At 72.1% G+C, this 55937-nt stretch carries 53 protein-coding genes (1 of these 53 cut by a window edge); 23 read left to right on the top strand and 30 right to left on the bottom strand.

Annotated features, from left to right (window positions below):
* Positions 1-171 precede the first annotated feature (171 nt).
* Both K2224_RS40835 and K2224_RS40830 read right to left on the bottom strand, forming a co-directional pair.
* Positions 172-696, bottom strand: coding sequence for a toprim domain-containing protein (locus tag K2224_RS40835; RefSeq protein WP_260693360.1), 525 nt, complete (start codon positions 694-696; stop codon positions 172-174).
* A 68-nt stretch (positions 697-764) separates the two neighbouring features.
* Positions 765-1064 (bottom strand): hypothetical protein, encoded by a 300-nt coding sequence (locus K2224_RS40830; protein WP_260693359.1) that lies wholly within the window; start codon positions 1062-1064, stop codon positions 765-767.
* Positions 1065-1425: 361 nt separating this feature from the next.
* Between K2224_RS40830 and K2224_RS27070 the strand changes: the two genes are divergently transcribed.
* Positions 1426-1752 carry a hypothetical protein gene (locus tag K2224_RS27070; protein WP_221909193.1) on the top strand — a complete coding sequence of 109 codons (327 nt, stop codon included), beginning with the start codon at positions 1426-1428 and terminating at the stop codon, positions 1750-1752.
* Positions 1753-2218: 466 nt separating this feature from the next.
* On the opposite strand, the gene K2224_RS27065 is transcribed toward K2224_RS27070, so the two are convergent.
* The 6 genes from K2224_RS27065 to K2224_RS27040 all read right to left on the bottom strand — a co-directional run bounded on the left by K2224_RS27065 (position 2219) and on the right by K2224_RS27040 (position 6614).
* On the bottom strand, positions 2219-2407 hold the full coding sequence (locus K2224_RS27065; protein ID WP_221909192.1) for a hypothetical protein: 189 nt from the start codon (positions 2405-2407) through the stop codon (positions 2219-2221).
* Between the two features lie 142 nt (positions 2408-2549).
* The gene (locus tag K2224_RS40825) at positions 2550-2981 is read right to left on the bottom strand and encodes a hypothetical protein (protein WP_260693358.1); all 432 of its coding nucleotides are present in this window, start codon (positions 2979-2981) and stop codon (positions 2550-2552) included.
* A 667-nt stretch (positions 2982-3648) separates the two neighbouring features.
* The gene (locus K2224_RS27055; RefSeq protein ID WP_260693357.1) at positions 3649-3957 is read right to left on the bottom strand and encodes a hypothetical protein; all 309 of its coding nucleotides are present in this window, start codon (positions 3955-3957) and stop codon (positions 3649-3651) included.
* Between the two features lie 97 nt (positions 3958-4054).
* Positions 4055-4540: a hypothetical protein gene (locus K2224_RS27050; RefSeq protein ID WP_221909191.1), complete on the bottom strand. Its 486-nt coding sequence runs from the start codon at positions 4538-4540 to the stop codon at positions 4055-4057.
* 266 nt (positions 4541-4806) lie between these two features.
* The gene (locus tag K2224_RS27045) at positions 4807-5457 is read right to left on the bottom strand and encodes a response regulator transcription factor (protein ID WP_221909190.1); all 651 of its coding nucleotides are present in this window, start codon (positions 5455-5457) and stop codon (positions 4807-4809) included.
* Positions 5454-6614 (bottom strand): sensor histidine kinase, encoded by a 1161-nt coding sequence (locus K2224_RS27040; RefSeq protein ID WP_260693356.1) that lies wholly within the window; start codon positions 6612-6614, stop codon positions 5454-5456. The genes K2224_RS27045 and K2224_RS27040 overlap by 4 nt, the downstream gene beginning before the upstream one ends.
* 107 nt (positions 6615-6721) lie before the next feature.
* Here K2224_RS27040 and K2224_RS27035 point away from each other — a divergent pair, with 107 nt between their 5' ends.
* Positions 6722-7474: a methyltransferase domain-containing protein gene (locus tag K2224_RS27035; RefSeq protein ID WP_313904794.1), complete on the top strand. Its 753-nt coding sequence runs from the start codon at positions 6722-6724 to the stop codon at positions 7472-7474.
* The gene (locus K2224_RS27030) at positions 7474-7683 is read left to right on the top strand and encodes a hypothetical protein (RefSeq protein ID WP_221909189.1); all 210 of its coding nucleotides are present in this window, start codon (positions 7474-7476) and stop codon (positions 7681-7683) included. Before K2224_RS27035 ends, K2224_RS27030 begins: the two co-directional genes overlap by 1 nt.
* A 326-nt stretch (positions 7684-8009) precedes the next feature.
* Here K2224_RS27030 and K2224_RS27025 read toward each other — a convergent pair whose 3' ends face one another.
* The 8 genes from K2224_RS27025 to K2224_RS26990 all read right to left on the bottom strand — a co-directional run bounded on the left by K2224_RS27025 (position 8010) and on the right by K2224_RS26990 (position 18706).
* Positions 8010-8633: a hypothetical protein gene (locus K2224_RS27025; protein WP_221909188.1), complete on the bottom strand. Its 624-nt coding sequence runs from the start codon at positions 8631-8633 to the stop codon at positions 8010-8012.
* Between the two features lie 223 nt (positions 8634-8856).
* Positions 8857-10734 (bottom strand): FG-GAP-like repeat-containing protein, encoded by a 1878-nt coding sequence (locus K2224_RS27020; protein ID WP_221909187.1) that lies wholly within the window; start codon positions 10732-10734, stop codon positions 8857-8859.
* Between the two features lie 121 nt (positions 10735-10855).
* Positions 10856-11590: a DUF4328 domain-containing protein gene (locus K2224_RS27015; RefSeq protein WP_221909186.1), complete on the bottom strand. Its 735-nt coding sequence runs from the start codon at positions 11588-11590 to the stop codon at positions 10856-10858.
* A gap of 61 nt (positions 11591-11651) precedes the next feature.
* Positions 11652-13511, bottom strand: coding sequence for a hypothetical protein (locus K2224_RS27010; RefSeq protein ID WP_221909185.1), 1860 nt, complete (start codon positions 13509-13511; stop codon positions 11652-11654).
* Between the two features lie 100 nt (positions 13512-13611).
* Entirely contained in the window at positions 13612-15456 is a 1845-nt protein-coding gene (locus K2224_RS27005; RefSeq protein WP_221909184.1) for a lytic transglycosylase domain-containing protein, read from the bottom strand.
* Positions 15457-15618: 162 nt separating this feature from the next.
* Positions 15619-17205, bottom strand: a complete 1587-nt coding sequence (locus tag K2224_RS27000; protein ID WP_260693355.1) for a S1 family peptidase — start codon at positions 17203-17205, stop codon at positions 15619-15621.
* Between the two features lie 288 nt (positions 17206-17493).
* Complete coding sequence (locus K2224_RS26995) at positions 17494-18222, bottom strand: trypsin-like serine protease (protein WP_221909182.1); 729 nt, start codon at positions 18220-18222, stop codon at positions 17494-17496.
* On the bottom strand, positions 18179-18706 hold the full coding sequence (locus tag K2224_RS26990; RefSeq protein WP_221909181.1) for a hypothetical protein: 528 nt from the start codon (positions 18704-18706) through the stop codon (positions 18179-18181). The genes K2224_RS26995 and K2224_RS26990 overlap by 44 nt, the downstream gene beginning before the upstream one ends.
* Before the next feature lie 373 nt (positions 18707-19079).
* Here K2224_RS26990 and K2224_RS26985 point away from each other — a divergent pair, with 373 nt between their 5' ends.
* Both K2224_RS26985 and K2224_RS26980 read left to right on the top strand, forming a co-directional pair.
* Positions 19080-23027, top strand: a complete 3948-nt coding sequence (locus K2224_RS26985) for a polymorphic toxin-type HINT domain-containing protein (RefSeq protein WP_221909180.1) — start codon at positions 19080-19082, stop codon at positions 23025-23027.
* Positions 23028-23030: 3 nt separating this feature from the next.
* On the top strand, positions 23031-23495 hold the full coding sequence (locus K2224_RS26980) for a hypothetical protein (protein WP_221909179.1): 465 nt from the start codon (positions 23031-23033) through the stop codon (positions 23493-23495).
* Between the two features lie 84 nt (positions 23496-23579).
* On the opposite strand, the gene K2224_RS26975 is transcribed toward K2224_RS26980, so the two are convergent.
* Entirely contained in the window at positions 23580-24533 is a 954-nt protein-coding gene (locus K2224_RS26975; RefSeq protein ID WP_221909178.1) for a phosphorothioated DNA-binding restriction endonuclease, read from the bottom strand.
* 475 nt (positions 24534-25008) lie between these two features.
* Here K2224_RS26975 and K2224_RS26970 point away from each other — a divergent pair, with 475 nt between their 5' ends.
* The 3 genes from K2224_RS26970 to K2224_RS26960 all read left to right on the top strand — a co-directional run bounded on the left by K2224_RS26970 (position 25009) and on the right by K2224_RS26960 (position 27408).
* On the top strand, positions 25009-26169 hold the full coding sequence (locus K2224_RS26970; RefSeq protein WP_260693354.1) for an acyltransferase: 1161 nt from the start codon (positions 25009-25011) through the stop codon (positions 26167-26169).
* 136 nt (positions 26170-26305) lie between these two features.
* Positions 26306-26872: a hypothetical protein gene (locus K2224_RS26965; RefSeq protein ID WP_260693353.1), complete on the top strand. Its 567-nt coding sequence runs from the start codon at positions 26306-26308 to the stop codon at positions 26870-26872.
* Positions 26873-27018: 146 nt separating this feature from the next.
* Entirely contained in the window at positions 27019-27408 is a 390-nt protein-coding gene (locus tag K2224_RS26960) for a hypothetical protein (protein ID WP_221909176.1), read from the top strand.
* Between the two features lie 67 nt (positions 27409-27475).
* On the opposite strand, the gene K2224_RS26955 is transcribed toward K2224_RS26960, so the two are convergent.
* From K2224_RS26955 to K2224_RS26945, 3 genes are all read right to left on the bottom strand, one after another.
* The gene (locus K2224_RS26955; RefSeq protein ID WP_221909175.1) at positions 27476-28480 is read right to left on the bottom strand and encodes a serine protease; all 1005 of its coding nucleotides are present in this window, start codon (positions 28478-28480) and stop codon (positions 27476-27478) included.
* Positions 28481-28795: 315 nt separating this feature from the next.
* Positions 28796-29707 (bottom strand): PhzF family phenazine biosynthesis protein, encoded by a 912-nt coding sequence (locus K2224_RS26950; protein ID WP_221909174.1) that lies wholly within the window; start codon positions 29705-29707, stop codon positions 28796-28798.
* A 53-nt stretch (positions 29708-29760) separates the two neighbouring features.
* Entirely contained in the window at positions 29761-30693 is a 933-nt protein-coding gene (locus tag K2224_RS26945) for an SDR family oxidoreductase (protein ID WP_260693351.1), read from the bottom strand.
* 224 nt (positions 30694-30917) lie between these two features.
* On the opposite strand from K2224_RS26945, the gene K2224_RS26940 reads away from it, so the two are divergent.
* From K2224_RS26940 to K2224_RS26930, 3 genes are all read left to right on the top strand, one after another.
* Entirely contained in the window at positions 30918-32243 is a 1326-nt protein-coding gene (locus tag K2224_RS26940; RefSeq protein ID WP_221909173.1) for a multidrug effflux MFS transporter, read from the top strand.
* Positions 32244-32329: 86 nt separating this feature from the next.
* Positions 32330-33394, top strand: coding sequence for a serine hydrolase (locus K2224_RS26935; protein WP_221909172.1), 1065 nt, complete (start codon positions 32330-32332; stop codon positions 33392-33394).
* Between the two features lie 51 nt (positions 33395-33445).
* Complete coding sequence (locus tag K2224_RS26930) at positions 33446-34402, top strand: small ribosomal subunit Rsm22 family protein (protein ID WP_221909171.1); 957 nt, start codon at positions 33446-33448, stop codon at positions 34400-34402.
* A gap of 51 nt (positions 34403-34453) precedes the next feature.
* Here the strand turns inward: K2224_RS26930 and K2224_RS26925 are convergent, their stop codons facing one another.
* Positions 34454-34630, bottom strand: coding sequence for a DUF6243 family protein (locus K2224_RS26925; RefSeq protein WP_221909170.1), 177 nt, complete (start codon positions 34628-34630; stop codon positions 34454-34456).
* Positions 34631-34798: 168 nt separating this feature from the next.
* Here K2224_RS26925 and K2224_RS26920 point away from each other — a divergent pair, with 168 nt between their 5' ends.
* Together K2224_RS26920 and K2224_RS26915 are read left to right on the top strand one after the other, a co-directional pair.
* A complete protein-coding gene (locus tag K2224_RS26920; protein ID WP_221909169.1) occupies positions 34799-35398 on the top strand; it encodes a TetR/AcrR family transcriptional regulator in 600 nt (199 codons plus the stop codon).
* A 141-nt stretch (positions 35399-35539) separates the two neighbouring features.
* Positions 35540-36280, top strand: a complete 741-nt coding sequence (locus K2224_RS26915; RefSeq protein ID WP_221909168.1) for a bifunctional DNA primase/polymerase — start codon at positions 35540-35542, stop codon at positions 36278-36280.
* Between the two features lie 116 nt (positions 36281-36396).
* On the opposite strand, the gene K2224_RS26910 is transcribed toward K2224_RS26915, so the two are convergent.
* Entirely contained in the window at positions 36397-37383 is a 987-nt protein-coding gene (locus K2224_RS26910) for a hypothetical protein (RefSeq protein WP_260693350.1), read from the bottom strand.
* Between the two features lie 158 nt (positions 37384-37541).
* Between K2224_RS26910 and K2224_RS26905 the strand changes: the two genes are divergently transcribed.
* The gene (locus tag K2224_RS26905) at positions 37542-38264 is read left to right on the top strand and encodes a PhzF family phenazine biosynthesis protein (RefSeq protein WP_221909167.1); all 723 of its coding nucleotides are present in this window, start codon (positions 37542-37544) and stop codon (positions 38262-38264) included.
* A gap of 46 nt (positions 38265-38310) precedes the next feature.
* On the opposite strand, the gene K2224_RS26900 is transcribed toward K2224_RS26905, so the two are convergent.
* Positions 38311-39021, bottom strand: a complete 711-nt coding sequence (locus K2224_RS26900) for a heme oxygenase (biliverdin-producing) (protein WP_260693349.1) — start codon at positions 39019-39021, stop codon at positions 38311-38313.
* A 180-nt stretch (positions 39022-39201) separates the two neighbouring features.
* Positions 39202-40059 carry a type I methionyl aminopeptidase gene (gene map / locus K2224_RS26895; RefSeq protein WP_221909166.1) on the bottom strand — a complete coding sequence of 286 codons (858 nt, stop codon included), beginning with the start codon at positions 40057-40059 and terminating at the stop codon, positions 39202-39204.
* Positions 40060-40126: 67 nt separating this feature from the next.
* On the opposite strand from map, the gene K2224_RS26890 reads away from it, so the two are divergent.
* Positions 40127-40378 (top strand): hypothetical protein, encoded by a 252-nt coding sequence (locus K2224_RS26890; protein ID WP_221909165.1) that lies wholly within the window; start codon positions 40127-40129, stop codon positions 40376-40378.
* Between the two features lie 47 nt (positions 40379-40425).
* Here K2224_RS26890 and K2224_RS26885 read toward each other — a convergent pair whose 3' ends face one another.
* Entirely contained in the window at positions 40426-41097 is a 672-nt protein-coding gene (locus K2224_RS26885; RefSeq protein ID WP_221909164.1) for a hypothetical protein, read from the bottom strand.
* Between the two features lie 53 nt (positions 41098-41150).
* Positions 41151-42125 (bottom strand): dihydrodipicolinate synthase family protein, encoded by a 975-nt coding sequence (locus K2224_RS26880; RefSeq protein ID WP_221909163.1) that lies wholly within the window; start codon positions 42123-42125, stop codon positions 41151-41153.
* 173 nt (positions 42126-42298) lie between these two features.
* Here K2224_RS26880 and K2224_RS26875 point away from each other — a divergent pair, with 173 nt between their 5' ends.
* From K2224_RS26875 to K2224_RS26850, 6 genes are all read left to right on the top strand, one after another.
* Positions 42299-42982 (top strand): FadR/GntR family transcriptional regulator, encoded by a 684-nt coding sequence (locus K2224_RS26875; protein ID WP_260693511.1) that lies wholly within the window; start codon positions 42299-42301, stop codon positions 42980-42982.
* 311 nt (positions 42983-43293) lie between these two features.
* Complete coding sequence (locus tag K2224_RS26870) at positions 43294-44640, top strand: ABC transporter substrate-binding protein (protein WP_221909162.1); 1347 nt, start codon at positions 43294-43296, stop codon at positions 44638-44640.
* A complete protein-coding gene (locus K2224_RS26865; RefSeq protein WP_221909161.1) occupies positions 44637-45629 on the top strand; it encodes a carbohydrate ABC transporter permease in 993 nt (330 codons plus the stop codon). Before K2224_RS26870 ends, K2224_RS26865 begins: the two co-directional genes overlap by 4 nt.
* Positions 45626-46477 carry a carbohydrate ABC transporter permease gene (locus K2224_RS26860; protein WP_221909160.1) on the top strand — a complete coding sequence of 284 codons (852 nt, stop codon included), beginning with the start codon at positions 45626-45628 and terminating at the stop codon, positions 46475-46477. The genes K2224_RS26865 and K2224_RS26860 overlap by 4 nt, the downstream gene beginning before the upstream one ends.
* Positions 46478-46520: 43 nt before the next feature.
* On the top strand, positions 46521-47264 hold the full coding sequence (gene npdG / locus K2224_RS26855; protein WP_221909159.1) for an NADPH-dependent F420 reductase: 744 nt from the start codon (positions 46521-46523) through the stop codon (positions 47262-47264).
* Positions 47265-47372: 108 nt separating this feature from the next.
* Positions 47373-47603 carry a hypothetical protein gene (locus tag K2224_RS26850; protein WP_221909158.1) on the top strand — a complete coding sequence of 77 codons (231 nt, stop codon included), beginning with the start codon at positions 47373-47375 and terminating at the stop codon, positions 47601-47603.
* Positions 47604-47635: 32 nt separating this feature from the next.
* On the opposite strand, the gene K2224_RS26845 is transcribed toward K2224_RS26850, so the two are convergent.
* Positions 47636-48442 carry a site-2 protease family protein gene (locus tag K2224_RS26845; RefSeq protein ID WP_221909157.1) on the bottom strand — a complete coding sequence of 269 codons (807 nt, stop codon included), beginning with the start codon at positions 48440-48442 and terminating at the stop codon, positions 47636-47638.
* 206 nt (positions 48443-48648) lie between these two features.
* Between K2224_RS26845 and K2224_RS26840 the strand changes: the two genes are divergently transcribed.
* Entirely contained in the window at positions 48649-51990 is a 3342-nt protein-coding gene (locus tag K2224_RS26840) for a BTAD domain-containing putative transcriptional regulator (RefSeq protein ID WP_221909156.1), read from the top strand.
* A gap of 6 nt (positions 51991-51996) precedes the next feature.
* Here the strand turns inward: K2224_RS26840 and K2224_RS26835 are convergent, their stop codons facing one another.
* The 3 genes from K2224_RS26835 to panB all read right to left on the bottom strand — a co-directional run bounded on the left by K2224_RS26835 (position 51997) and on the right by panB (position 54876).
* Positions 51997-52827, bottom strand: a complete 831-nt coding sequence (locus tag K2224_RS26835; RefSeq protein WP_221909155.1) for an ABC transporter permease — start codon at positions 52825-52827, stop codon at positions 51997-51999.
* On the bottom strand, positions 52824-53861 hold the full coding sequence (locus K2224_RS26830) for an ATP-binding cassette domain-containing protein (protein WP_221909154.1): 1038 nt from the start codon (positions 53859-53861) through the stop codon (positions 52824-52826). Before K2224_RS26830 ends, K2224_RS26835 begins: the two co-directional genes overlap by 4 nt.
* A gap of 91 nt (positions 53862-53952) precedes the next feature.
* A complete protein-coding gene (gene panB, locus K2224_RS26825) occupies positions 53953-54876 on the bottom strand; it encodes a 3-methyl-2-oxobutanoate hydroxymethyltransferase (RefSeq protein WP_221909153.1) in 924 nt (307 codons plus the stop codon).
* A gap of 260 nt (positions 54877-55136) precedes the next feature.
* Between panB and K2224_RS26820 the strand changes: the two genes are divergently transcribed.
* Positions 55137-55937, top strand: partial view of an MFS transporter gene (locus K2224_RS26820; RefSeq protein WP_221909152.1) — the 5' end (the start) only. It continues 849 nt past the right edge of the window; 801 of the gene's 1650 nt are visible here — the first part of the coding sequence; the start codon lies at positions 55137-55139; the stop codon falls past the right edge of the window.

The raw sequence follows: 55937 nt of genomic DNA, 5'->3' as shown, positions 1-55937 counted from the left end.
GGTGCGGAGTCGGTGACGGGGGTTGAAGGTGTCCAGGCCGCCGGTCTCGGTGTCCAGTGCCAGCGATCGCGGCTGGTGTGTGGTCAGCCAGCCCGGGCGTGGCGTACGTCGTCTTCTCTCTCCAGGTACGGATGGTGGTCTGGTCGCCGGCCAGTTGGTGGCGGTGGGTGATCAACGCGGGCTCCGTGATGACGCGTCGGCCGTCAGCCCACCGCGTAGTGTCATGCGAAGGGGGCCGCCCGGTCGGGACGGCCCCTGTGCGCGCTTACACGGCGGTTCTGGGCTGGCCGAAGATGTCTTGCGAGGTACCCGCATCCACTGGTCGATGACATGAAGCGGCGCCCGGCGAACGGCCGCGTGGAGCTGCTCGGGGAACGCCTCCGGATCGCGGGCTCGCCAGTCGGTCAGGTCGTCCCCGGCGTGGGGGATATCCAGGCGGCGGACCATGGCCCCGGCGCGGACCAGGGCGTCCGCCGGGGCGGCGGTGAACTGGGCTCCTGCGGTGTCGCGGTCGCCGGCCAGCACCACGTCCCGGTCCTGGAGTCCCTTGGCCAGCTCCTCGACCAGCGCGTCATTGCGTGCCAGGCCGGCCCCGCGGATCGCCACGGCGTCGTAACCGACGCCCACGGCCGTCAACGCGTCGCCGGGTCCTTCGGTGATCAGAACAGTGCCGAAGCCGCTGTGGGCGGCGAACACGCCGTACTTGCTCCAGGCTGCGTCCTCCGGATTGCTGATCGACAGCCACCGTGCTGGACAGTGTCCGCTCAGGTCCCGCCCTTGCAGGCCGCGGGGCGACCGCTGAAATCGTGCAGACGGACAGTCAGTCGGGCGTACTTCTGGTACGCGGTGGAGCGGTAGGGGAACCGGTCGTCCAGGCCCGGGCCCAAGGCGAGCGTGGTGGTGTCCACGTACTGGGCCTGGGCCGCCAGGCACCCGGGGTCCAGGTCGCCCGGTGCCGGCTTGGCCGACACCCGCGCGCCGTCACCAGGCACCCAGTCGAACAGGTCCCGGGCCGACATGCCCAGGGCCGCCAGGATCGCGTGCCGCTCGCACCCCGCCAGCACCGCACCAGGAGCCGGCCATCTTCCTTCAGCCGAAAGAACAGACTGGGCCGGTGGTCGTCGTGAACGGGGCAGGGAACCCCGTACTCTCCCCGCTCTTCCAGCACCTCCGGGAAGGCGGCCAGGAACTGGGTCAGGTCCTTGGTCGGGGTCGTCACGGGTTCTCCTCATGCGAAAGCGGGCGTGTCCGGCCCCATGCACGGGGGTCCGTGACCCGCCCGCTGATGAGGCGGTCGCAGCATTCGACAAGGTCGGATCGATCCGGCGCGTCGGCGAATGTCTTCATTACATCTCGTATTAGCCTTCCGCAACTGTACGGATCTGCATATAGCGGTACATATCCGCGCAAACTTCCGGAGTAAAAATGCACAAGCTTCACAAGGCGGCCGTCCTGGCCGCTGCCCTCGGCAGCATCGCCATCCTCAGCGCAGGCACCGCCAACGCCTACGCCTACGGAGGGGCAGGTGGCGGCCAGTTCGACATCAGGCAGGGCAGCCAGTGCCGTTCGCACGACCTGAACGTGAATGTCCTCGGCGAGGTCGGGATCGTGAACGGCCTGTTGGGCAGCGCGCTCGGCGGCGAAGGATCGCCGGGTGCGCAGTCCACCCCGATGGGCTCCCGCATGGGCTGCAACAACGACTTCGGCGGCCAGGGCGGCGGCGAGGGCGGCGGCCACGGCGGCGGCAGGTAAGGGAACCAGTGAAGATGGGCCCCGGTGCCGGGCTTATCAGCCCGGCACCGGGGCCTGTCAGCGTCTGCGCTCGCCAGTCTCGCGGAGTGCCGCCAGTACACGGACGAACGTAGCCAGGTCCATGTCGCGTACCCGTCTTCGACCGACCGCCGAGGCGCCTTGACGACCGCGACGCCGTACGCGACCCCGGCGTGGTCGGCTCCTTTGTTGGCCTGGCGTACGTAGTCGGCCAGACGGATGGAGCGCTCCGCCTTGCACTCGATGACGAACGGTCGGGCGTGGAGGTCTCCCACGTCCTTGGCGCCAGTCTGCGCCGGCCGGGTCACGTTGTCCGGGGCGTGCGGGCCAGGCCGATGGCCATGGTCAGCAGGAACCAAGCGATACGGCCGACGATGAACAACGCCAGGGCGATAGCCACCAGGACCAGGAGCACGTCAAACACCGGCCGACACCTCTGCCGGGATCGTCACGGCCACGTGCTCCGCGCCATCGTTTTTTCCCCCCGGAACGTGGACCGCTTGACCCAGCCGGATTCGTTGCCGGTTGGCTTCACCTTCAGCATGGGAAGGATGCGGCCGTTGTAGTTCTCGGTGTAGGTCCGCAGGACGGTGGCCTCCACCATCGGCACGCCATGGCCCCGGCGGGCCGTGTACACCAGGGTTTCCCCTTCGCGGATCTCTGGCCGGTGAAGTCGTGAATGTGGCCACGCTTCGCCATGTGTCTCTCCTCTGTCGTGTCTTGGAAGGGGCGGGCCCGGCCCGGTGGTCAGGCCGGCCCGCCGGCCTGGCCGTGCGTGATCAGTACGGGGCGGATGCCGCGGTGACCGTGGCCGGCGACGGGAGGGTCGGGACCTTGTCCGGGGCGGGGCCCAGTACCTTCAGCACCGGCTTTCGGTACGCCACGTCCACACCGGACTTGGTGGTGAACTCCACCAGTTCCAGGCCGAGGGAGCACAGAGCCGGGCCGCCGACAGCCTCCAGCTCACGCCAGAGCGATTCCAGGGACTTCATGAAGTCCCAGCTCCCGGTCATCAGCCGGAACTTGCCCAGTTCCGGCGCGTCGGCCAGGCGGAATTCGATGCGCTGGACCGGCTTCGGGCCATGACCGGCCTTGGCCGCCGCCTTACGTTCCTGAACTGTGGCGGGGCACCCGCTCGGCTGACCGCGGCGCGGGTCCTCCGGGTCGGTGAACTCCACGCCATCGCAGGCATGGGTCGGGCGGCCGGCCACGCCGTACAGCTTCCGCCACGGCCTTACCCACCTCCGGGTCACCGGTCGTGATCCGCCACGCCTCCAGGGCGACGGCGCGGCCGTTGAGCTGCTGCCCGGCACGGAACCGGCCCACGTAGTCGGAGGTGATCGTCTTGGGGCGGGCGTTGGGGTCGGTGCCGAACACGCGGAAGGTGCGGGCCGCTGCTGGCTCTCCTTGGGAAGTGCGTTGGAAAGAGGCAGCGAAAAGGCCCGGCGCGCGGGCCGGGCCTCTCGCCATCTGCATGCACTGGGGGCCGTGACAGCCTCGAATGGATCAACATGACGAGTGTGCGCTCTCTGCCGCTGGAATCGTGAACGTGCAAGATCTCGATCCAGAGTGAAAGGCGCACATCATGCGGATACGAACCGTTCTCGCCGCTGTCGCACTGGCTGCCGTTGCCGCACTCGCGGGTGCCGCCACGGCGAACGCAGATGAACCGCCGTTCCAAAATGGCGACTTCAGCGTCGGGAACATCTACTAACCTGCGGAATTCGACGACGCCTGGCGGCGCGTGACGAGAACGTCAGTCCTACGCCGCGCGCCGCCGGGCGCCGGTCTCCGCCCCGGTGCCCGCGCGGACGATGCGGTCCGCGTGCGCGTACGCGGCGAGCTGCAACGCCACCTCCTCATGGACACCGGAGCGGGTCACTCCCCGCGGGCAAGGCGCTCGAACACGTCATGTGCCGCCGACCCGGTATCGGCCGCCTCCTTCGTCACCCTCCGGGGCGCGCCCTTCAGATAGTCGATAGCGCCGGCCTGGTCGTTCATGGCCAGGCCCACCAGGAAGCCGATGTTGTTTACGGCCGCCGTGGCCACCTTCTTGGCTGCCCGGAACGGAAGGAACCCCTTCGGCAGCATCGACGGGACCGACGTCACGCCGGGCGCCGTGGCGCCGGTCTCGGGGTCCACGTAGAACCGGCTCCCGGACCGGCTGATCGTGTTCAGTGCTGCCACGGGTCTCTCCACTCGTTCACCGGCCCGCCAGGGGCCGCGCTCAGTCGCTTACAGCGGTGTCGACTGGGGCCCGTGACAGGCACCCACAGGGGCCAACTCAGCCCCAGATAGGGCGAAGGCCCGGGCGGAACGCTGTCCGTCCGGGCCCTTTGCCCTTCGCTATCGACCGGTGCCGTCGCCCACCGACTCCTCCGGCACGGGTGCCGGGGTTGTACTTCGCCGCCGCCTTCCGCGACGCGCCCGCACTCAGGAAGAGGATCACCAGGAACGTGATCGCGTCCATGGCCTGGTCATTGACGGCCACATCGGCCACGGCGGGAATGTAGTGGCCCACCAGTACCGGGAACGCGCCCAGGGTCGTGCGGACCCGTACGGGGTTGTCCCGGATGGCCTGGCGGATCAGGTCGAACATTCGCTCTCCCAACTTGTCGAACAATGCGCGGACGCCGTGGCGGAGTTCGGACAGCGTCCCGGTGTTGCGGAGCACGTGGTCCGGCGTGATGCCGTCCAGCTCCAGTTCTGAGGGGTGGAGGCCGGCGTCACCGTCCGGGCCGGCGCCTGGTCGCTCCACCCGAACGACCACGACGCCCTCCATGCGGAGCGCGTCCAGCTCGTTGGCGTAGCGGGCGTCCGCTACGACGCACGGGACTGACCAGGCCCGACCCCAACCACGAACAGGACACCGGCCAAAGGCAATCAAGCCTTCCGGCGGCGTTGACCAGGGCCGCGATCAGCGTGCCCAGGGAGGTGATCGCGGCCAAGGGCAGGGCGTAGCGCCATCGCTCCAGGCCCCGCAGCCGGCTTTCGTGGTCGGCCCGGGTCTGGCTAAGAGGATGATTGTCCGGGGCCTCAGTGCGCCAACCTGGCATCCTTGGCGCACAGTGCCGCCTGTACCCGATTGTCCACCTCGAGGGCTGCCAGGATGCGGCTGACGTGCGCCTTCACCGTGCTCTCTCGCATACCCAGCCCGGTGGCGATCTCGGCGTTCGATGCACCACGGGCCAGGAGCCTGAGCACATCGGTCTCGCGTGGCGTCAGGCGCTCCACCCGGGTCTGGGCGGCTGTCGAGGCGCCGCGTGCCGTGTGGTGATGGTGCTCGATGAGCCGTCGGGCAGCAGAGGGGTGCAGCATGGCCTGCCCGTCGGCGACGACCTCGACGGCTCGGATGATGTCCGCAGGGTCGGTGTCCTTGAGCAGGAAGCCGACCGCGCCGGCAGCCAACCCGTCGTAGACGTACTGGTCCAGGTCGAACGTCGTGAGCATCACGACCTTGGGCGGCTCAGGCAGCGCGACGAGCCGCCTGGTGGCCTCAATACCGTCCATGTGGGGCATCCGCACGTCCATCAGCACGACGTCCAGGCGCTGCGCGCTGGCCCGTTGGACGGCTTCCCGGCCGTCGGATGCCTGTGCGGCGACGGTGATGCCGGGGGCGTCCTGAAGGATGTCCGCGAGCGCCAGCCGCACCAGGCCGTCGTCGTCGACGATCATCGTTCGGATCACGCCGCCCCCTTACTGTGCCCGTCGTCGAGCGGGATGGCGGCAGCCACCAGCCACCCTCCCGATCCCGTAGGACCGTACTCCAGACGGCCGTTGAGCGCGGCGACCCGCTCAGCCAGTCCCACCAGGCCGTAGCCCGAACCCTCGGCCGCGGCCTCCAACGAGACGCCGGCCGGGTTGCGGATCACCACCGTGGACTGCGGCGGACCGTAGCGCACCTGGAGTTGCGCGGTCGCTCCGGCAGCGTGCTTACGGGCGTTGGTCAGGGCTTCTTGCGCAAGGCGGTGAATGGCCAGCCGATGGCTGGCCGGTACGGAGTCGGGGGCGCCTTCGATGACTGCTTCGATCTGCTGTCCGGCCGCCCGCGCCTCGTCGATCACTGTTGAGAGTTCGGGCAGACCGGGTACCCGTGAGGCCGGCCTCTCCCCGGTGTCATGGCCGCGCAGCACACCCAGCACGTCCCGCAGATCGCCGAGCGCCTCGGTGGACGCGGTGCGCAGCAGGCCGATCCGGTCGGCCACCGGCTCGGGGAGCTCGCCGGACCGCCGCTGGAGGGCACCGGTGTGCAGAGCGATGACCGTGAGCCGGTGGGCGAGCACATCGTGCATCTCGGCGGCGATCCGGGTGCGTTCCTCCAACCGGGCTTGCTCGGCGCGGAGTTCGCGCTCCACTCGCAGACGGTTGACCTGTTCGGCGAGCGAGGCGACGTGCCGGCGACGGTTGCCCGTCCACAGCCCGATGATCAGCGCGACCAGCAGCACCATCAGCGGCCCGTATTTACGGGTCATCCACAGACTGCTCCCCGGATGCGCCAGCGAACTGCCGACCATCGCGGCCACCACGCACAGCCCCTCGAAAACGAACCGGCCCTGGGCCACTCGGTAGAAGAACACGACCAAGAGCGGGAAGAACAGCCCCAGGAGCAACGCGCCGACCATGGTGCTCACCATGGCGAACACCGGCCAACGGCGCCGCAGCAAGACCGAGAGGGCCAATGCCACGGCCACCCCGACGCGGGGGCTGAACAGCGTGCCACCCGCACCTACATACGCCTGTTGCACCGTTCCCGCACCGACGACGCAGATCATCAGTGCCTCGGCCCACCACGGCCAGGCCCGTCCCGCCACCTTGTCCACCAGATCAGCATGGGTCCGCAACACCACTCCAGCATCGGCTAGTTGACGGTCGTCACCCCCTACTTTGGTACGGGGTGACCGCAGTGGAACGGCCGATGGAACACCTGCGGCCCCTACCTAGCGTTGTGAACATGAACCACACACCGGCTACCGTCCCGACCGCTCCCGTGATCACCACCCCGACCACCACTCCACGCCGCAACGGTCCCACCGCGTTCCTCCGGGAAGCCGCCCGTGCCATGCACACCACCGGCGCGGTCGCACCCAGTGGTTCCCCACTCGCGCGGCGGCTCGCCGCGCCGCTGCCCGCCCCCAACGGCCGCAGCCCTCTGCGCGTCCTGGAGGTCGGCGCGGGAACCGGCACGGTAACCCGCGCCCTGGCCGAAGGCATCGGGCCCGGCGACCGGCTGGACACCGTCGAGATCAACCCCCACTTCGTGCGACTGCTGACCGAGGCGCTGCGGACGGACCCGGTGCTGGCCGCCGCATCCGAGCAGATCCGGATCATCCCGAGGTCGATCTGCCACACCCCCCTGCCCGAGAACAGCTACGACGTGATCGTCTCCTGCCTGCCCTTCATGAACTTCGCCCCCGACCTGGTGCGTTCCCTGATGGATCGGTACCTGACCGCCTTGGTCCCCGGCGGACATCTGACCTTCTTCGGCTATCTCGGGACGCTGTCCTTACGGACCCTGCTCGCCCGGCGCGCCGAGACTGCCCGGTACCGCGCGGTGGCGGCCGTACTGGCCGAGTTCTCCGCCCGCTACGGCGATGTGAATGGCGACAGCGTCGTGTGGCGCAACCTGCCGCCCGCACGGGTTCGGCACCTGAGGGCACCCGAGCGGTGTGTATACGGCACGGACTCGGATTCTTTCGGCCAGTGATGACGATGACGCCCGGCGACCTGCTGACGACGGTGCCGCCACCCGCCGCGTACCTCGTGATCACGGCGCTGGTGGCGCTGGAGTCGGTGCTCTTCCGCGGCCCGTTCGTGCCCACTCTCGGACTGCTGCTGGTTGCGGGCGGCCTGGCGTATGCGGGCATGCCGGCGCTGCCCGCCGTCATCGGGTGGAGGCCGGCGCGTATCTCGTAGCGGATCCGCAGGCGTTTGAACCGGTGCAACCACGCGAAGGTGTGCTCCACCCATCCAGCAGTGGCATCAGCTGGGTGACGTCGTGTCGGTTGCCGCGGTCAGTGGGACGGTGAGTGGGATTCGTCCTCCGCTGAGCTGCGGTTTTCCGACACCCGTACGTTGGCATGGTTTCTGAGCAGGTCTCCAGCCGTGGGCTTCTGCCGTGAGTCGAAGCCCGGCGTACAGGCCGACTCGTCCGCTCCACCTGGGACTTCATCCTGGAATGGGGCCTCCGGCTTCATGCCGGAGGCCCCGTTCTGCGGTCGCTGCTTGTCTTTGCCCGGGGGTCAGAACCAACTGGACAGGGTCCGGCAGAAGCCGAACGGGTCCAAGCCGAACGGTCCCAGGCAGAAGAGTCCGGAGCTGAACCCCCCGTCGAAGTCGAACGGGAAGGGGTCGTCCAGGCCGAGACCGTCCCCGTCCCGCCGTTGGCTGCCGTGCCTGCCGACGCCCTTCGGGCGGACATCGCGCGAGCCGTGGCCGTAGCCGTAACCCTCGTCGTCGCCGCGGCACTGGTGGCACTCGTGGTGTCGCTGGCCGTCGCCGCGCTCGCCGTCTCCGTTGATGTCCCCCGGGTCGGTTCCTCCCGGGTCGATGTCGCCGGCGCCGAATCCGTGATCGTCGCCGCGGCACTCGTCGCACCCGTCGTGCCCCCGGCCGTCGCCCCGGTCGCCGTCACCCCCGCCGATGTCCCCCGGATCGATGCCCCTTGGGTCGAGGTCACGGGCGCCGAATCCGTCGTCGTCGCCGCGGCACTCGTCGCACCCGTCGTGCCGCTGAGCGCGGCCGTGGCCATCGCTCACCCCGGGGGTCCGGACTTGAGGTACGCCCTGGGCCGGACCGGCGAGAGGGGCGACTGCCGCTGCGGCGAGCGCCGCTGCGGCAAGCCAACGGCCTATGTAGGGAGGCATCGTGTTTTTCTCCTGCTGGGAGGGAAATCGGATGCGGGATGAGTACCTCCGGATGCCGCAATTCACGCAGGCGCGCAGATTTCCCACTCCAACGGCGGGCAAGGTTGCGCCGTTCGAGGACGGAGAAGGCGGTGGAATTTCTCGCGTAGTTCTGTTGCCGGTTCTCGCCCAAAGCCGTGGGGCCGACGCGGGAAAGCGTCGGCCCCAGGAAATCGCGCTGCGGTTACAGGGCGTTGCTCCAGACCTTGCGCGGTGCGGTGAACTGCTCGCCCGTGCTGGTGAAGGTCCACGCGGCGGTCGTACGGCGCCCGTCCGTACCCACGCCGTAGTCGTAGAGGACGGCGAGGTCGGTCTTGCCGTCGCCGTTGAAGTCGCCGGTGGTGAGCTTGCTGGCGTTCCAGTTCCAGCTGTCGGAGGCGCTGTCCCAGACCTTGCGGGGTGCCTTGAAGCCGTCACCGGCGCTGGAGAAGACCCACAGGCCGGTGTGGTTGCGTTTGCCGTCGTCGGTGCGTCCGTAGTCGTAGAGGACGGCGAGGTCGGTCTTGCCGTCGCCGTTGAAGTCGCCGGTGGTGAGCTTGCTGGCGTTCCAGTTCCAGCTGTCGGAGGCGCTGTCCCAGACCTTGCGGGGTGCCTTGAAGCCGTCACCCGTGCTGGAGAAGACCCACAGTGCACTTTGGTTGCGGCCGTTGCCGGTCTGCCCGTAGTCGTAGAGGACGGCGAGGTCGGTCTTGCCGTCGCCGTTGAAGTCGCCGGTGGTGAGCTTGCTGGCGTTCCAGTTCCAGCTGTCCGTGCCGCTGTCCCAGACCTTCTGGGGTGCCTTCAGGCCGTTGCCGGTGCCGGAGAAGATCCACAGGCCGGTGTGGTTGCGTTTGCCGTCGTCGGTGCGTCCGTAGTCGTAGAGGACGGCGAGGTCGGTCTTGCCGTCGCCGTTGAAGTCGCCGGTGGTGAGCTTGCTGGCGTTCCAGTTCCAGCTGTCCGTGCCGCTGTCCCAGACCTTCTGGGGTGCCTTGAAGCCGTTGCCGGTGCCGGAGAAGATCCACAGGCCGGTCTGGTTGCGCTTGCCGTCGTCGGTGCGTCCGTAGTTGTACAGCACGGCGAGGTCGGTCTTGCCGTCGCCGTCGAAGTCGCCCGCGACCAGCTTGCTGGCGTTCCAGTTCCAGCTGTCCGTGCCGCTGTCCCACACGGTTCGCGGTGCCTTGAAGCCGTTCTCCGTGCCGTCGAGCAGCCACAGGCCGGCCTCGTTGCGGCCGTCCTTGGACCTGCCGTAGTTGTGCAGCATGACGAGGTCGTCCTTGCCGTCGCCGTTGAAGTCGGCGGACGCGGTCAGCTGCTCCTGGGGGCGGGCGAGTACCTGCTGGATCCAGGGGTTGATGTCGTCGACGCGGGTGTTGACGGCGCCCCGGCGGGTCTCGGCCGAGGCGAAGCAACCGCCCTGCCAGGAGCGGCTGTTGACGGCCACCAGCTCAAGACCGCCGTCGGTCTTCCGGAAGGCGGGGCCGCCGGTGTCACCCTTGCAGATGCCGGCGCCGTCCGGCGACTTCCCCGTGATGCCGATCGAGGTGTCGGCGACCGAGTCGACCTGGAAAGCGGCGGCGTGGAGGCGGTCGGGGACCCACTGGTCCTTGGTCCGGCCGTACCCCGCCACCTCCAGGGTCTCGCCCTTGGCGGGTGCGGTGTAGCCGAGCGCCAGGGGGCTGACGTTCGGGACCGGCTCGGCGAGCCTGGCCATCACCAGGTCGCGGTCGGCACGGGGCACGAGCTCCACCACGTCCGACACCTGGCCGCTCTGGCTGGTGAGGTCGGTACGGCCGATGGTCGCCGTGGTCTTGAGCTTGGGCGCGCCGGCCGCGATCTTGAAGCCGGTGGCGGGGTTGTCGGCGAAGCAGCTGCTGGCAGTGATCACCCACTGGCTGTCCACCAGGGAGCCGGAGCAACTGCGCTCGCCGTTGCCGATGTCGAGCTTCGCCGTGAACGTGTAGGTGCTGTCCTTGACGGACTCGCCGACCACGGCGTTCGCCGGGGTGGTGGCCAGCGCAACGGCGGCCGTGGCGGTGGCGAGAAGGCCGACCTTCCACGTGGTACGCGGACGTGTGCTGTGCATGTACTTCTTCCTGAATCGCTGGCGTAGGAGCCAAGTTGAAGGGTGGGGTGCCGTATGGGCTCCGGCGCCGTTCGGCACGGTTCGGAGTCGGGACGGCAGGAGCGGGAACGCCTCCCGGTCCTCAGGTCGCCGGCCCCCGCAATGCCTTCTCGTGCTGCATGCGCGTGAGGCGAAGCACGAAGAGGACGGCGAGAACGGCTGCCGCGATGTTGAAGAGGTCGCTCGCCATGAGCCCGGCGTACGCCCCCTTGATCTCTTCAGGGCCCGTGGCCCTGGTGTACCGCTGGCTGGCAACACGGCCGAAGAGCAGGTTCAGGACCCACAGTGCCCACCAGCAGTTCAGCAGTGCCGTGGAACGGGAGCGCTCGCCGGCGCTGGCGTTCCAGATGTCGGTGGCTATCCGCCGGGGGAACCACAGGTTGACCACCGGCACGATCCAGCCCCAGATCGCCCAGCCGCGCTTCTTCTCGTGGTGCTCCGGGGCGAAGACCTCCGCATTGACGCGGACGCGGTGGAACCAGGCGATGAAGACCACGGCCGTCGCCACGGTGACCGCGACCTGCAGGATCCCGGCTGTTCGGTACAGGGTGTCCGCCTGGTCGATCTCCCGTGGCGTCACGGAGTCGACGTCGCCGATGAGCCTGCCGATCAGCTGGTACGAGTGGTTGCCCTGCCACAGCGAGAACAGGTCGGCGACGACGACCAGGCCGAGCAGGATCATCACGGCTTTCGAGAGCCCGACGGGCGAGCGGAGCACGGCCTGCGGTCCGGGTGCGGCCGACCAGCCGGACGACGGCGACGGCGACGGCGACGGCGGTGACGGCGGGGGAGGGGGTGTGACAGGCGCGTGGGACATGTGAACTCCCGGTGTTCTGGGGGGCGGTGATGACTGTGACGACTGACGACTGCCAGGTGCCTCAGGACCGGGGTACGAGGGTGAGCCCGGGGGCTACGGAGGTTCTCGTGGTGTCGGGGTGCAGGGTCAGTCCGCCTCCGGTCCACAGGGCGACGACGTCGTCCTGGCGGGCGGGGCCGCCGAAGGACCCGATGGTGGCAAGGGTGGCGTCGCGCCAGGGAGACTTGCCGGGCTGGAGCCGGTGTTCCTTCCGCTTCGGCCCGATCCCGCTGGCGGCGATGTCCTCGTAGACGCTGACCTCGCCGTCGACCCAGCGGACGAAGAGGTCTTGGTCGCCCGTCGCCGCGTCGAAGTCGCCCGCGGCGAGGTCACGGGCGAAGGGCCAGGTGCGGTTGGGCGGCGGCATGAGCTGCCGCTCGCCGTGCACGCCCTTGCCGTCGACGTTGGGGTAGAGCGTCACCTCGCCGTCGGACCACGTCACGACGAGGTCGTCGCTGCGGGTGTTGCCGCCGCCGAAACGGCCGGCGGTCATGGCGACGACGTGGTTCCAGGTGCCGTTGGGACCGCGCAACTCGACCCGGTTCTTGAGCTTGTTGGTTTCGTTGACGTCCCGGTACAGGTTCACCGTGCCGTTGGCGAACGTGACGAAGAGGTCCTGGCTGCCGCTGCCGGTGAAGTCGCCCACGGCCATGAACTTCGCCTGCTGCCAGGTCTTGTGCTTGGCGAGCTGGATGTCCTTGCCGAAGCCGTACCTGCCGTTGCCGGGGTGGAGCGAGACCTCGCCGTCGGACCAGCGCACGATCAGGTCGCTGTTCTTGTTGCGTACGGAGGCGGTGTGGAAGCGGCCGGCGGCCATGAGCCCGGCGTGCTGCCAGGTGCCGGAACCTCCCATGCCGACGCCGCTGCCGGTGTCCGTGGGGGTGTCACCCACGGCCTGGTTGTAGAGGCGGAAGACGTCGTCGTCGAACTGGGAGGTGTAGGAGGTGTGGTCGTAGGCGCCGCCGGTCTTGTAGCCGCCGATGACGCCGACCAGGTCGCCGCGGGTGCCGTCGAAGTTCTCCAGGAACGGTCCGCCGCTGACGCCGGCGCGGAAGCCGGCGCACTTGATCTCCATGAACCGGCCCTGGAAGGCGGTGGTGTCGTTGGTGCACTGTAGGGGAGTCTTCTGCCCGCCGGGGTAGCCGGCGACGGTGATGCCTGCCCGTGCGAGGTTGGTGGCGGGCACCCTGGTGAGGGTGTTGCCGCGGCCGGTGGCGTCCTCCAGGAGCTGGCCCTGGGAGTTGGGGCCGACGTGCAGGAACGCGAAGTCGACGTCGTCGTCGGGCGTGGACGACTGGTAGCGGGGATCGATCCAGATCTTGCCCGGCTTCACCGGGAAGACGCCGTAGGGGGCCTCGCCCACCTGGCCGGCCGCCGAGCCACCGGTCCGATAGCCGGGGACGAAGGCGAAGTTGAGGCCCGACGCCTTCTTGAGGCAGTGGGCCGCCGTGGTGATCAGGTTCTTGTTCGGCGAGGCCACGGACGCGGCGGTGCAGAACTGGTTGGGGGTCGCCTGGTCCTTGGCGTCGCGGATCAGGAAGACACCGACCGTGGCCATGCCCTCGTCGACGAGGTGACTGGGCTCCAGCAGCGAACGCTTCTGCCGACTGCCGGGCGGCTTGGGCGCGTTCTGCGGAACGTCCTCCAGCCCCTTGCGCGGTGCGTCGTCCGCGGCGTCGACGGGTACGGCGGAGCGGATGCGTTCCGGGGTCCAGTAGCGCTCGGTCTCCCGGGCCTGCCGGATCTCGTCCGGCGTCGCCTGCCGGGTGGGCTGCGGCGACGTGCCCGCGGCGGGGGTGGCCGAGGCCGGCGTGGGGGCGGTGAGGGCGATGGCGGCGCACAGGCCCAGGGCGGCGGTGCGTGCCCAAGGTATTCGTCTCATGGAACTTCCGTTGGCGGCAGGAATGTGGGAATGCGGTAAGGCGGGAGTGGGGGAATGCGGGGCTGGTTCGGGGATGGTTCAGGGGTGGCTTAGGGACGGCTTATGAGGCGGCCGGCTCGTCGACGATGAGCGGGACGTCCAAGGAGATTCCCTCGGGGGTGGTGAGGCGGAGCGTGTAGGCGCCTCGGTGTTCGTCGGTGAAGAGCTGCGGGAGGCTCAGCCGGCCCTCGGCATCGGTGCCGGGGAGGGCGAGGGTGCGGACCGGCCCGCCGTGCTCGTCCTCGAAGTGCGGACCGACGGCAGCCTGCCGGGACGCTTCCTCGTTGCCACTGTTGCTGTCGTTCTTGCCGTTGCCGTTGCCGGTGCCGTCGAGCAGGGTCGCGGTGAGGCGCACCCCGGGAACGGCCTTGCCGTGGACCGTCGCGCGGACCTGCGGGAGTTCGGGGAACTGGCTGTTGATCCCGGCCCGCAGGGGCTCGGTCCCGGGTGCGAGGAGTTCCAGGCGGTCGGCGGTGGGCGTGGGTGCCGGCCGGACCGTCGCTGCGAAGGTGCGGGTGACCGGGCCGTGTTGTCCGGGGGCGGTGGCGACGATGCCGAGGGGGCCGGTGCGGTCGCCGGCCCGGAGCGCGGGCGCGACGGCGATGCCACGCCGGTCGGCGGTGACGGTGGCGGTCGTGCCCTGCCCGGGGAAGGAGGCCCCGGTGGAGCCGGTGATGCGGTAGGTCACCTTGACGTCGGCCACACCGTGCCCATGGACGTCGAGGACGCGCACCTGCGCGCGCCGTTCGAATGCCTGGCCCGCCGTCCGGTCACCCAGGTTCTCGTCCCCGACGAGTTCCAGGCGGGTGACGGTGCGGTGGTCGGTGGCGGGGCGGGGGCCGGTGTCCTTGTTGCGGTCCGGCGTTGCGGGTTCGGGCTTCTTGGCCGGCTTTCCGGCCGGGCGGGCCGGCGTGGACGGCTTGACGGGCGTACTGGGACGGCGGGTTGCCGAAGCATCCGGTGCCTGGGCCGGCCGGCGGGGGGAAGGGGTGGCGGAGCCGGGGACGGTCCGGGCGGGCCGGGAAGGTGCCGTGGTGGCGGGCCGACGGGCCTGCGCGGGGTCGGGGTGGTGCGGGACGGCGGGTGCGTCGTCCGGTGTCCCGACGACCTTGCCGCCCTGGTAGGTGCGCATCCAGCCCCGTACGGCGTTCACGTACTCGCGCGAGTTGTTGTAGCTGAGGACGGCCTTGTCCAGGTCGGCCGGGCGGTTCATGTCGCGGCTGCCGGCGCAGAGGTAGTGGCCGGTCGCGAGGGCGGCGTCGTAGATGTTGTTGGGATCGTCGATGCCGTCGCCGTTCCCGTCGGCCCCTCGGGTGGCCCAGGTGGAGGGGATGAACTGCATGGGCCCGATGGCGCGGTCGAACTCGGCGTCGCCGTCCCAGCGGCCGCCGTCGGTGTCGCGGATCAGGGCGAACTGCTTGCCGTCCAGGCGCGGTCCGCGGATCGGCTTCGCGGTGGTCCCGTCCGTGCGCAGGCCGTAGCCCGAGGCGTGCACGGATTCCACGCGGCCGATGCCCGCGACCAGTTGCCAGGGCAGGTGACAGGAGGGCCGGGCGACGCTCAGTGTCCGCTCGGCCTTCTTGTAGGCGTCCAGTGCGGTGGCGGGTATGCCCGTACCCCGCTCGACGTCGCCGGCTGCCCCGGACTCGTTCGAGGCGCCGTCTCGTCCCTGACGTGGGGTATGCGGCGGCGCGAGGTCGGGGACGCCGCGGTTCCGGGCCTGCGGCCCGTCGGCGTCGGGCGTGGCGTCGCTGGCATCGGCGCTCGGCGGACCGGCGACCGACAGCGGGCTCAGCGCGGAGCCGGCGGTCAGCCCGGCGGCCAGCGCACAGACGCACAGGCCCTGACGCACCCGGCGTGCGAGCAGCATGGAGAAGACGGACGACAGGGACGGCGGCAGCTTCACGGGTGGGTTGATCCTCGGGTTCAAGGAGATACGGACGAGCACGGCAAACGGGGGATCGGGGCGGGCGGCGGACACAGCGGGAGCCGGTGCCGCCCGCCGGCGGGCCCGGGAGGTCCGGCCGACCGCGCTGGTCGGCCGGACCTTTTCACGACGGCTGTCGGTTCAGCCCCAGAGCTTGATCTCGTCGTGGAGACCGGCGGCGTCGACGGCCGGGAACAGGGTGAGCTTTCCGTTCGCCCATCGGACCAGGACGTCGTTCGGAGCCTCGTTCGCGACGAAGGCGCCGACGCCCACGACGTTGGCGTCGGTCATGCGGGACTTCCTCGGCTGGATCTTGATCTCACCGTGGAGGCCCGCCGCGTCGACACCGGGATAGATGGTCGTCTCGCCGTCGACCCAGCGCACCAGCAGATCGGCGGTCTTCTTCCCGGTGAACTCGCCCGCCGCGATCTGCGTCGCGTACGGCCAGGTCGTGTTCTTCTGGGCCAGCGTCTTCTTCGACTTCTCCGCCAGGCCGTTGGTGTTCAGGTCGGGGTGCAGCGTGACCCGGCCGTCGTCCCAGGTGACCAGGAGGTCGTCGCGCTGAGCGTTGCCGGTGTACCGGCCCGCGGTCATGTTCTTCAGGTGCGACCAGGTGCCCTTGCGGTCGGCGACGGCGAGCCGCTTCTCGCCGTGGAAGCCCTTCTTGTCCACCTGCGTGTACTGGGTCATCTCACTGTCGACCCAGCGCACCACGAGTCCGTCCGAACCGTTGCCGAAGCTCGCGCCCGTCATCTGCTGGACGTACTGCCAGTTGGTCTTCGGGTCCTGCTTCAGCGGCTTCCCGAGCTGGTACTCGGCGACGAAGGGGTGACGTGCGTCCTTGTCGTCCGCACCCTGGTAGAGGGTGACCTCGGAGTCGATCCAGCGAACGATGAGGTCCATGTGGCGGGTGCCGCCGGCCGAGCCGCCGGTGAAGTACCCGGAGGCGATGTGAGTCGCCTTGTCCCAGGGCGACTTGGCGAAGACATCGCGGTAACCGATCTTCTGTACCCAGGTGCCGAGGCCGTCCACACGGGTGTCGACCGCACTCCTGCGGGTCTCGGACGCGTCGGTGCCCAGGCAACCACCCTGCCAGGACGTGCTGTTGACGCCGACCAGCTCCACGCCGCCGGCGGTCTCCCGCAGCGCCGGGCCGCCGGTATCGCCCTTGCAGACCGCTCCGTCCGCGGGGGACTTGGGGCTGATGCCGATCGAGCCGTCCTGGACCGAGTCCACGGTGAACGCCGCGCTGTTCAGAAGGTCGGGAACCCATGCGGTCTTCGTGCGCCCGAAGCCGGCGACCTTCAGCTCCTCACCCGCCGCGGGTGCGGTGTCCCCGATGGCCACGGGGGTGACTCCGGTGACCGGCTTGGCGAGCTTCGCCATCACCACGTCGCGCCCCTCGTACGGGACGAGCTCGACGACGTCCGCAACAGTGCCCGTCGCCTTCGTGACGTCGGTGCGGCCGATGGTGGCCGTCGTCTTCCACTTCGGTGCGCCTTCGGCGATCTCGAAGCTCTTCTCGGGCTTCGCCGCGAAGCAGCTGGCGGCGGTGAGCACCCACTGCTTGTGCACGAGTGCGCCGGAGCAACTGCGCATGCCGTTGCCGATGTCGAGCTTCGCGGCGAAGGCGTATGCCTCGTCCGTGGCGGGCTTGCCCACCACGGCGTGGGCCGGGGCGGCGGTCAGCGCACCGGCGGCGACGGCGGCGGTGAGGATTGCGGTCATCCACGCGCCGCGTGGACGTCTGCTGAACACGGTTTTCTCCATAAGTCGTGTGAGAGGTGGCCGGAGCGGCCTGGGGAGGGCCGGTCCGGCTCAGCCGACGAGCTGGACCTCGCCGTGGGAGCCGTGAAGGAACCCACCGTCAGGGTCCGGGAGTTGCGCCAGGCGGACCCGACGGGCCGGACGGTGATCCGGCTGCCCTGGTAGCCGGAGGCGTCCACACCGGGGAAGACCTGGGCCTGGCCGTCGTTCCAGCGAATGAGGAGGCCGGCGGTCTTCTTGCCGGTGAACTCACCGGCACTGATCTGTGCGGCGTTGTTCCATGCGGGTCTCCTGCCGGTTTCCGAGGCAACCGCCCTGCCACGAGGTGCTGTTGACGGCGGCGAGCTCGAAACGGCCGTCGGCCCCGCGGAATGCGGGACCGCCGGTGTCGCCCTTGCAGACGCCCGGGTCGTCGGACGTTCCGGAAAGGCCGACCGAGGTGTCCTTTACGGAATCCACCGCGAACTTCGCGTGGTGCAGGAGGTCCGGAACCCACTCTTCTGCGGTCCGACCGTAACCGGACACCCAGAGGTTTTCACCGGTCTCGGGAGCCTTGCGACCGACGTCGACCGGGGCGATACCGGTGACCGGCTTGGCAAGCCTGGCCGTCACCAGGTCGCGGTCCTCGCGCGGGACGAGTTCCGCGACGTCCACCACGCTGCCGGATTCCTGCGACGGGTCCGTGCGGCCGATGATGGCCGTGGTCCTGGACTTCGGCGCGCCTGCGCGAATCCTGAAGCCCTGCGCCGGATTGTCAGCAAAGCAACTGGCGGCGGTCACCAGCCATTGCTTTTCCACGAGCGCCGCGGAACAGCTGCGTATCCCACCGATGCCGAACTTTGCGGTGAACGCATACGAGCCCTCTTTTGTGCTGCTTCCCGCGACGGCATTCGCCGGCGCAGCGGTCAGCAGACCGGCTCCGAGCGGTGGCCGGTCAGCCCTTGACGCGGAGTTCGAGGAGGGTGGCTTCGTTGCCACCGGTGTTGAGGTCGCCCTCGCCGAGCGGTGTCAGCCGGTTCTTCCGCAGGTCGACGGTCTTGGTCTTGCCCTCGGTGGTCACGGTCGCCTGGGCGGTACGGCCCTCGTTCTCCATGATGCCGATGATCCGGGGGATCTCCATTGTGAGGTAGCCGGTCTTCCCGGTGACCTTGAAGCAATAGCTGACGGGATGCTGTCCCTTGTTCGCCATGACCTCGAAGTCCGGTGCGGCGTCGCACTCGGTCATGACGATGTGTCCGTCGCCCTTGACGAGCTTGATGCCCTTTTCCTTGAGGACTTTGTCCGCGTCCGGGTACTCGAAGTCCTCGATCGCCGGCGGCGGAAGTTCGCCGGAAGCCGCGCGGGTGGCACCGTTCGCGGGCTGTGGGGCGGCGTGGGCGACGGCGAGGGTGGAGGCCCCCGCGATGACCGCGGTGGCACCAATAACGCCAGTGATCAGCGCCTTGCGCGCGCGAAGTATCACCAGAGGTTCCTTCCAGAGGGGTTGCGGCGGAAAGAAGTGGCCGCGGGAGATTGGGTCCTAAGGGCGTCTACGAACCTATCACCCACAGAACTCGGAGAGTTCGCAATGATCGCTTCATAACGAATCGGACACGACCTCGATGCGCCGTACAACCTTTGATTCTTCGACTCGTCCCGGTCATCTCGTAGGGGATTTTTCCCCGAGTTCGGATGCCTCCTGTAGCGACTAGTGCTCAATGCCGTTGCTTTACCTGTCTATTATGGAAGCTATGCTCACTGCGCCGAATGTCGGCAACGCATAACTAGCACAAAGGATTTGCGTAGTGAGAGCGAGAGGGAAGTGGCCGCGCGGCATACGTGCGCTATGCGCAGGCGTGCTGCCACTGACGCTGGTGGCGGGCGTCATCGGGACGACCCCCGCAGCGGCGGCCGAATCGGGGGACGATGGACTCACCATCGTCTTCCCTTACCCGACCACCGAGCGTGGCAGGGTCCTGGACCTGTGGAAGAACAGCGGGCCGGGTGTCAAGGCGGTGGCGGAGGTCGCGCTCACGGGCACCGAGGCCGATCTCCGCAACTTCCTGGACAACGAGTGGCAGCTCGCCGAGCATGCGGACAACCGCCTGACCGTGGTTCAGATGCACTCGGTGGCGGGCCGCAATGTGCGGGACGCGGCGGAGAAGGCGCTGCGCGGGACTCCTGAGGATCTGCGGAAGTTCCTGAAGGACGGCTGGGAAACGCCGCTGGAGGCGGATCAGCGTACCCAGGTCGTCCAGATCGTCAGCACCGGCGACCGGAACGTCCAGGAGGCGGGCGAAGCCGCCCTGAAGAAGGGCCCGGAGGCAATCCGGGACTTCCTCGCCGACGGCCAGTCGGCGGCCCGCCGGGCGGACGAGCGGACCAAGCTCGTCCAGATCATGAGCACGGCGGGTCCGGCGACCGAGGAGGCCGCAACGATCGCCCTGCGCGGCGGACCGGAGGACATCCACGAGTTCCTGGAGGTGGGCGTGCATGTCGCGCAGGCCAAGGACCAGGAGCGGGCCAGCATCGAGCAGTTGGCGCAGCAGGCCAAGGAAGCCGGAGAGAAGGCCAAGCGGGAGACCGACGCAGCCAAGGAAGCCTCAGATCGTGCCGTAGAGGCATCGAGGCTGGCCAAGGAGGCCGCACAACGGGCCGCCAAGGAGACGAAGGCCGCGCAGAAGAACGCGGGCCGGGCGGCGGGCGCGGCCGCGCAGGCGGCGGAGTCGGCCAAGGGAGCGGCGCGGGCCGCGCAGCAGGCGATCAACGCCGCGCGAGCCGCGAACTCCTCGGCGCGGGTGGCGGCGAACGCTGCCTCGCGGGCCGCGGCGGCGGCCGCGGCGGCGGCCAACGCGGCGGCGCAGGCGCGGAACGCGGCGGCGGACGCGGCCTCGGACGCGGGTAAGGCATCGGCCGCGCGCCAGGCAGCCGAGCGGGCCCGGGGCGCTGCCAAGGGCGCACGCAAGGCGGCGGACGCGGCCAAGCAGGCCGGCATCGCGGCGACCGAGGCCGGGAACGCGGCCACCGCGGCGGCGAGCGCGGGTGCCAACGCGAACGCGGCGGCCGCGGCGGCGACCGAGGCCAGCGGGTACGCGGACGAAGCCGGCGTGGCGTCGGCCGAGGCCAGGGTGGCCGCGGCCCAGGCCAGGCGGCACGCCCGTGAGGCCACGCAGGCGGCGAACACTGCCGCCTCGCTGGCCCGGCGTTCGGCAAAGGCGGCGAACGAGGCCAGGGAAGCGGCGAACGCGGCCGCCACCCACGCGGAGAACGCGGCCAAGGAGGCCGACCGGGCCGCCGACCACGCCGGGGACTCGGCCAAGGCGGCTACGGAGTCGCGGGCGCACGCCGACGCGGCGCAGCTGGCCGCCAACTCCGCCACCGAAGCGGTGAACAAGGCGAACGAGATCTTCGACCTGGCCCGTGACACCGAGAAGGCCGAACTCGAAGCCGGTACCGCGGCGGCGATCGAGACGGCCAAGGACCTCAAGGCCGAGGAGGGCGAGGCCAAGGCCGAGGCGGCCCGTGCGGCCGAGGAGGCGCGGAAGCTCGACGACGAGGCGTCTCGCCTGGCCGAACAGGCGGCCAAGCCGGATGCGGACCTGAAGCAGGTCGCCGCGGACGGTCGCCGCATCGCGCTGGCGGCGCTGCGGACGCGTGGCGTGTGGAGCCAGGCCGCGGCCGAGGCCGCACTGTCCGGCTCGGACGACGAGGTGCGCGCGTATGTGCGTACCGGCTGGAAGAAGGCCGCGGAGGACGACGAGCGCGGCCGCGTCGAGCAGCTCGCGCAGGACGGTCTGTCGGATCCGGTCAAGCAGGCCGCCGAGAAGGCGCTCAAGGGCGACGCCGCGCAGATCCACGACTTCCTGCTCACCGGCCAGCACACGGCCGCATACGGGAACTACCGCACCCAGGCGGTGCAGCTGTCCAGCACGGGCAGCACCCAGGTGCAGGAAGCGGCCCTGGCCGCGATCAAGTCCAACGATCCGCAGAAGCTCAACGAGTTCCTCGTCTCGGGCCAGTACAAGGCCCGGGAGGCCGATGACCGGACCCGCGCCGTGCAGCTGATCAGCGTCGGCGGTCCTGAGCTGGAGGCCGCGGCCAGGATCGCGCTGGCCGGCCCGGCCCGGCAGCTGCACGAGTTCATCGAGAGCGGTCAGTACAAGGCGGCCCGCAAGGACCAGCTCAACGCGACCCACATCGCGGAAATGCAGCGACTGATCGCCGAGGCCGCCGGTGTCGCCGCGACCGCGCAGGAGAACGCGCACAAGGCCGACGAGCACGCGCTGCACGCCAAGAAGGCCGCCGTGGAGGCGGGCAAGGCCGCCGAGGACGCCAAGAAGTCGGCTGCCGACGCCCGTGACTGGGCCAGGAAGGCCAGGAAGTCCGCCGACGAGGCGCGGGAATCCGCGCAGCAGGCGGCCCAGTCAGCCAAGAAGGCACGGGCCGCCGAGGCCCAGGCCCACCAGTCCGCCCGCGGAGCCGCGACCTCCGCGGCCCGCGCCTCGGTCTCCGCGTCATGGGCCCGCTCCTCCGCCAATGAGGCGCAGGCCGCCGCCACGGAAGCCCGCGCCTCGGCGGTCGCGGCCGGCAAGGACGCCGAAGCGGCCAACAAGGCGGCCGACGAGGCCAAGGAGATCGCCGAATCCAAGCAGCGTGCCGAGGCCGAGGCCCAGCGGCACAACGCGGAACTCCAGAAGGAGCGCGAGGACGCCGTCCGCGCCCTGGCGGACCGGGCGGCCGAGGCGGACGAGAACTTCGACAAGGAGAAGTTCCTCAAGGAGGCCGGGCACCTCGGACTCGACGTCCTCGGCGGTATTCCCGGCGTCGGCAGCGTGGCCAACCTGGCCAACTGCGGCTGGTACGCCGCGGAAGGCAAGACCGGTGACGCCATCGCCTCCTGCATCGCCGCCATCCCCGGCGCCAATCTCGTCGCCGCCGCGGCCAAGGCGGGCAAGTGGGCGATGAAGGCCGGCGGCTGGGTCAAGAAGGCCGGCGGGTTCTTCCGGTCGCTCTTCAGCCGCGGGCGGAAGATCGGGTGCAACAGCTTCGCGCCGATGACGCTGGTGGTGATGGCCGACGGCTCCACCAAGCCGATCCAGGACATCGAGCTCGGCGACCAGGTCCTTGCCACCGATCCCACAACAGGCAGGACCGCGGCACGTCCGGTCGACGATGTCATCGTCGGCAACGGAACCAAGCACCTGGTCGAGCTCACCGTCGACACCGACGGCGACAAGGGCAACGCCACCGGCAAGGTCACCGCGACCGACGGGCACCCCTTCTGGCTCCAGGACCAGCAGAACTGGACCAAGGCCGCCGACATCAAGCCCGGTGCCCTGCTCCGCAGCCCGGACGGCACGACGAACAAGGTCGAGTCGGTCCGCACATGGACCGAGACCCAGCGGGTCTTCAACCTCACCGTCAATGGCATCCACACCTACTATGTGCGTGCGGGCGACGCTCCGGTCCTCGTCCACAACGCGGCGGCCTGCGAGGTCGACAAGTACGCCAATGACTGGGCCTCGAAGGGATTCCATGTGAAGACCAAGGGCGGTGGCTCCGACACCGAGGTTTCCATAACCGCCGACACGACGGGAAACCTTCAGTTCAAGTCCACTTTCTCCGGAAAGGCCGGCAAAACCGCGCTCAAGAATGCGGAGAAGAGTTTCGACGACCCCAAGTTCCGGAAGAAGGCTCTGGAGAAGGCGCGGGGTGGTCTCCAGTACGTTAGGGAAAACTTCCCGGACAGCAATGAAATCCCCGGTCTTGAAAGACTGGTCAAGGCGCTTGAGAAGGATGCGTGAGCCATGTCGATCTTGTCGCGCTTCATGCGCACAGGAGCTCTGGGTGTGGTCACACCCGGGGCCGACTACCGCGACGTAGTGGACGCTTGGGGCGAGCCCGAAGCGTTCGCCAAACAGCATCCCGATCCGGTGTACTGCCTCTACGGTGACCTGGAGTTGGCGTTCACCAAGAAGGGCCGGCTCTACTACCTCCAGATCGAGCCCGGAGGGAGCAGCGTCTCCCTTCCGGCCGGTCCGGGGGAGCGCCTTCAGGAACCGCTCCCGGAGGTCTCGGAGTTGGTCGCCGACCTGGTCGAGGAAGGCTTCCACATCACCGAAGTCCCCCACCCCTTCGAGCCGGAGGTCATCTGGTCCCGAATCGATCGATCCGGGGTGGAGTTCCGTCAGGACGACAGCGACGGTCAGCTGTCCGTCCACCTGGAGGTAAGGGACATCTACCGACATGATCACGGGATAACCACTCCCTGATCACGAAAGCCGAAGCAGCCCTCTCCCGAATGACATTCGGGAGAGGGCTGCTCGTTATCCCGGCACCGGGCACCGCGAGATCGTTCAGGGCGCCTCTTCGGTCGGCCCCCGCCTCGATTCCGCCCGAGTGAAATCGCGTCGGTCGGGCTTCGGCGGCACGTGGTGGAAGACCTGGCGGATGTGCCATTCGCGGTGTCGTCGGGCGATCGGTGCGTTGCCCGGCCGGGGGCCGATGGGCGGTTGGCCGGCGAGGGCGAGTACGTGCTGTTGGCTGGCCTGACTGCGGCCGGCGAAACGTGGGGAGACGAGGATGCGGTGGTCGTCCCCGAGGCCGAGGACGCCCCTGTCGAAGAGTTTGTGGTGCAGCGAGCACAGGCACAGGCCGTTGTCGACCTCGTCCGGCCCGTGGTGTGACCACCAGCGCACATGCGCGGCTTCCAGCCCTACCGATTTTGTGCCGAGGACCCCGTCGTAGCCGCAGAAAGCGCACCGGAACTCGTAGGCGGTGAGTATGAGTTCACGCATGCGCCGATCGCGTTGTCTCCGGGCGGCGGTGCTCGTGCCGGTCACCGGACCGATCTCGGCGAGTTCCAGATCGAGGCCGACGGCCTCGCACAGATCGATGTGCAGGGACGGCGGGAAATGGGTGTCCAGCAGCAATCTGACGAGCCGGCCCAGCAGCGACGAATCCCTGGCGAGCGCGGTGCGGAGGTCGGGAGCGAGCCGGCCGGCGGCTCCGCTGGACCGAAGGATTCGGACCCCGCTTCCGGGGCTGCCCGGGCCCTGGTCGGTTCGGACCTCCCACACACCGTCGCTGACGAGGTGGTGGAAGGGATATGCGGGGGTGGTCGGGTGCGCGGGCCCGTACTCGGTGAGCAACTGCCTGAGTTCGTTCTCGACCGCGCTGTAGCGCAGTTCGCCGTCGGCGTCCTGCTGATAGCTGCCGAGTGCGTACAGCAGCAGCAACGGCTTGTGCGGAGCCCGGACGCCGTCGTTCGTCCATTGCCTCAGTTTCGCGACGCGATCAAGCCAATCCATGAGAGGTGAGGGTAGTTCGCGCCACCGGGGCCGTGTGTGGCGTTGCCATGTGCCGTCGGTCCGAGCGGCTGCCGGCAGGAGCCTCCGGCCTCTTGGGCACCGGCGGGAGTTCGCCGGGACCGGTCGTGCTCAACGAGGGGCAGGTCGCGAATGATCGGCAGTACGGATCTCGACGCGATGGACCGCTGGTCTCGATGCGGTATCTATTTCCCGGTGTCCGGGAATCTCGGAGAATTCGCCCCAGAAGAAATGGAGGGTCGGAGTCCGGAACGGCGGTATGGGTTCTGAATTCCGGTTGTGGTTATTGCCACATGCTACGAGGGTCGACTGCTCTGCGGTCTGTGAAAGCATGAAAAGTGGACGACTTGCTCGCCGGTTCTCCGTGGCCCGTGAGCTTCTTCGATCATGGCGCTCCTGACCAGGGTGCTACGGGGGTTACACAATGGCCGCGCGCCGTACAGGAAACAGGCTTGCCGTGCTTGACGGGCTGCGGCTGCTGGCCGCCCTGATGGTGGTCTGCTACCACTACGTGGCGTTGGCGCGGCCATGGGGCCACAGCACGGACACGATCTTCCCGACCGCCCACAAGCTGGCCCAGTACGGCTGGCTCGGGGTCGAGATCTTCTTCCTGATCAGCGGCTTCGTGATCTGTATGAGCGTGTGGGGCCGCACGGTGGGCGAGTTCGCCGTATCCCGCCTCTCCCGGCTGTTCCCCGCCTACTGGGTCGGCATCCTGCTCACCGTCGTGGTCGTCAAGATGTGGCCGGAGGTCAGCTCCCTGCACGGCTGGGACACGGTGATCACCAACCTGACCATGCTCCAGGGCGGCAACAACACACCCAACGTGGACCCGGTGTACTGGACGCTCTTCGTGGAGCTGAAGTTCTACTTGATCATGGTCGTGGTGGTGCTGTTCGGTGTCACCTATCGCAACTGCCTGATCCTGTGCGGCGTATGGACCGCAGCCGCCGCCCTCGCGCCGGTCCTGAAGACCCCTCTGCTCACGGCGTTCGCGATGCCGCAGTACGCGCCGTTCTTCATCGCCGGCATCGCCTTCTATCTGATGCGGCGCTTTCGGCCCAACGCGGTTCTGTGGGCGATCGTGGTGCTGCAACTCCTCCTCGCCCAGCGCTATATCGACTACCGGCTGGCGACGAACCTCGGCAGGGCGGCCGTGGACGCCCTGCCCACCTGGCCGGCCCGCCTGCTGATCATTGCCGGGTTCGCCGCCGTCGGCGCCATTGCGCTCGGTCGCTTCGACCGCATCCAGTGGAAGTGGCTCACGACCGCGGGGGCGCTCACCTACCCGCTCTACGTCATCCACATGAACATCGGCATGACGCTCATCCACCACTTCCGGAACCGGATTCCCGCGCCGCTGCTGGTGGCGGGGGTGACGGTCCTCATGCTGGTGGCCGCCTGGCTTCTCCACCGTTTCATCGAACGCCCCCTCGGAAAGTGGCTCCGCACCACGATGCGGCGCGGCATCGACGACGTTCGGCAACACGTCGAACCGCGCCGTCGACATGCCCGACGCCCCGCCGTATCACGCGCGCCGGCCACGCCGGCCGAGGCTCATGAGGCGCACGGCACACCGGTGCCTGCGGGGACTCGCACCGGCGGCGACTCGGCCTGAGGCCCCCGGCGTGTCCCGGGGTTGTGTCCGCCCCCCGGTTGCTGTGTGCGCCGGGCCGGTGGCGGGCGGGCGTGTCCGGGTGCGCAGCTCATCGTTCTCATCACACAAGCAGATCTCCATTCCTTGAGGAGCCTTGATGCGACGAGTTCTGACGGCAGTGGGTATGGCCGCGGCCGCGGTGACGCTGGGGTCGGCTGCCGGAGCCCACGCCGCCGACGGACCGAAGACCCCCGACCTGGGCGGGCTGTCCAACGTGGACGCCGGTGGCCTGGGGAGCGTGGCGGGCGGGGCCGCGCAGCAGGCGACGCACGTCGCGGGCGGGGCCCAGGGCGCGGTCGTCGACAAGGTGGTGCCCGAGGCGGGCAACGCGGTGGGCGGGACCGCGGCGAAGGTGACGCCGAAGGCGGCGGAGACGGCGGGGACGGCCACCGGAGCCGCCGGGGGGCTGCTGGGCGAGGCGGCGCGGGCGGGCACCACCGAGGGCGGACTGCTCGGCGGACTGCCGACGGAGGGGCTGGCCGGGCACAAGCTGGGACACAAGCAGGGGCACGGGCAGGGACACAAGCAGGGGCTGACCGACGCGCTGCCGGGGAAGTCGCTGACGGACGCGGCGTCGGGGGACGCGCTGGGCGGCGTCCTGCCCCCGAAGGGTCTGCCGTCGACGGACCGGCTTCCGGTCAAGGGACTGGCCGACCTGGGCTGACACGGCGGATGCCGCCCGGGCCCCGCCCCGTCCCCCGCCTGCTCAGGGGGTCGGGGCGGGGCCCTTGGCGCAACGGTGGGGGGTCGGGGTCGGCGGGTGGCAGTAGTCTCGTGACTTCCCGGGCAGTCACATGAGGGGGCGCCGAGGTGCTGAAGCACTACTACCGGCTGGTGTATTGGAAGCGGCGGATCGGGCGGACGCTGGGGTGGCGTCGCCGTTCCGGAACGGGGCCGGGGACGGGGACGAAGCCGGGGGATCGCGGGCCGGGCCGGCGGGACGGGCGGCTGCGCCGGACGATGGAGCGGGTGCGGCCGTTGCTGGTGTTCGTGGTGCTGGTGCTGATCGTGGTGTTGGCGTCGGCGCTGTTGGGGTGGCGGGACGACACCTTCGGTGCGGGGCACCGGGAGGGCGGGGTGACCGTCCGGCCGTCCGGCGGGGTCGGGACGGGGGTGGTCACGGTGTCCTGCGGGCCGCGGGACGGGGCCTGTGCGGTGCGGGGAGGGGCAACGGAGCGGGCGGTCGCGGGCGTCGGGTGAGTGAGGATGCGGGGGGACGGGCCTGTTCACGTCGTCCGGGCGGAGCGGTCCCTCGTGGTGTCGGGGTTCAGGAGTGCTGGGCCTTGTCGTAGAGGTTCTTGGCGTCGGCGCCGAAGTAGGGGCCGAACATGGTGTTCGGCAGGAACTGGTAGCCGAAGCTGTTCACCGAGGACTGCAGGCCGGTGCCGGTTCGGGGGTTGAACGAGGTGAACCAGGGGCCGCCGCTGGAGCCGCCGGTCATGTTGCAGGGGAGGCCGTGGTCGGTGGAGAGCAGCGGATCCCTGAGGGTCGTTCCGGAGCAGTAGACGAGCTTGCTGCCGTCGTAGGGGGCGGCGGCGGGGTAGCCGAAGGCGTACATCTGCTTCTGGTAGCCGGAGTTGAAGGACAGGCCCTGGCCGCCGACGGTGTCGGTGAGCCTGCGGCCGCCCAGGGGGGCGACGACCGCGGCGCCCACGTCGTAGTCGAGGTCCTCGCGGGCCGCCCACTGGGGGGTGGCCAGGGTCTTCGTCGCGCTCCATTTCCCGTACGGGGCCCTGCCGTCGTGGTAGCCGGGGACGAACACCCAGTGGGTGTGCCAACTGCCGGTCAGCTTCACGCAGTGGCCGGCGGTCAGCACGGTGCTCTTGTCGGCGCTGGTCACCGCGTCGCCGGAGCAGGAGGCCGGGCGCCCCTGGTAGGTGAAGAAGACCCGGCCGGTGGTGTGGGTGACCGCGCCGCGGGCGGTCCAGGGGCCGCCGGTCTCGACGCCGGGGAGCAAGGGGGGCAGGGGCGGGAGCGACGGCAGCTGCGGGAGCTGGAGCCGGGGGAGCCGGGGGAGGGTGGGGAGGACGATCTCGGGGGTGCTGCGGGGGACCGCGGTCCGGTGGGGTGCCTTCGCGGTGCGGGTGGGGCGGTCGAGTGGGGTGGCCGAGCGCATCCGGGCGGCGGTCCAGAAGGTGCCGAGGCTTGTGGCGGCGGTGGGCGCGGGGCGGTCGGGCCGTGGGGTTGCGGCGCCGGCCTGACCGGTGGGGAGCAGCAGGGCGAGCAGCGCGCCGGTGGCAACGGCCGGTATGGAGGCGCGAGTTGGGCGCATGAGTCGCTCCGATCGGTAGGGGCGGATCGGAGCAGTCAGGCTGCCATCGGGGGCGGTGGGGCGGCAGGGGGCGCGGTGTGGAGTTGGCGTGAGGGATCGGCGACCGGGGAGGGTGGCGGCCCTCGGGGTGCCGTGGAGGCGTTCCCGGGGGGGGCGGGGAGGCATGGTGCGCCCCCCCGCCCCCCGCCCGGCCCGCCCGGTCCGGAGGGGCTCTTCTCCGTCCCGCTGCGGTCCGCCCCGAAGGCCCCGGCCGGGCGGATCCGGCGCCCCGTGGCGGCGGGGCCGTCTCCGGCCGGGACCGCCCCGCCCCTCCGGTCAGGCGCCCGCCGTCACCGTCGCCTCCATGCGCGTGGCCGTGCCGCTGACGTGCGAGCGGGGGTCGCCGGGGCGCAGGTCGACGGTGAGGAGGCCGGGGCGGCCGAGGTCGTGGCCCTGGTGGAGGGTGAGGGTGGCGGGGGCGGTGGTCAGGCCCAGGGCGCGGGTGTACGCGCCGAAGGCGGCGGCCGCGGCGCCCGTCGCCGGGTCCTCCACCACGCCGCCGACCGGGAACGGGTCGCGGACGTGGAAGACCGTGTCGCTCTCCCGCCACACCAGCTGAAGGGTCGTCAGGTCCAGGCGGCGCATCAGGGCGGCCAGCCGGTCGAAGTCGTAGGCGAGCTCGGCCAGTCGCTCGCGGGTGGCGGCGCCGAGGACCAGGTGGCGGGCGCCGGCGTAGGCGATGCGGGGCGGCAGGGCCGGGTCGAGGTCGGCGGCCGGCCAGTCCAGGGCGGCCAGCGCCTCGGTGAGGTCGGCCGGGGCGATCGGCTCGATGCGCGGCTCGACGCTGGTGAGGGTGGCCCGCAGGGCGCCGTCCTGCCGGGTGACGGTGACCGGGACCGGGCCCGCCTGGGTGGCGAAGACCAGGTCGCCGGGGCCCTGCCGCTCGGCCAGGGCGACCGCGGTGGCGACCGTGGCGTGGCCGCAGAAGGCGACCTCGGCGAGCGGGCTGAAGTACCGGATGGTGTACGCCCGGCCGGGCTCGCCCAGGCCCTCGGGCGGCGCGGTGAGGAACGCGGTCTCGGAGTAGCCGAGTTCGGCGGCGATGGCCAGCTGCGCGGCGTCGTCCAGCCCGGTGGCGTCCAGGACGACGCCGGCCGGGTTGCCCCCCGCGGGGTCGGCGGAGAAGGCGGTGTAGCGGAGGATCTCGGGGGCGCGGGCGGCGTCCCCGGCGGCGTTTTCGACAGTCATGGCCGGAGAACCATCCGCCGCCGCCCGGCTATTCCCGGGCGGCCCGCGGTGCGTCAGCCCCGCCCGACGTAGGGCATGGCGGTCGCCATCACCGTCGCGAACTGCACATTGGCCTCCAACGGGAGCGCCGCCATGTGCACGACCGTACGGGCCACGTCGGCCGCGTCCATCACCGGTTCGACCTCGGTGCGGCCGTTGGCCTGGAGGATCCCGGTCTGCATCCGGCCGGTCATCTCGGTGGCCGCGTTGCCGATGTCGAGCTGGCCGCAGGCGATCCGGTACGGACGGCCGTCCAGGGACAGCGACTTGGTGAGGCCGGTCATCGCGTGCTTGGTGGCGGTGTACGCGATCGACTGCGGCCGCGGCACATGGGCGGAGAGGGAACCGTTGTTGATGATCCGGCCGCCCTGCGGGTCCTGCTCCTTCATCGTGCGGAACGCGGCCTGGGCGCACAGGAAGGCGCCGTTGAGGTTGACGTCGACCACCGCCCGCCAGTCCTCGTAGGAGAGTTCCTCCAACGGGACGGGCGGGCCGAAGGCGCCGGCGTTGTTGAAGAGCAGGTCCAGCCGGCCGAAGCGGTCGCGGATCGTGGTGAACAGGGCGGCGACCTCGTCGGGGCGGGTGACATCGGTCGGGACGGGCAGCACGGCGGGGCCCTCGATGCCCGCGTAGCCCACCTGGCGGGCGGTCTCCTCCAGTGCCTCGGCGCGCCGGCCGGCCAGTACCACCGTCCAGTTGTCGGCGGCCAGCGCCAGCGCGACCGCCCGGCCGATGCCCGAGCCCGCGCCGGTGACCAGTGCCACCTTCCGGCCCGCCGCGCCGTCCTCCCGGGCCTCCCGGGGCACCGGAGCCGTCCGCGGGGTGCGGCCCCGGGAAGCGGGTGCCGGGAGGGTCGGCCGGGCCGCGGTGGCGGCGCCGCCCACCTGCCCGGCCCGTGCCACCGGTGTCGCCTGTGCCGCCCCTGCCCGCTCTGCGTCATATGCCATGGCGGCAGCGTAACGGCGGACGGGGCGCGAACCGGGTGCGAATCGGGCGCGAGCCGGGCGGTGCCGCCAGCGGCCGCGGACCGGGCGGCAGTTGAGGGCGGTCGGGGCGAACGACGGGAGTCCGACGACCGGCCTCGGGGCCCGGGGACCGCCTCCGATCGCCCCGGGCCGCGCATGCCGCGTGCCAGGATGGTGGCCGCCATCACCGAATCATGGAGACGCTCATGACAGAGTCCGGTGCCCCCGCCGCCGAGGCCCGGGACGACAGCCCCCAACGACCCGCCATATCAGGGCGGGACGCGCCCGCCGCACCGGTCGCCGCCCGCCGCACCAGCCTGCTCGTCACCCTCGTCCTCGGCGGGCTCACCGCGGTCCCGCCGCTCTCCATGGACATGTACCTGCCTGCGCTGCCGCAGGTCACCGCCGCCCTGCACAGCCCGGCCGCCACCGTCCAGCTCACCCTCACCACCTGCCTCGCCGGCATGGCCCTGGGCCAGATGATCGTCGGCCCGATGAGCGACAAGTGGGGCCGCCGCCGGCCGCTGCTCGTCGGCATGGTCGTCTATGTGCTCGCCACGGCCCTGTGCGCGGTCGCCACCGACGCCGAGGTGCTGATCGGCTTCCGGCTGCTGCAGGGACTGGCCGGCGCGGCCGGCATCGTCATCGCCCGGGCCGTGGTGCGCGACCTGTACGACGGGGTGGCGATGGCCCGTTTCTTCGCCACGCTGATGCTGATCTCCGGGGTCGCGCCGGTGGTCGCGCCCCTGATCGGCGGCCAGATCCTGCGGGTCACCGACTGGCGCGGGGTCTTCGTGGTGCTCACCGTGGTCGGGCTGCTGCTCACCCTCCTCGTCTGGCGGCGGCTGGGCGAGACGCTGCCGCCGGAGCGCCGGCAGCCCGGCGGCCTCGGTCCGGCCCTGCGCACCATGCGCGACCTCCTCGCCGACCGGGTCTTCTCCGGCTATCTGCTGGTCGGCGCGTTCGCCTTCGCCGCGCTGTTCGCCTACATCTCGGCCTCGCCGTTCGTCGTCCAGGAGATCTACGGCGCCTCCCCGCAGACCTTCAGCCTGCTCTTCGGCCTCAACTCCGTCGGGCTGGTCGCGGTCGGCCAGATCAACGGCAAGCTGCTGGTCGGCCGGGTCGGCCTGGACAAGGTGCTGGGCACCGGCCTGGCGCTGGTCGCGCTGGCCGCCGCAGCCCTGCTGCTGATGTCGTCGGGGGTCTTCGGCAAGGCCGGACTGGTACCGGTGGCCGCGGGGCTGTTCGTGCTGATGTCGGCGATGGGGCTGGTGATGCCGAGCACCAACACCCTGGCGCTGCTGCGCACCCCGCACGCGGCCGGCTCCGCCTCCGCGCTGCTGGGCACCTCGACCTTCCTGCTCGGTGCGGTGGCCTCGCCGCTGGTGGGGATCGCCGGCGAGCGGACGGCCGTTCCGATGGCGGTCGTACAGCTGTCGTGTGCCGTTCTCGCGCTCGTGAGCTTCCTGGGAATGTGCCGTCCGTGGCAGCGTAAGGGGGAAGGCGTCGCCGGCGAGAGGACTGGGCTCTGAACGCACCGAACGCACCGAGACTGCGCCCCGGCACGCCCGCCGAGGCGGGACTGCACCCCGCCTGGACGGAGCGGCTGGTCAGTGGCGTGCGGGCACTGCCCGAGGGGCTTCCCCCGTGGTGCCCCGGCGCGGTGGTGCTGGCCGGCCGGGGCCCGGTGGTGGCGGCCGAGGCGGCCACCGGCTGGGCGGTGCGCTACCGCGCGTACGACCCCGACCGCGACCGGGGCGTGGAACTGCCCCGCGACCGGTGGGAGCCGATGCGCGTCGGCACGGTCTTCGACCTCGCCTCGCTGAGCAAGCTGTTCACCGCGATCGCCGCCGTCCAGCAGGTCGAGCGCGGCCGGCTGGCCCTCGACGCACCGGTCGCCGCCCACCTGCCGGCCTTCGCCCCCGGCATCACCGTCCGCGATCTGCTCCGGCACACCTCCGGCCTCGCGCCCGAACTGCCCTTCTACGAGCACCGGGACGGGCCCGACCTGCTGGCGCCACTGTGGGCCGAGGCGGCCGCGCCCTCCGGCCCGTACGGCGTCCACCGCTACTCCGACCTCAATCTCATCGCCCTGCACCTCCTCCTGGAGCGGCTCACCGGCCGCCGGCTGGACGCCCTGGTCCGCGACGGCATCACCGGCCCGCTGGGCATGACCAGCACCTGCTACGGCCCGCTGGCGCCGCAGGGCGTGGCCGCCACCGAGGACCAGTGGCGGCCGTGGGCCAAGGCGGACCGGGGGCTGCTGCGCGGCGAGGTGCACGACGAGAACGCCTGGGCGCTCGGCGGCGTCGCCGGGCACGCGGGCGTGTTCTCCACCGCCCAGGACCTGGCCGTGCTGTGCCGGACGCTGCTCAACGGCGGCGCGTACGGCACCGCCCGGATCCTCGGGCCGGCCGCGGTCGCCGCACTGCTCGACCCGCCCGGCCTCGGATTCGCCGTCGACCAGCCGTACTTCATGGGCGAGCTGGCCGGCCGGGGCGCGGCCGGACACACCGGCTTCACCGGCACCAGCCTGGTCCTGGACCGCGCCACCGACAGCTTCCTGGTGCTGCTCGCCAACACCGTCCACCCCCGGCGCCGGGCCGGCGGCAGCGCCCCGCGGGCGGCGGCCGCGACCCGGCTGGCCCGCGCGGTGGCCGCCGCCCCGGGCGGCCGGCCCTGACGCGCCCCGGCCCGGCACGGCCCCGCCCCGGACCCCCGTAGACTTTCCGGAATGCACGACGAACTGCGCGCCGCCCTGGCGGGCCTGCTCGACGGCCTGCCGCCCAAGCAGGCCGCGCAGGCCGTCGAGCGGCTGATCGCCAACTACCGCGGCCGCACCCCCACCGACGCCCCGGTACTCCGGGACCGCGGCGACGTCGCCGCGTACGCCGCGTACCGCATGCCGGCCACCTTCGAGGCGGTACGGGCCGCGCTGGCCGCGTTCGCCGCCCGCGTCCCGGACTGGTCCCCGGCCACCCACGTCGACGTCGGCGGCGGCACCGGCGCGGCCACCTGGGCCACCGCCGCCACCTGGGACGGCCCGCGCAGCACGGTCCTGGACTGGGCGCAGCCCGCGCTCGACCTCGGCCGCGAACTGGCCGCCGGGATCCTGCCCGACGTCACCTGGCGGCGGCAGGCCCTGGGCGACGGCCTCGCCCTCCCCGAGGACACCGACCTCGTCACCGTCTCCTACGTGCTGGGCGAACTGCGTCCCGAGGACCGCCGTGCGGTGGTCGCCGCCGCGGCCGCGGCACGGGCCGTCGTGCTGATCGAACCGGGCACCCCCGAGGGCTATCTGCGCATCCGCGAGGCCCGGGAGCAGCTGGTCGCCGCCGGACTGCGGATCGTCGCGCCGTGCCCGCACAGCGCCGCCTGCCCGATCGTCCCCGGCGAGGACTGGTGCCACTTCTCCGCGCGGGTCAGCCGTTCCTCGCTGCACCGGCAGGTCAAGGGCGGCTCGCTGGCCTACGAGGACGAGAAGTTCGGCTATGTCGCCGCCACCCGCCTGCCGGCCGAACCGGCCGCCGCGCGGATCGTCCGCAAACCGCAGATCCGCAAGGGCCAGGTGCTGTTGGACCTGTGCACCGCGGACGACGCCCTGCGCCGCGACACCGTCACCAAGCGGCACGGCGCCGCCTACCGCGAGGCCCGCGACGCGGCCTGGGGCGACACCTGGCCGCAGCACTGAGGCCGGTCCCCGGGAGCGGCGGCCGCCCGCCGCTCCCGGGGACCGGTCGCGTCAGGTGTTGCGGGTCCGTTCCCGCATCCTCTCCAGCAGCTCGCGCCGCTGTCGCTGCTGGTCCTGCTGCGCGGGCGTGCCCTGGCCGCCATGGCCCGCGCCGCGCAGCGCACCCCGCGAGAGCTTGCTGCGGGTGCCGCCGATGCCCAGCATTCCGCCGGCATTTCCCTTGCTCATCAGGCGAGTTCCTTCCTGTGGGGCCGGCGGGCGGCGCGGGCCCGTACGTGCCGGGTCCCCGCACCTGGTGAGACGATTCGTCTCGTCCGGCATGTCCTCATCCTCGGGCGAGACGCTCCGTCTTGTCAAGACGATACGTCTCGCCTCTCTCTCGCTAGACTCGCGTCCATGGCCAACAAAGCAGCCCCCGACGTCTCCCGCCGCAGCGAGCGCTCCCGCCAGGCGATCTTCGAGGCCGCCCTCGCCCTGGTCGGCGAGGTCGGCTACGAGAAACTCACCATCGAAGGCATCGCCGCCCGCGCCGGCGTCGGCAAGCAGACCATCTACCGCTGGTGGCCCTCCAAGGCCGCCGTCCTCCTCGACGCTTTCGGCTCCGTCGTCGACGCCTACGACCAGGAGGGCCTCCCCGACACCGGCGACCTCGCCGCCGACCTCAAGTTCGTCCTGCGCGCCACCGCCGACGAGTTCAACGACGCGGCCTGGCAGGCCCCCTACCGCGCCCTGGCCGCGGCCGGCGCCAACGACGAAGAACTCTCCCGCACCTTCGTCGGCCGCCTGATGGAGCCTGGCACCCGGGTCTACGTCGACCGGCTCCGGGCCGCCCGGGACGCCGGCGAACTGGACCCGGACACCGACCTGCGGATCGCCGCCGAGATGCTGCTGAGTCCCTTCTCACAGCGCTGGCTGATGCGCACCGGGGAGCTGACCCACGACTTCGTCGACACCCTCGTCGACCAGGTGCTCCGCGGTCTGCGGCCGCGCACCTGACGCCCGGGGCGGACGGGCGGCGTTGGCGTGAAATGCCCTGTTCGCCCGTACCGCGTTCACCCCGGATCCGCACACCGGTCACCTGGCGCCCGGGATGGTGGCAGCATTGACCCCAGACCACCGCTCGAAGTGAGGGGATTGATGGAACGCAAGAGCAGGTTCTCCCAGTGGCTGCGCCGGCCGAGGAGCGGATCGGGCGGCGATACGGACACGGGATCGGCGGCCGCGCGCGGCCGCGAGGACCTGCTGATGGCGGCGGTCGACGCGGGCTTCCCGGTCGCCCCCGCCGCGCACCCCTCCGGCTACGGCTGTTCCTGCGAGCGCATCGGCTGTCCCACCCCCGGCCGGCACCCCATCTCCTTCGGCTGGCAGACCGTCGCCACCACCGACCGCGACAAGGTCGCCGCCTGGGTCCGCACCCTCCCGCAGGCCAACTTCATCACCGCCACCGGCATGGCCCACGACGTCCTCGACGTCCCCGTCGAGGCCGGCCGCAGCGCCCTCGGCCGGCTGGAGGCGGCCGGCGTCGAGGTCGGCCCGGTCAGCCTCAGCGGCGCCGGTTTCGGCGACGGCCGGATGCTCTTCTTCACCGCCACCCGCGGCACCCCCGACGACGAGGACGAGTGGTGGCCGTGCGAACTGGACTGCCATCCCGAGACCCTCGACGAGCATCCCGGTTTCCGCTGGCACTGCCGCGGCAGCTACGTCCTCCTGCCGCCCTCCGCCCTCCCCGGCGACCAGCCCGCGGTGACCTGGCTGCGCGGCCCCGAGCTGCCGCTGCCGGACCCGCTGACGCTGCTGGCGACCCTCACCGACGCCTGCGCCGAGGTCATCGACCGCGAGGCCGACCACGAGACGTCGGCCTGGCCGATCGGCCGCTGACCCGCCGGGCGGACCAGGGCGCACCAGGACGGATCGAGAAGGACCAGGACCGACCGAGGGGCCGCCGGTCGCCCGACGGCCCCTCCACGGAGACTTCCCGAGGTCCCCCCGGATCCCTACAGCGCCTTCGCCGAGGTCTTCGCCTCGATCCGGTTCAGCACCTTGATCTTGCCGCCGGCGCCCTTCGCCGGGACCGTGACCGCCTGGCCCGACATCGTCGTGAACGCCATCCGCGTGGTCTTCTTCACCGGCCCGTCCATGATCCCGCGCAGCTGCGGCGGCACCGTGATCGTCAGACCCGTGGAGACCGTCTTCAGCTGGTGGTAGACGGTCGAGAAGAACACCAGCGCGCCGCCGTCCGTGGTCCGCAGCGCCACCGGCGGCAGGTCCGACGCCTGATCCTCCCACTGGATGCGGGCCCCGGGCTGGTTGGCCTGACCGGCTCGCCAGGCCCGCAGCTGGTCGGTGTCACCGCCGGATGCGAACTGGCCGCCCTTGCCGGTGCCGAGGTAGTCCGCGTACGCCCGGCTCAACTTGCCCGGGTCGACGGTCAGTCCCGAGGAGCCGTCCAGCGGCACCGGCTCCGCGTAGCCGCCGGTGATCTTCAGCTCCGGGGCGGAGTTGCCGGGGAAGGTCGCGAAGTACACCGCCCGCCACCGCGCCTTGACGCCGTCCCGGCTGAACACCAGGAACCAGCGGGTGTTCTCGCCGCTGCGGTCCCGGCGGTTGCTCAGCGCGTCCCCGACGAAGTACTTCGGCCAGCCCTTCTGCTTGGGCACGGTGAAGTGGGCGTCGGTGAACGACAGCGGGACGAAGCCCGGGTTGCCGCCGGGCCGGACGCCGTGCGCGGCCTTTATCTGCGCCTGGTCGATGGCGAGCAGCGCACCGGCCTCGAACGAGGCGTTCACCTTGGGATCCAGCGTGCGGTTGGCCTCGTTGAAGCCGTCGGTGAAGCGTTTGAGCGCCTTGGCGGCGTCGGTCTGCGACACCGCGGGCAGCACCTCGCGCTCGCCGTGCACCGTCATGCATCCGCTCAGCAGCACCAGCGCGGCTGCTGCCGACGTCACTGCTGCGGGCACCCGGAACGGCGACCTGCGTGTCATGGGGCTCGGGCTCCTTCGGGGCGTCCGGGGCGGACGCGGGCCGCCGGGGTGGCACGGATTCGGCGCAACGATACCCGGTGCCCCGCGGCGCGCGTGGGGGTCGGGGTGACGTTCGCCCCCGGCCGCGACCGGCGGGGCGCACGTCGGACAATACGGGGATGAACGAAGCGCGTGATGTGCACGACGACCGCCCCGGGGTGGAGTTGCTCCGGGTCTTCTGCGGACCGGACGGCGGCGGGGGCAATCCGCTTGCCGTCGTCCTGGACGGCGCCGCCCTCCCCGACCCGGCCGACCGGGCCGCCCTCGCCGCCGAACTCGGCTACAGCGAGACGGTGTTCCTCGACCCGGCCGCGCCCGGCGACGACCGGGACCGCGCCGCCGTGGACATCCACACCCCCAGCGTCCGCCTGCCGTTCGCCGGGCATCCCCTCGTCGGCCTCGCCTGGCTGCTGCGGAGCCTGGGCCGGCCGGTGCGGTCGCTGCGGCCGCCGGCCGGCGTGGTGGACGTCCGCCACGACGGCGACCTGACCTGGGTGCGCGCCCGCGCCTCCTGGGTCCCCGAGCGCCGCGTCGAGCGTTACGGCTCGGCCGCCGAGGTGGACGCGCTGCCCGCGCCGCCGCCCGGCGAGGGCTGGCTCTACGCCTGGGCCTGGCAGGACGAGGCCGCGGGCACCGTCCGCGCCCGGGGCTTCCCGCGGCGCGGCGACGGGGTCGTCGAGGACGAGGCCACCGGCGCCGCGGCCCTGCTGCTGACGCACCGGCTGGGCCGCGCCCTGGACATCCGCCAGGGGGCCGGCTCGCAACTGCTGACCCGGCCGTGCGCCGACGGCACGATCGAGATCGGCGGCCGGGTGCGCGCCGGGGTGCCGGAGGCGCCGTGACCGACGGCCGGGCCGGGGTGCGGGCGCAGCTCCCCGGCCCGCCGCCTCAGGCGGTGTGCGGGAACTCCTCGGCCAACTCCCGGAAGACCGCGCCGTTCAGCGCGAACGCGCGCCGGCACTCGTCGATCACCCGCTGCTTCTCCAGATCGTCCAGCGGCAACCCGTCCAGCAGCTCGCGGTACTCCCGCTTGAAGGCGGCGGGGTTGCCGATGCCGCTGAAGACGTAGAACCGGACGCCGTCGCCCTTGCGCGTGAAGCCCCAGGTCTTCTCGGCGGTGCCGCGGATGATCTGGCCGCCGGAGAGGTCGCCCAGATACCGGGTGTAGTGGTGGGCGACATAGCCGGCCGGCCAGCTGCGGGCGCACTCGGCTATCCGCTCGGCGTACGCGGCGGTGGCCGGCAGCGGCGCCAGGCCGGTGCGCCAGCCGGGGCCGCCGAGGTGGGCGAGGTCGCGCGCCAGCTCCGCGGTGCGGGCCAGCTCCGGGCGGAGGAAGGGGCCCGCGACCGGGTCCGCGGCGAGCCGCTGCGGGACGTCCTCCAGCGCGCGGTAGACGAACCACAGCTGCTCGGTGTAGCGGCGGTAGGCGGCGACGCCGAGCCGGCCGCCCAGCAGGTGGCCCATGAACGGGGAGTTCTCGGCCTCCGTGTGCTGGGCGTGGGAGGCCGTGCGGATGGCCGTCGAGAAGGACGGGGTCTCCTCCTGCCCGAGCGGGGCCGACGGCTCGGGGGAGGACGGGGTCGGGCGGGACGCTTCCAAGGCGGGCCTCCGGGGACCGGGAGAGCGCGGACAGGAGTCGTGCGGCGCGCGGTGGTGCGGCGGGAACAGGCCGTGACGGATGCGCGCAGCCGCCAGGTCAGGGTTACCTGACTACACAGGGCGGGCCCTGGTCAACCTGTTCCCGACAACCTGTCGGTAAAAACGCTACTCCCGGCCGGATCAGGGCAGCGTAAGGATCTCCGCGCCGGTCTCCGTGACCACCAGCGTGTGCTCGAACTGCGCGGTCCGCTTCCGGTCCTTGGTCACCACCGTCCAGCCGTCCTCCCACATGTCGTACTCGTACGTGCCCAGCGTCAGCATCGGCTCGATGGTGAAGGTCATGCCGGGCTTGATGTCGGTGGTGTGGTGCGGGCTGTCGTAGTGCGGGACGATCAGGCCGGAGTGGAAGGACGAGTTGATGCCGTGGCCGGTGAAGTCGCGGACCACGCCGTAGCCGAAGCGCTTGGCGTAGGACTCGATGACCCGGCCGATGATGTTGATCTGGCGGCCCGGCTTGACGGCCTTGATCGCGCGGTCGAGCGCCTCCTTGGTCCGCTCCACCAGCAGCCGCGACTCCTCGTCCACGTCACCGCACAGGTAGGTGGCGTTGTTGTCGCCGTGCACGCCGTCGATGTACGCGGTCACGTCGAGGTTCACGATGTCGCCGTCCCGCAGGACGGTCGAGTCGGGGATGCCGTGGCAGATGACCTCGTTGACCGAGGAGCACAGGGACTTGGGGAAGCCGCGGTAGCCGAGCGTGGAGGGGTAGGCGCCGTGGTCGCACATGAACTCGTGGGCGACCCGGTCCAGTTCGTCGGTGGTCACGCCGGGTGCGATGTGCTTGGCGGCCTCCGCCATCGCCTGCGCGGCGATCCGGCCGGCGACCCGCATCCGCTCGATCGTTTCGGCGTCCTGCACCTCGGGCCCCGTATACGGCGTGGGCGCGGGCTTTCCCACGTACTCGGGGCGGCGGATCGAGGCGGGGACATGGCGGGTGGGGGAGATGTCCCCCGGGACAAGAAGCGACTGGCCAGACATGCCAGCGAGTGTATCCGCGGGCCGTCGGGCAGGATGGTGGCACGGGAACCCAGCACAGGAGGCGGCAATGGCGCTGTTCAAACGGCGGACGGTCGGCAAACCGGGCGAGTGGTTCTACTGCCTCAAGCACGGGACGGTCGAGGAGGGGCCGCAGTGCCGCGCGGCCGACCGCTTCGGCCCTTATGTCACCCGCGAGGAGGCGTCGCACGCCATGGAGACCGCCCGCGAGCGCAACCTGGAGTGGGAGACCGACCCCAGGTGGCACGACATGGGCAAGGGCGGCAGCGGAGGCAAGGGCGAGGGGGACGGCCGGGCGTAGGCCCTGTCCGGCGTCCCGTGGCGCCGCCCCTGCCGGCCCGGAGGGGCTCACCAGCGCGGGGGCGGTGGGGCCGCCAGGGTTTCGGCGAGCCGGGCCAGGCGGTCGCGGAAGCGGCGGCGGTGCCGCGGCGCGGGCCGGCTGTTCTCCCCGGCGGCGGCGCTGACCAGGTGCTGGACGGTGTCCAGGTCGAGGTCCGCGGGCCGCGGGAGGTCCGGGGCGTCCCGGATGCCGGGGTCGGCCGGGGCGGCCGTGGGCTCCTCCTCCGGCGGTGGGGCGGCGGCCAGCGCGTCGTGGGCCAGGGAGTGCAGATCGCGGTCGCCGGAGCCCAGCGCGAGCACCGTCGCGCCGTTGCGGCGCGCGTCGTGCACCCGCTCCAGCAGCCCGTCGTCCGGCCGCTCCGGCGTCACCACCAGCAGCGTCGCGCCGCGCCCGGCGGCCGCCAGCCGTCCGGGGCCCACCGCGAGGTGCGCGGGCGCCCCGGCCGGGATCCGGTGGCGGACGAGGGTGGGCGACAGCTCCGGCAGGCCCGACCAGGCGGCCTCGTCGTCGAGGTGGGCGGCCAGGTGCCAGGGCTCGTAGCCGGCGGTGCCGACCAGCAGCAGACCGCCGCCGTGCGGGGCGACGGCGGCCCGCAGCGAACCGGCGAAGCGGCGGGTGGCCTCGATCCACTCGGTCCCGGCGAGGACCTCGCGCAGCAGGGCGACGCGTACGGCATCCATGGCGCGGCATGGTGCCGCACGGGCGGGCCCGGCGGGGGCCGGAGCGGGCGGTGTCACCCGTACGGGGGGTGCGGAGCCGGGAGCAGCCCCGCCTCGGTCAGCCGACGTCCCACCTCCGCCACCGACTCCTCGCTCAGCGGGATCTGCGGCGCGGCGGTGTCGCGGTGGGCGATCACACCGAGCAGCCGGAGCGCCGCCTTGAAGCCGCCGAGGGCGGAGGAGCCGCGGCCCATCTCGGCCTCCGGGCCGGTGTCGGTGAGGTCGAACAGGGCGACCAGCCGCTCCTGTTCGGCGGCCGCCCGGGGCCAGTCGCCGGCTCGGGCGGCGTCGTGGAGCCGTACGTAGCCCGCCGGGTCGACGTTGCCCAGGCCCGGGACGATGCCGTCGACCCCCGCCAACAGCGCCGAGTCCGCGGCGAGTTCGGAGCCGCTGAGGACGGCGAAGGCGGGCGCGGGGCCGGTGCGCCGGGCGGTGCGGCCGCCGAGCCCGACCAGCAGCCGGCGCAGCGCGCCGTCGTCGCCGCTGGAGTCCTTGAGCCCGGCCAGGGTGCCGTCCTCGGCCAGCGCGCGGACCAGGGCGGGGGAGAGCCTGCCGGGCACCGACACCGGGATGTCGTAGGCGATCAGCGGCATCCCGGTGGCGGTGCGCAGCCGCCGGAAGTGGGCGGCGATCTCGCGGGGGTGGGTGCGGACGTAGAAGGGGGCGGTGGCGACCAGGGCGTCGGCGCCGAGCGCGGTGGCGGTCCGGGCGTGCTCCAGGACGCGGGCGGTGGTGGTGTCGATGACCCCGGCCAGGACCGGGGCCCGGCCGGCGGCCGCGGTGACCACCGTCTCCAAAGCGATGGCCCGCTGGCGGTCGGTCAGATAGGCCGCCTCGCCGGTGGACCCGAGGGCGAACAGGCCGTGCACCCCGGCGTCGAGGAGGCGGCGGACCAGGCGGGCGAGGGAGGCGGTGTCGACCTCGCCGTGCGGGTCGAGCGGGGTGCAGACCGGTGGGATGACGCCGTGCAGCGGGGCGGTGAGTGCCATGAGGGCTCCAAGGGCTGCGCTGAGCTGGGACATCGGACATGGGATGTCCGATATCGCGGTTCACAATAGGGCTGCGCGCAGGTACCCGGTCAAGGAGCGCCGCCCTGGTGGCGGCCGAACAGGCCGACAGCGCACGGCACATGAGGTGCGGGAGACGGAAGAGGGCGATGGGGATGGCGCGAGGGACGATGTCCGAGGACGTCCAGGCACGGATCAAGCAGCTGATCCTGGATCGCGGGCTGACGCCGGGCGACCCGCTGCCCACCGAGACCGAGCTGGTCGCCATGCTCGACGTCAGCCGCAACTCGGTCCGCGAGGCGCTCAAGGCGCTGCAGGCCATGCGGATCGTCGAGATCCGGCACGGCTTCGGCACCTACGTCGGCGCGCTCAGCCTGGAGCCGTTCGTCGAGGGCGTCGCCTTCCGGGCCGCGGTCCGCCACCACCAGGGCGAGCCCAGCCTGTACGAGCTGATGGAGGTCCGGGAGGCCCTGGAGGCCGGCCTGATCGGCACGGTGGCGCGCGGCCTGCCGGAGGCGGACCTCACGGTCCTCAGGGGGCTGGTGCAGCGGATGGCCGAGGAGGCGCGCGGCGGCGAGGTGCTCAGCGCCACCGACCGGGCCTTCCACCTCGCGCTGTACCGGTCGCTCGGCAACCACCTGCTGAGCGAGGTGCTGGACGCGTTCTGGGCGGCGCTGCGCCGGGTCCGCGAGGACCTCGCCGACGTCCGGCCGGACCCGGAGGTGACCTACCGCCAGCACGCGGAGATCGTCGACGCGCTGGAGGCGGGCGACGGGGAGCGGGCGGTGGCCGCGATGCACCGGCACTTCGACGGCATCCGGCGGCGGCTGACGGCGTAGGGCCTGTCCGACGGGCCGGCGGGGGTCCGCGACGCCTGGTACCGGGCGCCCGGGGGCCGCCCGAAGGGCCGGGCGGGGCTCCGTGTGCCGTGCCCGCCCGCCCGTTCACCGGGATTTCATCCCGCGTCGCCGGTGTCGTCGCCGACACGGAAAAGCGTCATGTGCCGTGCCTTGACGGGTAGTTGGGGCCTTCTTATCGTCCGCAGGACAAGGGACGTCCTACGTCCCGCCCCGCTGAGGGGTGAGCCGACGGGCGCCGGCAGCGCCCGCGAGACCCTCACCTTCCGCCGCATCCCCGTCAAGGAGCCGGCATGACCAGCACAGACAGCCCCCGCGGCGGCGTCCGCCGGAGAACGGTCCTGGGCGGGGCGGCCGCGGCCGCCGCCGGCGCCGCGCTCACCGGCTGCGGCGGCGACGCCGGCGGTGGTGGTGCGCCCCGGGAGCGGAAGAAGGGCCAGCGGATCACCCTCACCTTCTGGTCCTGGGTGCCGGGCATCGACCGCCCCGTGGACCTGTGGAACCGCCGCAACCCCGAAGTCCGGGTCAGGGTAGAGAAGGTGTCGGCGGTCAACGGCGAGCAGTACGCCAAGATGCACGCCGCGATCAAGGCCGGCAACCCGCCCGACCTCGGCCAGATCGAGTTCCCGGTGATCCCCGGCTTCCTCCTGGACGGCGGGCTGCGCGACCTCGCCCCGCTCGGCGCCGCCCGGCACCGCGACAAGTTCTTCGCCTGGCAGTGGCGGCAGGCCGTCTTCGGCTCCGGTATCTACGCCGTCCCGCAGGCCAGCGGGCCGATGGGGCTCTTCGTCCGCCAGGACCTCTTCGACCGTTGGGGCATCCAGGTGCCGCGGACATGGGACGACTACGAGACCGCCGCCAAGGAGATCCGGCGGCACGGCGCCTGGATCGAGACCTTCGCCCCCACCAACGGCAACCGCTTCGCCGGCCTGGCCTGGCAGGCCGGCGCCCGCTGGTACGCCACCCACGGCGACACCTGGATCGTGCACCTCGACGACGCCCCCACCCGCCGGGTCGCCGACTACTGGGAGGCGCTGGTCCGCCGGAAGCTCGTACTGACCGTCCCGGACCGCCGGGACGCCTGGTACAAGGACCTCCAGACCGGCGCCGTCCCCGCCTGGGTGGGCGCCAGTTGGGGCGACGCCCTGCTGGCCGGCAACGCGCCCGGCACCAAGGGGAAGTGGCGGGCCGCCCCGCTGCCCCAGTGGCGCCCCGGCGGCCGGGCCTACGCCAACTGGGGCGGCTCCACCACCGCCGTCTTCGCCAAGGCCGGCTACCCCCGGGACGCCCTGGACTTCGCCGTCTGGCTCAACACCGACCCGCAGTCGGTCGCCCTGCTCATCAAGGGCGGCTACGGCTTCCCCAGCGTCAAGGCCGGCTACCCCGCCGCCGCCCTCGACGCCGACAAGGACTTCTTCGGCGGCCAGCCCTACAGCCGGGTCTTCGCCGACGCCGGGGCGCACGTGGACACCAGCTGGCAATGGGGGCCGGGCGTGGACACCCTCTTCCAGCGGCTCGGCGACGCCTTCACCGACGCGCTGGCCGACGGCGGCTCGTTCCGCTCGGTGCTCACCAAGGTGCAGGCCCAGACCGTCGCCGACCTGCGGGACAAGGGCCTGAAGGCGGAGAGCGGCAGATGAAAGGCGGAGAACGGCACCCGAGCGGACGCGGCGGGTCCGCGGCCGGGACGGCCACCGCGCGGCGCCCGCGCCGGGCCGCGCACCGGACCGGGCGCCCCGGCGGCCGCAACGCCGGGGCCGCGGCCGGCTTCGTGCTGCCCTTCCTCGCCGTCTTCGCCCTCTGCTACCTCGCCCCCGTCTGCTACGCGGTGTGGACCAGCCTGCGGCGCACCACGCGGACCGGGCCGCTCGGCCTCGGCACGGAGCGCGAGGTGTTCGCCGGCCTCGCCAACTACGCCCAGGCGCTGGCCGACGACCGGTTCCTGGCCGGCTTCGGCCGGGTGCTGCTCTTCGGGGCCGTGCAGATCCCGCTGATGACCGTGCTCGCCACCGCGCTGGCGCTGCTCCTGGAGAGCGCCGCCGCCCGCTGGGTCGCCTTTTTCCGCGGCGCCTTCTTCCTGCCCTACGGGGTGCCCGGGGTGATCGCCTCGATCCTGTGGGGCTTCCTCTACGTCCCCGGCCTCAGCCCGCTGGTGCGGATCGCCCAAGGCGCGGGCTGGGACGTCGACTTCCTCTCCCGCGGCAGCGTGCTGTGGTCCCTGGCCAACATCGTCACCTGGCAGTTCACCGGCTACACCATGCTGGTGCTGATCGCCCAGCTGAAGTCCGTCCCCGGCGAGCTGTACGAGGCCGCGCGGATCGACGGCGCGAGCGCCTGGCAGGTGGCCCGCCACATCAAGCTCCCGCTGCTCCGCCCGGCGCTGGTGCTCACCACCGTCTTCAGCATCATCGGCACCCTCCAGCTGTTCGCCGAGCCGATGGTGCTGCGCCCGCTGACCTCCTCCATCGACTCCGGCTACACCCCCAACCTGCACGCCTACAGCGAGGCGTTCGTCGGCGGCAACCAGCACCGGGCGGCGGCCGAGGCGGTGCTGCTGGCGCTGGTGGCGTGCGCGGCCTCGTTCGGCTTCCTGCGGCTGGCCGGCGGGCGCGGGAAGGACCGCCGATGAGCAGCCGGGTCCCGGTGCGCCACCGGATCGTCACCAGCTCCCTGCTGGCCGTCGCCGCCCTCTACTTCCTCGCCCCCGTCTACTGGCTGGTGGTCTCCGCCACCAAGAACAGCGCCGACCTCTTCGGCACCTTCGGCTTCTGGTTCTCCGACCACCCGCGGCCGCTGGACCACCTCGCCGCCGTCCTCGCCTACGACCACGGCGTCTACGTCCGCTGGTTCGCCAACTCCCTGCTCTACGCCGGGGCCGGCGCGGTCTGCGCCACCCTGCTGTCCGCCGCCGCGGGCTACGCGCTGGCCAAGTTCCCGTTCCGGGGGCGGGAGACGGTCTTCGGCCTGGTGCTGGCCGGGGTGCTGATCCCGTCCACCGCGCTGGCCCTGCCGCTGTACTTCCTCTTCAGCGCGCTGGGCCTGGCCGACAGCTACGCGGCGGTGCTGATCCCCAGCGTGGTCAGCCCGTTCGGCGTCTATCTGTGCCGGATCTACGCGGCCGCCGCGGTGCCGGACGCGCTCCTGGAGGCGGCCCGGATCGACGGCGCGGGCGAGGCGCGCATCTTCGCCGGGCTGGGGCTGCGGCTGATGGGCCCGGCGCTGGTCACCGTCTTCCTGTTCCAGTTCGTGCACATCTGGAACAACTACTTCCTGCCGCTGGTGATGCTCTCCGACTCCGGCCTCTACCCGGTCCAGTTGGGGCTGACGACGTGGCTGGGCTACGCGGACCGGCAGCCGGTGCTCTACCAGTACACGGTCGGCGGCGCGCTGCTGTCCGTACTGCCGCTGATGGTCCTGATGACGGTGCTCCAGCGGTACTGGCGCACCGGGCTGGCCGAGGGCGGAGTCAAGGCGTGACCGTGCTCCCGGCACCCCGCCGGGGCGTGACAGTATCGCTGTCATGACTACTTCCGACGCTGCTGCCACCCCGGCCGGGACCCCGGCCGAGCCCTCGTCCGCCGCCGAGCCGGCCGCCCGCGACCCCTGGGACCTGCCGGACGTCTCCGGTCTGGTGATCGGCGTCCTCGGCGGCACCGGCGACCAGGGCCGCGGCCTGGCCTACCGGTTCGCCCGGGCCGGCCACAAGGTGATCATCGGCTCCCGGGCCGCCGAGCGGGCAGAGACCGCCGCCGCCGAGCTGGGCCTGGGCGTCGCGGGCGCCGCCAACGCCGACTGCGCCCGGCGCAGCGACGTGGTGATCGTCGCGGTGCCCTGGGAGGGCCACGCCAAGACCCTGGAGGCGCTCCGCGCGGAGCTGGCCGGCAAGCTGGTGATCGACTGCGTCAACCCGCTCGGCTTCGACAAGAAGGGCGCCTACGCGCTCAAGCCCGAGGAGGGCAGCGCCGCCGAGCAGGCCGCCGCGCTGCTGCCGGAGTCCCGGGTCACCGCCGCCTTCCACCACCTCTCCGCCGTCCTGCTCCAGGACCCGGAGATCGCCGAGATCGACACCGATGTGATGGTGCTCGGCGAGCGCCGCGCCGACACCGACCTGGTGCAGGCGCTGACCGCCCGCATCCCCGGGATGCGCGGTGTCTTCGCCGGCCGGCTGCGCAACGCCCACCAGGTCGAGTCGCTGGTCGCCAACCTGATCTCGGTCAACCGCCGCTACAAGGCGCACGCCGGGCTCCGGGTCACCGACGTCTGAGCCGACCCCTCACCGACGTCCGGGCCCGGGCGGGGGAGGGGGCGGCGGGGCGCCGCCCGGCATAAGGGACACTGGGACGGACCGCACGACCCGACAGGAGCCGACCCGATGCCCTCCCTGCCCCCGCCCGGACCGGACCGGCGCCTCGCCGTCCTCGCCCTCGCCGTCTGCGTGCTCGCCGTCGCCGCGGCGGTGGTCTCCTTCGTCGAGGGCAGCTTCGTCGGCATCGTGTGGGTCCTGCTGGCGGGCGTCTCCAGCAACATGGCGTGGTTCTACTTCCGCAAGGCGAAGCTGGAGCGGGCCCGCCGGGCCGAGGCCGCCGGCGACCCCGCCGCCTGACCGGCCCTCGCCGGCGGGCCCGGTGAGCTTCCCTACGCCGCCCCGCCGAGCTGCGGCACCTGCGGCTCGCCCTGCCAGAAGCGGAAGAACTCCTGGCCCCAGTAGGTGTCCCAGGCCGAGACGCCGAGCCCCCGCAGGACCGTGTGCACCAGCTCGAAGAAGACCTGGTTGATCTCGGGCACCCACAGCAGCCCGAAGACCGCCAGCATCCCGAACGGCGCGTACGGCGCGACCTGCCGCCGCAGCCGCTCCGACAGCCACGGTTCGAGCACGCCGTAGCCGTCCAGCCCGGGCACCGGCAGGAAGTTCAGGATCGCGGCGGTCACCTGGAGCAGCGCCAGGAACGCCAGTGCGTAGCGGAACGGGTCCGGGATGCCGTCCAGGGCGTGCAGCCAGAACGGCGCGCTGACCACCGCGGCGAACAGCGCGTTGGTCAGCGGCCCGGCCGCCGAGATCAGGCTGTGCCGCCAGCGGCCCCGGATCCGGCCGCGTTCGATGAACACCGCGCCGCCCGGCAGCCCGATCCCGCCCATGATCACGAAGAGCACCGGCAGCACGATGCTCAGCAGCGCATGGGAGTAGACGAACGGGTTGAGGGTGAGATAGCCCTTCGCGCCCACCGTGATGTCCCCGCCGTGCAGCGCGGTGCGGGCGTGCGCGTACTCGTGCAGGCACAGCGACACCACCCAGGCCGCCGTCACGAACAGGAAGACCGCGAAGCCGGTGCTGGCCGCGAGCGTCCCGCTCCAGACGGCCCAGCCGGAGACCGCCAGGACGGCGACGAGCGCGAGGAAGACCGGGCTGACGCGGCGGTCGGCGCGCGGGATTGCGGTGGTCATCGGTACGGGGCTCCCAGGGGGTCGGTCATGGGCGGTCGGTCGCGGGCGGGGTCGTCCGGTCCGCGGGCCGCGGACGGGCCGCCCCCGACCGTAACCGCCGTACCGCCGCCGGCGCACGGGCCGGGCCGGGTCCGGCCGGGCACGCCCCGTATCCGGAAACGCCGCTCGGTACGCGGGGAGTTCCGGCGGCGGGCGACAATGGCCCGGTGCGCTACGGAATTCTCGGCACCACCCGGGCCGGCCGGGCCGACGGCACCCCCGTCGCCCTCGGCGGCGCTCGGCTGCGCGCCCTGCTCGCCGCGTTCGCGCTGCGCCCCGGCCGGGCGCTGCCCGTGGACGTCCTGATCGCCGACGTCTGGGGCATGGACCCGCCGGCCGACGCACCCGGCGCCCTGCAGGCACTGGTCGGCCGGCTGCGCCGGGCCCTGGGCCGCTCCGCGATCGCCTCCGTGGACGGCGGCTATCTGCTGTCCGCCGAGCCGGACGCGGTCGATCTGCACCGCTTCGAGCGGCTGACGGCGGAGGGCGGCCGGGCGCTGGACGCCGCCGACCCGGACCGCGCCGCGGCCCTGCTCGACGAGGCGCTGGCGCTCTGGCGCGGCCCGGCCCTCGCCGACCTGCCCGAGGCGGCCGTCGAGGCGGCCCGCGCCGAGAGCCGCCGGCTGGACGCCCGGCGCACCCGTCTCGCCGCCGAACTCGCCCTGGGCCGCGCCGCCCGGGCGCTGCCCACCCTGACCGCGCTGTGCCAGGACCACCCGCTGGACGAGCCCCTGCAGGCGCTGCGGCTGCGTGCCCTGCGCGCCGCCGGCCGCACCGCCGAGGCGCTCGCCGCGTACGAGGGGATACGCACCGGCCTCGCCGAGCGGCTGGGCGCCGACCCCGGCCCGGAGCTGCGCGCCCTGCACGCCGAACTCCTCCGGCCGGACCTCGCGCGGGTCCCGGCGGGCGCGGCGGCCACCGCCGTCCCCGCCCGCCCCGGCAACCTCCGGGCCCGCCTCACCTCCTTCGTCGGCCGGGAGCAGGACCTGGCCGCGCTCCGCGCCGACCTGGCCGCGCACCGGCTGGTGACGCTGCTGGGCCCGGGCGGCGCCGGCAAGACCCGGCTCTCCCAGGAGGGCGCCGAGACCGCCGCGGCCGCCCGGCCGGACGCCTGGCCGCACGGCGTCTGGCTGGCCGAGCTGGCCCCGGTGGACGACCCGCGCACGGTGCCGGAGGCGGTGCTGACCGCGCTCGGGGCCCGCGAGACCGTCGTCCGGGCCACCACCGCCGAAGGGCTGCGGGCCGCCACCGACCACGCCGTCCGCGACCCGCACGCCCGGCTCGCCGAACACTGCGCCGGCCGCCGGATGCTGCTGGTCCTGGACAACTGCGAGCATGTCGTCGGCGCCGCCGCGGAGCTCGCCGAACGGCTGCTCACCGCCTGCCCGGGCGTGACGGTGCTGGCCACCAGCCGGGAGCCGCTGGCCGTGCCGGGCGAGGTGCTGCGGCCGGTGGAGCCGCTGCCCGACCCGGTCGCGCTGCGCCTGCTGGCCGACCGCGGGGCCGCCGCCCGCCCCGGTTTCCGGGTCGACGCCGACGAGGCGACCACGGCCGCCTGCGCCGAGATCTGCCGCCGGCTGGACGGTCTGCCGCTGGCGATCGAACTCGCCGCCGCCCGGCTCCGCCTGATGACACCCCGTCAGCTCGCCGACCGGCTCGACGACCGCTTCCGGCTCCTGACCAGCGGCAGCCGCACCCTGTTGCCGCGTCAGCAGACCCTGCGCGCGGTGGTGGACTGGTCCTGGGACCTCACCGACGAGCCCGAGCGGGCGGTACTGCGCCGGCTCTCGGTCTTCGCCGGTGGCTGCGACCTGGCCGCCGCGGAGGAGGTCTGCGCGGGCGGCGGCGTCGCGCCGTACGAGGTCGCCGGGCTGCTCGGCTCGCTGATCGACAAGTCGCTGGTGGTGGCCGACCCGGACGGCGCGGGCGGCGACGCCGGGGCCGCCGGGCCGCAGATGCGCTACCGGCTGCTGGAGACGGTCGCCGAGTACGCCGGCGAGCGGCTGGACGAGGCCGCGGAACGTACCGACGCCGAACACCGCCACCTGGTCTGCTACCGCGAACTGGCCCGCACCACCGACCCGTTGCTGCGCGGACCCGGGCAGCGCGCCGCGATCGACCGGCTGGAACTGGAGCACGACAACCTGCGCACCGCACTGCGCCGGTCGGTCGCCGCCGGCGACGAGCAGGAGGCGCTGTGCCTGGTGCTCTCCCTCCAGTGGTTCTGGTCCCTGCGCGACCACCGCGGCGACGCCCACACCTGGGCCGAGGCCGCCGGCACCCTGGGCCCCAGACCGTTCGCCCGGCCGGTCGTCCCCGCCCCCGACCTGCACGAGCAGCCCATCGACGCGCCCCCGCCGATGGCCCCCGAGCAACTCGCGGAGGCCCGCCGCCAGGTCCGGCTGGTGGCGCTGGCCGCCTCGGACAGCGACATGGAGCTGCTGCGCAGCCCGGAGCTGCAGGAGGAGCTGTCCGGGATCATCGCCGCCTACCGGGCCGGGATGCCGCAGACCTGCAAGGTGCCCGGGGTCATGTGGTACTTCGCGGTGCTGCTCACCGGCCGCTGGCAGGACCTGGCCGGCCTCCTCGACGGCGCGGTCGAGGCGTGCCGCGGCTTCGGCTACGACTGGGAGCTGGCCTACGTCCTCCAGCTGCGCTCCAGGGTGTTCAACGACCGCCGCGGCAGGCTTGGCCAGGCCACCCGGGACGCCGACGAGGCCCTGCGGATCTTCCTCCGGCTGGGCGACGCCTGGGGCGCGGCCGAGGCGCTGGCCGGCCGCGGCGAGACCGCCGAGCGGCGCGGCGAGTACGACGCCGCGACGCGCTGCTACAAGGCCGCGATGGTGCACGCCGAGGAGCTGGGCGCGCACGGCCAGACCCTGACCCTGCGCGCCCGGCTGGGCGGCGTGATGATCGAGGCCGGCCGGGCGGACGACGGCGAGCGGATGCTGCGGGAGGTGCTGGCCGAGGCGGCGGACCGCAACAGCGGCCGGGACGCGGTGCCGTTCACCCGCATGGTGCTGGCCGCACAGCTGTCGATCACCGGGCGCACCCAGGAGGCCCGCCGGGAACTCCTCCTCGTCCGGGAGGCGTTCGCCGGGCACGGTCAGGATCTCTACCTGGGGGTGCTGGACGGCATGCTGGTCTCGCTGGACGTGGACGAGGGGCGGCACGGCGCGGAGCTCCTTCCGCGGATCCGGCGGGTGCTGGAGCTGACCCGGGACCCGCTGGCGGAGGTGGTCGACCCGGATCTGCCGGTGGTGCAGCTGCTGACCGGCGCCCGGGGGCTGGTGGCGGTCCGCGGCGCGGCGGGAGCCGCGGACGCGGCCCGGCTGATCGGCGCACACGACGCCCTGCGGGTCGGCGCGCAGGTGCCGCCGCTGGCCCTCCGCGAGGGCCGGGCCCGCGCGGAGGCCGCCGTCCGCGCGCTGCTGGCCGACCCGGACTACGCGGCCGCCTATGCGGAGGGCGGCGACCTCTCGCTGGACGAGGCCGTCGCCCTGCTCTGACGCGCGTCAGGTCTTGGAGCGGAACTTCCTGACCGCGAGCGGCATGGTGACGGCGGTGATGGCGACCGTCCAGCCGAGGGTGATCAGTGTCGGATGGGCCACCGGGCCTTGGCCGTTGATCAGCGAGCGGGCCGCGTCGGCGAGGTTGGACAGCGGGTTGACCTTGGTGAAGCCCTCCAGCCAGCCGGGCATCGACGTCGTCGGCGCGAAGATCGACGAGCCGAACTGGAGCGGCATCAGCACCAGCATCGCCATGCCCTGCACCGCCTGCGGCGTCTGCACGCTGAGTCCCAGCAGGATGAAGATCCACATCAGGGCGGCGCCGAACACCGTGGACAGGGCGATCGCGCCGGCGAACTCCAGTAGCGAGCCGCGTATTTCGAGGCCCAGCAGGAAGCCCATGGCCAGCAGGATCGAGGTGGCCAGCAGCATCCGGCCGACCTCGACCACGATCTTGGCTATCAGGACCGAGGACCGGGCGATCGGCATCGTCCGGAAGCGGTCCATCACGCCCTTGCGGAAGTCCTCGTTGACGCCGGTGCCCACCGCCATGGCGATGTTCATGCCCATCATCGCCATCATGCCGGGCACCAGATACTGCACGTACTCCTGCTGGTGGCCCTTGCCGGCGATGGCGCCGCCGAAGACGTAGACGAACAGCAGGATGAAGATGACCGGCATCAGGAGGACGTCGAACAGCGTCTGCGGGTCGTTCTTGATCTGGACGAGGTTGCGCCGGACCAGCGCGCCGATGTGCCGCAGATTGCTCCGGAGCCCGATCCGGCCCTCGTCCGCGCCGGCCTTCCCGACCGGCGCCGTCATCGTCGCGGCACTCATGCCGTCACCTCCGCGTACTGCCGGTCGGCGGCGTCGCCGGCCGTGCCGCCGTCCGCCGCGTCGGACGTCTTCTCGCCCGTGATGGCCAGGAACACCTCGTCCAGGCTGGGCAGATGGGTGGAGATCCCGGCGAGTGAGAAGCCCCGCCGGCCGAGCACGTCGACCACCGCGGTCAGCTGCTCGTCGCTGGTGATCGGGACGTTGACCACGCCCCCGTCGTGGTCGGCCGTCGCGCCCGCGATGCCGTCCAGACCGGCCTGCGCGACGGCGCCGACCATCCGGTCCAGCTCGCCGGCGTCGCTCGGCCGGATCTGCAGCGTCCGCCCGCCGACCTTCGCCTTGAGCTCGTCGACCCGGCCCTCGGCGATCACCCGGCCGCGGTCGATCACGGTCAGCTCGTCCGCCAACTGCTCGGCCTCTTCCATGTACTGCGTCGTCAGCAGCACCGTCGCGCCCTCGCGCACCATCCGCTGGACCTCCTCCCACACCTCGTTGCGGGTGCGGGGGTCCAGGCCGGTGGTCGGCTCGTCCAGATAGAGGACCGCCGGGCGGCCGATCATCGAGGCGGCCAGGTCCAGCCGCCGGCGCATACCGCCGGAGTACTTGGCCGCGGGCCGCTTGGCGGCCTCGGTGAGCGAGAACCGCTCCAGCATCTCGTCCGCGCGGCCGCGGGCCTCCTTGCGGGAGAGGTCCAGCAGCCGCCCGATCATGTAGAGGTTCTCCCACCCGGAGAGCTTCTCGTCGACCGAGGCGTACTGCCCGGTCAGGCCGATCCGGCGGCGCAGCGCGCGGGGTTGGCGCACCACGTCGCAGCCGGCCACCACGGCGCGGCCGGCGTCCGGCACCAGGAGCGTGGACAGGCAGCGGACGAGGGTGGTCTTCCCCGCGCCGTTGGGGCCGAGGACACCGAGCACGGTGCCCTCCCGCACGTCCAGGTCCACCCCGTCGACGGCCTTGACCTCGCCGAAGTGCTTGACCAGACCGCGCACCTCCACGGCGTTGCCGCCCCTGGTGGTTATCGTCTGTCGCGTCATGCCCTCAAAGGTGCCGGACGCCACCGACAACGCACCGACAGGCCGCCGACAGCCCGATGCGACCGGGCGTCGGCGGCCCGTCGGCCGGGCCTCAGTGGAAGGTGTGCTCCTCGGCCGGGAAGGCGCCGCCGACCACGTCCTCGGCGAACTCCCGGGCCGCGTCGCCGAGCAGCTCCCGCAGTCGGAGGTACTGCTTGACGAACCGCGGCACCCGGCCGGCGGTGAAGCCGGCCATGTCGGTCCACACCAGCACCTGGGCGTCGCACTCGACGCCGGCGCCGATGCCGACGGTCGGGATGTGCAGCGAGCGGGTGACCTCGGCCGCCAGCTCGGCCGGCACCGCCTCCAGGACCACCGCGAACGCCCCGGCGTCCTGCACCGCCTTGGCGTCCCGCAGCAGTTGCTGGGCGGCCTCCTCGCCGCGGCCCTGGACCGGGTAGCCGCCGAAGGCGTGCACCGACTGCGGGGTCAGCCCGACGTGCGCCATCACCGGGATGCCGGACGAGACCAGCAGCTCCACCTGGTGCGCGGAGCGCTCCCCGCCCTCCAGCTTGACGGCGCCCACCCCGGCCTCCTTGACCAGCCGGGTGGCGCTGCGCAGCGCCTGGACCGGGCCCTCCTGGTACGAGCCGAACGGCAGGTCGGCGACGACCAGGGCGCGCTTGGTGCCGCGGACCACCGCCGCGGACAGCATGGTGATCTCGTCCAGCGTGACCGGCACGGTGGACTCGTAGCCGAGGTGGCAGTTGCCCATCGAGTCGCCGACGAGCAGCACCGGGATACCGGACTCGTCGAAGACCGAGGCGGTCATCGCGTCGTAGGCGGTGAGCATCGGCCACTTCTCGCCGCGCTCCTTGGCGGCGGCGATGTCGCGGACGGTGAGGCGGCGCGAGGCGGTGCCTCCGTAGAGCGCCTTGGGGTTGTCCTTGGCGGGCCGGCCGGGCCCGGCGGCCTTGTCGGCGGGCTCGGCGGCGGCCCCTGCGGCCGGCTTCTGGGCAGGCGAAAGCTGCGTCATGGTGACGGCTCCTGTTTCCTCATCTCGAAGCACCCTGACGGTGTCTCCGGACTCCCGTCCATGCTGGCACGGGGTGCCCGGGGAGCAAAAGGGGGCGGGACCCGCTCGGGCGGAGCCGCCCCGGGGGCGGGGGAGAAGGCGCAGGTGGAAGGGGGCGGCAGGCCCGCCGGCGGCCGGGCCGCTCCGGCGAACCGGTGGCCTCGGGCGGCGACTCACCAATACGAAACGGTTCCGTATCGCAACGAGCGTATGGTGACGCCATGGCCACCTCACCGACCCCGCCGGGCGCACCCGGCGCTCCCGGTCCCTGCGGCGCCTCCGCCGCCTCCCGTATCCCCGCGCACATCCACCGCAGGCGCTGGCTGATCCTCTCCGTGCTGATGCTCAGCCTGCTGATCGTGGTGCTGGACAACTCCATCCTCAACGTCGCGATGAAGACCATCGCGACCCCGGCCCCGGCGGGCCTCGGCGCCACCCAGAGCGAGCTGGAGTGGGCGATCAACTCCTACACGCTGGTCTTCGCCGGGCTGCTGTTCACCTCCGGCCTGCTCGGCGACCGCCTCGGCCGGAAGAAGGTCCTCCTCTTCGGCCTGGCGGTCTTCGGCACCGGCTCGGTGCTCGCCGCGGTCTCCTCCTCGCCCCACCAGCTCATCGCCTTCCGCGCCCTGATGGGCCTGGGCGGCGCCTTCGTCATGCCGGCCACCCTCGCCATCCTGATGAACGTCTTCGACCGCGAGGAGCAGCCCCGGGCGATCGGCATCTGGGCCGGCGGCGTGGGGCTGGCCATCGCCATCGGCCCGATCGCCGGCGGGCTGCTGCTCGACCACTTCTGGTGGGGCTCGGTCTTCCTCGTCAACGTCCCGATCGTGCTGATCGCGCTGGCCGTCATGGTGATCCTGGTGCCCGACTCCAAGGACCCCGCCCCAGGGAGGCTGGACCCGGTCGGCGTGCTGCTCTCGGTGGTCGGCCTGGTCCTGCTGGTCTACGGGATCATCAAGGGCGGCCAGCTCGCCGACTTCACCGCCCCCCGGGTGCTGGCCACGGTGCTGAGCGGCCTGTTG

Source organism: Streptomyces sp. BHT-5-2 (genome assembly GCF_019774615.1).
In the GTDB taxonomy this organism is placed as follows: domain Bacteria; phylum Actinomycetota; class Actinomycetes; order Streptomycetales; family Streptomycetaceae; genus Streptomyces.
This window is presented reverse-complemented; position numbering and strand designations above follow the sequence as displayed.

What these genes read in the sequence shown, in the direction of transcription:
- K2224_RS27070 (WP_221909193.1), top strand. Translation starts at nt 1,426, where the DNA reads ATGCACAAGCTTCACAAGGCGGCCGTCCTGGCCGCTGCCCTCGGCAGC.
- K2224_RS27035 (WP_313904794.1), top strand. Translation starts at nt 6,722, where the DNA reads ATGAACCACACACCGGCTACCGTCCCGACCGCTCCCGTGATCACCACC.
- K2224_RS27030 (WP_221909189.1), top strand. Translation starts at nt 7,474, where the DNA reads ATGACGATGACGCCCGGCGACCTGCTGACGACGGTGCCGCCACCCGCC.
- K2224_RS27025 (WP_221909188.1), bottom strand. Translation starts at nt 8,633, where the DNA reads ATGCCTCCCTACATAGGCCGTTGGCTTGCCGCAGCGGCGCTCGCCGCA.
- K2224_RS27020 (WP_221909187.1), bottom strand. Translation starts at nt 10,734, where the DNA reads ATGCACAGCACACGTCCGCGTACCACGTGGAAGGTCGGCCTTCTCGCC.
- K2224_RS27015 (WP_221909186.1), bottom strand. Translation starts at nt 11,590, where the DNA reads ATGTCCCACGCGCCTGTCACACCCCCTCCCCCGCCGTCACCGCCGTCG.
- K2224_RS27010 (WP_221909185.1), bottom strand. Translation starts at nt 13,511, where the DNA reads ATGAGACGAATACCTTGGGCACGCACCGCCGCCCTGGGCCTGTGCGCC.
- K2224_RS27000 (WP_260693355.1), bottom strand. Translation starts at nt 17,205, where the DNA reads ATGACCGCAATCCTCACCGCCGCCGTCGCCGCCGGTGCGCTGACCGCC.
- K2224_RS26980 (WP_221909179.1), top strand. Translation starts at nt 23,031, where the DNA reads ATGTCGATCTTGTCGCGCTTCATGCGCACAGGAGCTCTGGGTGTGGTC.
- K2224_RS26975 (WP_221909178.1), bottom strand. Translation starts at nt 24,533, where the DNA reads ATGGATTGGCTTGATCGCGTCGCGAAACTGAGGCAATGGACGAACGAC.
- K2224_RS26965 (WP_260693353.1), top strand. Translation starts at nt 26,306, where the DNA reads ATGCGACGAGTTCTGACGGCAGTGGGTATGGCCGCGGCCGCGGTGACG.
- K2224_RS26955 (WP_221909175.1), bottom strand. Translation starts at nt 28,480, where the DNA reads ATGCGCCCAACTCGCGCCTCCATACCGGCCGTTGCCACCGGCGCGCTG.
- K2224_RS26950 (WP_221909174.1), bottom strand. Translation starts at nt 29,707, where the DNA reads ATGACTGTCGAAAACGCCGCCGGGGACGCCGCCCGCGCCCCCGAGATC.
- K2224_RS26945 (WP_260693351.1), bottom strand. Translation starts at nt 30,693, where the DNA reads ATGGCATATGACGCAGAGCGGGCAGGGGCGGCACAGGCGACACCGGTG.
- K2224_RS26940 (WP_221909173.1), top strand. Translation starts at nt 30,918, where the DNA reads ATGACAGAGTCCGGTGCCCCCGCCGCCGAGGCCCGGGACGACAGCCCC.
- K2224_RS26930 (WP_221909171.1), top strand. Translation starts at nt 33,446, where the DNA reads ATGCACGACGAACTGCGCGCCGCCCTGGCGGGCCTGCTCGACGGCCTG.
- K2224_RS26925 (WP_221909170.1), bottom strand. Translation starts at nt 34,630, where the DNA reads ATGAGCAAGGGAAATGCCGGCGGAATGCTGGGCATCGGCGGCACCCGC.
- K2224_RS26920 (WP_221909169.1), top strand. Translation starts at nt 34,799, where the DNA reads ATGGCCAACAAAGCAGCCCCCGACGTCTCCCGCCGCAGCGAGCGCTCC.
- K2224_RS26915 (WP_221909168.1), top strand. Translation starts at nt 35,540, where the DNA reads ATGGAACGCAAGAGCAGGTTCTCCCAGTGGCTGCGCCGGCCGAGGAGC.
- K2224_RS26910 (WP_260693350.1), bottom strand. Translation starts at nt 37,383, where the DNA reads ATGACACGCAGGTCGCCGTTCCGGGTGCCCGCAGCAGTGACGTCGGCA.
- K2224_RS26905 (WP_221909167.1), top strand. Translation starts at nt 37,542, where the DNA reads ATGAACGAAGCGCGTGATGTGCACGACGACCGCCCCGGGGTGGAGTTG.
- map (WP_221909166.1), bottom strand. Translation starts at nt 40,059, where the DNA reads ATGTCTGGCCAGTCGCTTCTTGTCCCGGGGGACATCTCCCCCACCCGC.
- K2224_RS26890 (WP_221909165.1), top strand. Translation starts at nt 40,127, where the DNA reads ATGGCGCTGTTCAAACGGCGGACGGTCGGCAAACCGGGCGAGTGGTTC.
- K2224_RS26885 (WP_221909164.1), bottom strand. Translation starts at nt 41,097, where the DNA reads ATGGATGCCGTACGCGTCGCCCTGCTGCGCGAGGTCCTCGCCGGGACC.
- K2224_RS26880 (WP_221909163.1), bottom strand. Translation starts at nt 42,125, where the DNA reads ATGGCACTCACCGCCCCGCTGCACGGCGTCATCCCACCGGTCTGCACC.
- K2224_RS26875 (WP_260693511.1), top strand. Translation starts at nt 42,299, where the DNA reads ATGGCGCGAGGGACGATGTCCGAGGACGTCCAGGCACGGATCAAGCAG.
- K2224_RS26870 (WP_221909162.1), top strand. Translation starts at nt 43,294, where the DNA reads ATGACCAGCACAGACAGCCCCCGCGGCGGCGTCCGCCGGAGAACGGTC.
- K2224_RS26865 (WP_221909161.1), top strand. Translation starts at nt 44,637, where the DNA reads ATGAAAGGCGGAGAACGGCACCCGAGCGGACGCGGCGGGTCCGCGGCC.
- K2224_RS26860 (WP_221909160.1), top strand. Translation starts at nt 45,626, where the DNA reads ATGAGCAGCCGGGTCCCGGTGCGCCACCGGATCGTCACCAGCTCCCTG.
- npdG (WP_221909159.1), top strand. Translation starts at nt 46,521, where the DNA reads ATGACTACTTCCGACGCTGCTGCCACCCCGGCCGGGACCCCGGCCGAG.
- K2224_RS26850 (WP_221909158.1), top strand. Translation starts at nt 47,373, where the DNA reads ATGCCCTCCCTGCCCCCGCCCGGACCGGACCGGCGCCTCGCCGTCCTC.
- K2224_RS26845 (WP_221909157.1), bottom strand. Translation starts at nt 48,442, where the DNA reads ATGACCACCGCAATCCCGCGCGCCGACCGCCGCGTCAGCCCGGTCTTC.
- K2224_RS26835 (WP_221909155.1), bottom strand. Translation starts at nt 52,827, where the DNA reads ATGAGTGCCGCGACGATGACGGCGCCGGTCGGGAAGGCCGGCGCGGAC.
- K2224_RS26830 (WP_221909154.1), bottom strand. Translation starts at nt 53,861, where the DNA reads ATGACGCGACAGACGATAACCACCAGGGGCGGCAACGCCGTGGAGGTG.
- panB (WP_221909153.1), bottom strand. Translation starts at nt 54,876, where the DNA reads ATGACGCAGCTTTCGCCTGCCCAGAAGCCGGCCGCAGGGGCCGCCGCC.